At 72.8% G+C, this 57671-nt stretch carries 42 protein-coding genes (2 of these 42 cut by a window edge); 21 read left to right on the top strand and 21 right to left on the bottom strand.

Annotated features, from left to right (window positions below):
• On the bottom strand, positions 1 to 502 hold the 5' portion of the coding sequence (locus ABD329_RS19540) for an SDR family oxidoreductase (RefSeq protein WP_198275640.1). 314 nt of this gene lie to the left of the window's left edge; the window shows 502 of its 816 coding nt (coding positions 1-502); its start codon is at positions 500 to 502; its stop codon lies beyond the left edge, outside the window.
• Positions 503 to 581: 79 nt separating this feature from the next.
• On the opposite strand from ABD329_RS19540, the gene ABD329_RS19535 reads away from it, so the two are divergent.
• From ABD329_RS19535 to ABD329_RS19510, 6 genes are all read left to right on the top strand, one after another.
• Positions 582 to 1337, top strand: coding sequence for an enoyl-CoA hydratase family protein (locus ABD329_RS19535; RefSeq protein ID WP_198275641.1), 756 nt, complete (start codon positions 582 to 584; stop codon positions 1335 to 1337).
• A 21-nt stretch (positions 1338 to 1358) separates the two neighbouring features.
• On the top strand, positions 1359 to 2207 hold the full coding sequence (locus tag ABD329_RS19530) for a CoA transferase subunit A (protein ID WP_198275652.1): 849 nt from the start codon (positions 1359 to 1361) through the stop codon (positions 2205 to 2207).
• Positions 2204 to 2959, top strand: coding sequence for a CoA-transferase subunit beta (locus ABD329_RS19525; protein ID WP_198275642.1), 756 nt, complete (start codon positions 2204 to 2206; stop codon positions 2957 to 2959). Before ABD329_RS19530 ends, ABD329_RS19525 begins: the two co-directional genes overlap by 4 nt.
• On the top strand, positions 2959 to 4017 hold the full coding sequence (locus tag ABD329_RS19520; RefSeq protein WP_198275643.1) for an NAD(P)H-dependent flavin oxidoreductase: 1059 nt from the start codon (positions 2959 to 2961) through the stop codon (positions 4015 to 4017). The genes ABD329_RS19525 and ABD329_RS19520 overlap by 1 nt, the downstream gene beginning before the upstream one ends.
• Positions 4018 to 4055: 38 nt before the next feature.
• On the top strand, positions 4056 to 5558 hold the full coding sequence (locus ABD329_RS19515; protein WP_198275644.1) for a glutamate synthase subunit beta: 1503 nt from the start codon (positions 4056 to 4058) through the stop codon (positions 5556 to 5558).
• Between the two features lie 83 nt (positions 5559 to 5641).
• Positions 5642 to 6640, top strand: a complete 999-nt coding sequence (locus ABD329_RS19510) for an MBL fold metallo-hydrolase (protein WP_198275645.1) — start codon at positions 5642 to 5644, stop codon at positions 6638 to 6640.
• An 8-nt stretch (positions 6641 to 6648) separates the two neighbouring features.
• Here ABD329_RS19510 and ABD329_RS19505 read toward each other — a convergent pair whose 3' ends face one another.
• Positions 6649 to 9306 carry a SpoIIE family protein phosphatase gene (locus ABD329_RS19505; RefSeq protein WP_309142630.1) on the bottom strand — a complete coding sequence of 886 codons (2658 nt, stop codon included), beginning with the start codon at positions 9304 to 9306 and terminating at the stop codon, positions 6649 to 6651.
• Between the two features lie 66 nt (positions 9307 to 9372).
• A complete protein-coding gene (gene lpdA / locus ABD329_RS19500; RefSeq protein WP_198275646.1) occupies positions 9373 to 10773 on the bottom strand; it encodes a dihydrolipoyl dehydrogenase in 1401 nt (466 codons plus the stop codon).
• 30 nt (positions 10774 to 10803) lie between these two features.
• Here lpdA and ABD329_RS19495 point away from each other — a divergent pair, with 30 nt between their 5' ends.
• The gene (locus tag ABD329_RS19495; RefSeq protein WP_198275647.1) at positions 10804 to 11202 is read left to right on the top strand and encodes an RNA-binding S4 domain-containing protein; all 399 of its coding nucleotides are present in this window, start codon (positions 10804 to 10806) and stop codon (positions 11200 to 11202) included.
• Here the strand turns inward: ABD329_RS19495 and ABD329_RS19490 are convergent.
• From ABD329_RS19490 to ABD329_RS19480, 3 genes are read right to left on the bottom strand one after another with little or no spacing between them, the layout of a single operon-like run.
• On the bottom strand, positions 11189 to 12442 hold the full coding sequence (locus ABD329_RS19490; RefSeq protein WP_198275648.1) for an NAD(P)/FAD-dependent oxidoreductase: 1254 nt from the start codon (positions 12440 to 12442) through the stop codon (positions 11189 to 11191). The two genes, ABD329_RS19495 and ABD329_RS19490, sit on opposite strands and share 14 nt — an antisense overlap.
• Positions 12439 to 13866: an NAD(P)/FAD-dependent oxidoreductase gene (locus ABD329_RS19485; RefSeq protein ID WP_198275649.1), complete on the bottom strand. Its 1428-nt coding sequence runs from the start codon at positions 13864 to 13866 to the stop codon at positions 12439 to 12441. The genes ABD329_RS19490 and ABD329_RS19485 overlap by 4 nt, the downstream gene beginning before the upstream one ends.
• Positions 13867 to 13916: 50 nt before the next feature.
• Positions 13917 to 15410 (bottom strand): FGGY family carbohydrate kinase, encoded by a 1494-nt coding sequence (locus ABD329_RS19480; protein WP_344316685.1) that lies wholly within the window; start codon positions 15408 to 15410, stop codon positions 13917 to 13919.
• Positions 15411 to 15676: 266 nt separating this feature from the next.
• Here ABD329_RS19480 and ABD329_RS19475 point away from each other — a divergent pair, with 266 nt between their 5' ends.
• Positions 15677 to 16684 carry a hypothetical protein gene (locus ABD329_RS19475; protein ID WP_198277235.1) on the top strand — a complete coding sequence of 336 codons (1008 nt, stop codon included), beginning with the start codon at positions 15677 to 15679 and terminating at the stop codon, positions 16682 to 16684.
• Between the two features lie 59 nt (positions 16685 to 16743).
• A complete protein-coding gene (locus tag ABD329_RS19470) occupies positions 16744 to 18264 on the top strand; it encodes an amino acid permease (RefSeq protein WP_198277234.1) in 1521 nt (506 codons plus the stop codon).
• Positions 18265 to 18323: 59 nt separating this feature from the next.
• On the opposite strand, the gene ABD329_RS19465 is transcribed toward ABD329_RS19470, so the two are convergent.
• A complete protein-coding gene (locus tag ABD329_RS19465; protein ID WP_198277233.1) occupies positions 18324 to 19577 on the bottom strand; it encodes an FAD-dependent oxidoreductase in 1254 nt (417 codons plus the stop codon).
• Between the two features lie 182 nt (positions 19578 to 19759).
• Between ABD329_RS19465 and ABD329_RS19460 the strand changes: the two genes are divergently transcribed.
• On the top strand, positions 19760 to 20503 hold the full coding sequence (locus ABD329_RS19460; protein ID WP_246618461.1) for a peptidoglycan-binding domain-containing protein: 744 nt from the start codon (positions 19760 to 19762) through the stop codon (positions 20501 to 20503).
• A 36-nt stretch (positions 20504 to 20539) separates the two neighbouring features.
• Here the strand turns inward: ABD329_RS19460 and ABD329_RS19455 are convergent, their stop codons facing one another.
• The 3 genes from ABD329_RS19455 to ABD329_RS19445 form a co-directional block, all read right to left on the bottom strand.
• Positions 20540 to 21943: a CAP domain-containing protein gene (locus tag ABD329_RS19455; RefSeq protein WP_198277232.1), complete on the bottom strand. Its 1404-nt coding sequence runs from the start codon at positions 21941 to 21943 to the stop codon at positions 20540 to 20542.
• 102 nt (positions 21944 to 22045) lie between these two features.
• A complete protein-coding gene (locus tag ABD329_RS19450; RefSeq protein ID WP_198277231.1) occupies positions 22046 to 23518 on the bottom strand; it encodes an NAD-dependent succinate-semialdehyde dehydrogenase in 1473 nt (490 codons plus the stop codon).
• 87 nt (positions 23519 to 23605) lie between these two features.
• On the bottom strand, positions 23606 to 24865 hold the full coding sequence (locus ABD329_RS19445) for an aspartate aminotransferase family protein (protein ID WP_037957403.1): 1260 nt from the start codon (positions 24863 to 24865) through the stop codon (positions 23606 to 23608).
• A 202-nt stretch (positions 24866 to 25067) separates the two neighbouring features.
• Here ABD329_RS19445 and ABD329_RS19440 point away from each other — a divergent pair, with 202 nt between their 5' ends.
• Positions 25068 to 26753: a PucR family transcriptional regulator gene (locus ABD329_RS19440; RefSeq protein WP_198277230.1), complete on the top strand. Its 1686-nt coding sequence runs from the start codon at positions 25068 to 25070 to the stop codon at positions 26751 to 26753.
• 78 nt (positions 26754 to 26831) lie between these two features.
• On the opposite strand, the gene ABD329_RS19435 is transcribed toward ABD329_RS19440, so the two are convergent.
• The 6 genes from ABD329_RS19435 to ABD329_RS19410 form a co-directional block, all read right to left on the bottom strand.
• Positions 26832 to 27437 carry a LuxR C-terminal-related transcriptional regulator gene (locus ABD329_RS19435; RefSeq protein WP_198277229.1) on the bottom strand — a complete coding sequence of 202 codons (606 nt, stop codon included), beginning with the start codon at positions 27435 to 27437 and terminating at the stop codon, positions 26832 to 26834.
• A gap of 331 nt (positions 27438 to 27768) precedes the next feature.
• Positions 27769 to 30579, bottom strand: a complete 2811-nt coding sequence (locus ABD329_RS19430) for an ATP-binding protein (RefSeq protein ID WP_198277228.1) — start codon at positions 30577 to 30579, stop codon at positions 27769 to 27771.
• Positions 30569 to 33325, bottom strand: a complete 2757-nt coding sequence (locus tag ABD329_RS19425) for an AAA family ATPase (protein ID WP_198277227.1) — start codon at positions 33323 to 33325, stop codon at positions 30569 to 30571. The genes ABD329_RS19430 and ABD329_RS19425 overlap by 11 nt, the downstream gene beginning before the upstream one ends.
• A 58-nt stretch (positions 33326 to 33383) precedes the next feature.
• The gene (locus tag ABD329_RS19420) at positions 33384 to 36284 is read right to left on the bottom strand and encodes a helix-turn-helix transcriptional regulator (RefSeq protein WP_344316683.1); all 2901 of its coding nucleotides are present in this window, start codon (positions 36282 to 36284) and stop codon (positions 33384 to 33386) included.
• A gap of 258 nt (positions 36285 to 36542) precedes the next feature.
• Positions 36543 to 37046, bottom strand: coding sequence for an ATP-binding protein (locus tag ABD329_RS19415; RefSeq protein WP_198282385.1), 504 nt, complete (start codon positions 37044 to 37046; stop codon positions 36543 to 36545).
• A complete protein-coding gene (locus ABD329_RS19410; RefSeq protein WP_246619240.1) occupies positions 37043 to 37237 on the bottom strand; it encodes a DUF5999 family protein in 195 nt (64 codons plus the stop codon). Before ABD329_RS19410 ends, ABD329_RS19415 begins: the two co-directional genes overlap by 4 nt.
• A gap of 365 nt (positions 37238 to 37602) precedes the next feature.
• On the opposite strand from ABD329_RS19410, the gene ABD329_RS19405 reads away from it, so the two are divergent.
• Together ABD329_RS19405 and ABD329_RS19400 are read left to right on the top strand one after the other, a co-directional pair.
• Positions 37603 to 39975: an ATP-binding protein gene (locus ABD329_RS19405; protein WP_198280438.1), complete on the top strand. Its 2373-nt coding sequence runs from the start codon at positions 37603 to 37605 to the stop codon at positions 39973 to 39975.
• 234 nt (positions 39976 to 40209) lie between these two features.
• Entirely contained in the window at positions 40210 to 42174 is a 1965-nt protein-coding gene (locus ABD329_RS19400) for a pyridoxal phosphate-dependent aminotransferase (RefSeq protein WP_198280443.1), read from the top strand.
• Positions 42175 to 42192: 18 nt separating this feature from the next.
• Here ABD329_RS19400 and ABD329_RS19395 read toward each other — a convergent pair whose 3' ends face one another.
• Entirely contained in the window at positions 42193 to 42663 is a 471-nt protein-coding gene (locus ABD329_RS19395; protein ID WP_198280439.1) for a hypothetical protein, read from the bottom strand.
• 213 nt (positions 42664 to 42876) lie between these two features.
• Between ABD329_RS19395 and ABD329_RS19390 the strand changes: the two genes are divergently transcribed.
• Both ABD329_RS19390 and ABD329_RS19385 read left to right on the top strand, forming a co-directional pair.
• The gene (locus ABD329_RS19390; protein WP_198280440.1) at positions 42877 to 43737 is read left to right on the top strand and encodes a Scr1 family TA system antitoxin-like transcriptional regulator; all 861 of its coding nucleotides are present in this window, start codon (positions 42877 to 42879) and stop codon (positions 43735 to 43737) included.
• Positions 43738 to 43742: 5 nt separating this feature from the next.
• A complete protein-coding gene (locus ABD329_RS19385; protein WP_198280441.1) occupies positions 43743 to 43979 on the top strand; it encodes a DUF397 domain-containing protein in 237 nt (78 codons plus the stop codon).
• Positions 43980 to 44040: 61 nt separating this feature from the next.
• Here ABD329_RS19385 and ABD329_RS19380 read toward each other — a convergent pair whose 3' ends face one another.
• Both ABD329_RS19380 and ABD329_RS19375 read right to left on the bottom strand, forming a co-directional pair.
• A complete protein-coding gene (locus tag ABD329_RS19380) occupies positions 44041 to 45195 on the bottom strand; it encodes a M20/M25/M40 family metallo-hydrolase (protein ID WP_198280442.1) in 1155 nt (384 codons plus the stop codon).
• 53 nt (positions 45196 to 45248) lie between these two features.
• Positions 45249 to 46916, bottom strand: coding sequence for an AbgT family transporter (locus ABD329_RS19375; protein WP_306420214.1), 1668 nt, complete (start codon positions 46914 to 46916; stop codon positions 45249 to 45251).
• Between the two features lie 81 nt (positions 46917 to 46997).
• Here ABD329_RS19375 and ABD329_RS19370 point away from each other — a divergent pair, with 81 nt between their 5' ends.
• Together ABD329_RS19370 and ABD329_RS19365 are read left to right on the top strand one after the other, a co-directional pair.
• Positions 46998 to 48011: an Lrp/AsnC family transcriptional regulator gene (locus ABD329_RS19370; RefSeq protein WP_198281280.1), complete on the top strand. Its 1014-nt coding sequence runs from the start codon at positions 46998 to 47000 to the stop codon at positions 48009 to 48011.
• Positions 48012 to 48085: 74 nt separating this feature from the next.
• Positions 48086 to 48496: an SRPBCC family protein gene (locus ABD329_RS19365; protein WP_198281281.1), complete on the top strand. Its 411-nt coding sequence runs from the start codon at positions 48086 to 48088 to the stop codon at positions 48494 to 48496.
• Positions 48497 to 48533: 37 nt separating this feature from the next.
• On the opposite strand, the gene ABD329_RS19360 is transcribed toward ABD329_RS19365, so the two are convergent.
• Positions 48534 to 49367, bottom strand: a complete 834-nt coding sequence (locus ABD329_RS19360; RefSeq protein WP_198281282.1) for an MOSC domain-containing protein — start codon at positions 49365 to 49367, stop codon at positions 48534 to 48536.
• 1682 nt (positions 49368 to 51049) lie between these two features.
• Here ABD329_RS19360 and ABD329_RS19355 point away from each other — a divergent pair.
• The gene (locus tag ABD329_RS19355; protein ID WP_198280772.1) at positions 51050 to 52225 is read left to right on the top strand and encodes a transglycosylase family protein; all 1176 of its coding nucleotides are present in this window, start codon (positions 51050 to 51052) and stop codon (positions 52223 to 52225) included.
• Between the two features lie 114 nt (positions 52226 to 52339).
• Here ABD329_RS19355 and ABD329_RS19350 read toward each other — a convergent pair whose 3' ends face one another.
• A complete protein-coding gene (locus ABD329_RS19350) occupies positions 52340 to 53011 on the bottom strand; it encodes a DUF429 domain-containing protein (protein WP_344316679.1) in 672 nt (223 codons plus the stop codon).
• Positions 53012 to 53134: 123 nt separating this feature from the next.
• Between ABD329_RS19350 and fdh the strand changes: the two genes are divergently transcribed.
• The 3 genes in view from fdh to nrfD are tightly spaced (each overlapping or abutting the next) and all read left to right on the top strand, a layout consistent with a single transcriptional unit that may run on beyond the window.
• Complete coding sequence (gene fdh / locus ABD329_RS19345) at positions 53135 to 56398, top strand: formate dehydrogenase (RefSeq protein WP_198280774.1); 3264 nt, start codon at positions 53135 to 53137, stop codon at positions 56396 to 56398.
• Positions 56395 to 57414 (top strand): 4Fe-4S dicluster domain-containing protein, encoded by a 1020-nt coding sequence (locus tag ABD329_RS19340; protein WP_198280775.1) that lies wholly within the window; start codon positions 56395 to 56397, stop codon positions 57412 to 57414. Before fdh ends, ABD329_RS19340 begins: the two co-directional genes overlap by 4 nt.
• Positions 57414 to 57671 carry the 5' end (the start) of an NrfD/PsrC family molybdoenzyme membrane anchor subunit gene (nrfD, locus tag ABD329_RS19335; protein ID WP_344316677.1) on the top strand. Its footprint extends 792 nt past the window's final position, so 258 of the gene's 1050 nt are visible here — the first part of the coding sequence; its start codon is at positions 57414 to 57416; its stop codon lies off the right edge, out of view. Before ABD329_RS19340 ends, nrfD begins: the two co-directional genes overlap by 1 nt.

Here is a 57671-nt window from a genome sequence, read left to right as displayed (position 1 = left end):
GGGTGCGGGCCAGGTTCTCCAGCCCCGCCTTGGCGGCTCCATAGGGTCCGGTGCCGGGGGACGGCCGGGTGCCGCTGACGCTGCCGATCATCACGATCGAGCCCCCGCCCTCCTGTTGGCGCATCAGCTCGTACGCGCTCAGCGAGACGGACATGGGAGCGATCAGATTGAGTTCGACGACGCGCGCCGCGCGCCGCTGCCCGGCCTCGGCGATCAGCCCGTAGGGGCTTCCTCCGGCGTTGTTGACCAGCAGGTCGAGCCGCCCGTGGGAGCGGCGCAGCCGGGCGAAGAACGCGGCGACCGCGTCCACGTCCCGGATGTCGAGCGATTCGAAGTGCGCCGTGCGCCCGTCCGCCTCGATGGGTTCGTCGGGCGCGCGGCGCGCACAGATCACCACCTCGGCCCCGGCGGTGAGCAGGGCCCGTGTGATCCCCGCTCCGACGCCGCGCGTGCCGCCGGTGACCACGGCGACGCGCCCGGCGAGATCGATGGTGACGGCCACAAGACACCTCCCGCTGCGCGATGAGCGCTGCTACCTTCTCACCTAACAAATGTTTGGTGGAAAGGTATCGGATCTGCTCATGGGTGTCTCCACCTCCGCCCCCGCGGCCGGTGTCCGCCTGGTCGCCATGGACTTCCCACCCGTCAACGCCCTGCCCGTGCGGGGCTGGTACGAGCTGGCCGACGCGCTGCGCACCGCGGGCGCCGACCCGTCGGTGCGCTGTGTGGTGCTGGCCGCCGAGGGCCGGGGCTTCAACGCGGGTGTGGACATCAAGGAGATCCAGGCGGCCGATGGCCATACGGCGCTCATCGGTGCCAACCACGGATGTGCCGAGGCGTTCGCCGCCGTCTACGACTGCCCGGTCCCGGTCGTCGCCGCCGTCCACGGCTTCTGCCTGGGCGGTGGCATCGGCCTGGTCGGAAACGCCGACGCGATCGTGGCCGCCGAGGACGCCACGTTCGGCCTGCCCGAGCTGGACCGCGGCGCGCTGGGCGCGGCCACCCATCTGGCGCGGCTGGTCCCGCCACATCTGATGCGCGCGCTGTACTACACCGCGCGCACCGCGACCGCCGAGGAGCTGCACCGCCATGGCTCGGTGTGGCGGGTGGTGCCGCGCGCCGGACTGCGGGAGGCGGCGCTGGAGCTGGCCGGTGAGATCGCCGCCAAGGACGGTGCGCTGCTGCGGCTGGCGAAGGCGGCCATCAACGGCATCGATCCGGTCGATGTGCGCCGGAGCTACCGCTTCGAGCAGGGCTTCACCTTCGAGGCCAATCTGGCGGGCCTGTCCGACGGGCACCGCGACGCGTTCGTCGCCAGGAACACCGGGAAGGGGTGAGCGGCGTTGGCCGACAAGACGATGACGGCCGAGGAGGCCGTCGGCCGGATCCGCAGCGGTACGACGGTCGGCATCGGCGGCTGGGGGTCACGGCGCAAGCCCATGGCGCTGGTCCGCGCCCTGCTGCGATCGGAGGTCACCGATCTGACCGTGGTCTCCTTCGGCGGCCCCGACGTCGGGCTGCTGGTCGCCGCCGAGAAGGTCCGCAAGCTGGTGACGGCGTTCGCGACGCTCGACTCGATCCCCCTGGAGCCGCACTTCCGGGCGGCGCGCGAGCGGGGGGACGTCGAACTGACCGAGCTGGACGAGTCGATGATGATGTGGGGGCTGACCGCCGCCGTGCACCGGCTGCCGTTCCTGCCCGTCCGCGCGGGGCTCGGCTCGGACGTGATGACGGTCAACCCCGGGCTGCGGACGGTGACATCGCCGTATGAGGACGGTGAGGAGCTGGTGGCGGTGCCCGCGCTGCGGCTGGACGTGGCGCTGGTGCACCTCAACCGGGCGGACGCACAGGGCAATGGGCAGTACCTCGGGCCCGATCCGTACTTCGACGACCTGTTCTGCGAGGCGGCCGCCGAGGCGTATCTCTCCTGTGAACGCCTCGTCGCCACCGCGGAGTTCGCGGACGCGGGTGGCCCGCAGACGCTGCTGGTGAAGCGGCATGCGGTGGCGGGTGTGATCGAGACCCCGGGCGGCGCGCACTTCACCTCCTGCGTGCCCGACTACGGACGGGACGAGGCGTTCCAGAGCGCGTACGCCAAGGCCGCCGCCGACCCGGAGGCGTGGCGGGAGTTCACGAGGCGGTTTCTGTCCGGGGACGAGGAGCGGTACCGGGCCGCGGTGGCGGCGTTCGGGAGGGAGGGCGTATGACCGGATGGGTGACCCGGGCCGAGTACTGCGTGGTGGCCTGTGCCGAGGCATGGCGGGGCGACGGGGAGATCCTGGCCGCCCCGATGGGCGCGGTGCCCAGGATCGGCGCCCGGCTGGCCAAGCACACCTTCGCGCCCGAGCTGATGCTGACGGACGGCGAGGCGATGATCGTGGGTGGCGATCCGGAGGCGGGCGACCCGGAGGTGGTGGAGGGGTGGCTGCCGTACCGGGCGCATCTGGCGCTGGTCACCGGTGGCCGGCGCCATGTGATGATGGGCGCGAGCCAGCTCGACCGCCACGGCAACCAGAACATCAGCTGCGTCGGCGATTGGAAGCGGCCCAGACGGCAGCTGCTGGGGGTGCGCGGGGCGCCGGTCAACACCCTGAACAACCCCACGAGTTACTGGGTGCCCCGGCACTCGCGGCGGGTGTTCGTCGAGCGCGTCGACATGGTGTGCGGGGTGGGTCACGACCGGGCGGCGGCCGCGGGACCGGCCGCCACCCGCTTCCATGACCTCCGGTGTGTGGTGACCGATCTGGCGGTCCTCGACTTCGCCACGCCCGACCGCACCCTGCGGGTGCGCTCCCTGCATCCGGGGGTGACCGCCGAGGCAGTGCGGGAGGCCACCGGCTTCCCCCTCGACATCGCCGACGACGTCCCGTCCACGCGGGAACCGACCCCCGCCGAACTGCGGCTGATCCGGGAGGTCATCGACCCGGAGGGGGCCCGCGAGCGGGAGGTGCCGTCCTGATGGACACCGCGCTGACCCGGCTCGTCGGGGTGCGCCATCCGATCGTCCAGACGGGCATGGGGTGGGTGGCCGGGCCCCGGCTGGTGTCCGCCGTGGCGAACGCCGGGGCGCTGGGCATCCTGGCCTCCGCGACCATGTCGCCCGAGCGGCTGCGCTCGGCCGTGCGCGAGGTCGCCGCCCGCACCGACGCCCCCTTCGGCGTCAATCTGCGCGCCGACGCCGGGGACGCCGGGGAGCGGGTGCGGATCATCGTCGAGGAGGGGGTGCGGGTCGCCTCCTTCGCGCTGGCTCCCAGGCGTGAGCTGATCGACCGGCTGAAGGACGCGGGCGTGGTGGTCATCCCGTCCGTGGGCGCCCGGCGCCATGCGGAGAAGGTGGCGGGCTGGGGCGCGGACGCGGTGGTGGTGCAGGGCGCCGAGGGCGGTGGCCACACCGGGCAGGTGGCCACCACCGTACTGCTCCCCCAGGTCGTGGACGCGGTGGACATCCCGGTCGTGGCCGCCGGCGGCTTCCACGACGGCCGGGGGCTGGCGGCCGCACTCGCCTACGGGGCGGCGGGGATCGCCATGGGCACCCGCTTCCTGCTCACCTCCGACAGCACGGTCCCGGACGCGGTGAAGGCGCGCTACCTGGCGGCGGCGGTCAACGATGTCACCGTCACCACGGCGGTGGACGGACTCCCCCACCGGATGCTCCGCAGCGAGCTGGTCGACTCCCTCGAGCGGTCCGGCCGCGCGGCCGCGCTGCTGCGCGCCGTCCGCCACGCGGCCGCGTTCCGGCGGCTGGCTGGGCTGAGCTGGCCGCGGATGGTGCGCGACGGGCTGGCGATGCGGCACGGCAAGGACCTCACCTGGAGCCAGGTGCTGCTGGCCGCCACCACCCCGATGCTGCTGAAGGCGTCGATGGTGGACGGCCGCACCGACACGGGGGTGATGGCCTCCGGTCAGGTGGCCGGGGTGATCGAGGACCTGCCGTCCTGCGCGGAGCTGGTGGACCGGATCATGGCCGAGGCCGCGGCGACCCTGGACCGGCTGACCAGCGGTCGTACAGTGGGGTGAAACCGGCCAGACCATGACACGGGTAATGGGAGGTCGTCATGGCCGACCCCAAGGGTTTCCTCACCACACCCCGTCGTCTTCCGCCCCGGCGTCCGGTGGACGAGCGGGTGCGGGACTGGGACGAGGTTCCCGCTCCCGGCGGACTGCTGCCGATCATCAATGCCCAGGCGGACCGCTGCATGGACTGCGGCATCCCGTTCTGCCATGAGGGCTGCCCGCTGGGGAACCTCATCCCGGAGTGGAACGACCTGGTCTCCCGTGACGACTGGCTGCGCGCGAGCGAGCGGCTGCACGCCACCAACAACTTTCCCGAATTCACCGGCCGGCTCTGCCCGGCCCCCTGCGAGAGCGCCTGTGTGCTGGCCATCAACCAGCCGGCGGTCACCATCAAGAACGTCGAGGTGGCCATCGCCGACCGGGCGTGGGAGAGCGGCCATGTGACCCCCAAGCCACCGGACCGGCTGAGCGGCCGCACGGTCGCCGTGATCGGCTCGGGGCCCGCGGGCCTGGCCGCGGCCCAGCAGCTCACCCGCGCGGGGCACACCGTGGCGGTGTACGAGCGCGACGACCGGGCGGGCGGACTGCTCCGCTACGGCATCCCCGAGTTCAAGATGGAGAAGCGCCATCTGGACCGGCGGCTGGAGCAGATGCGCGCGGAGGGCACCAAGTTCCGTACCGGCGTGGACGTCGGCACCGATATGGACGCCGCCGAGCTCCGAGCGCGCTACGACGCGGTCGTGATAGCGGTGGGCGCCCGCGCCTGGCGCGAACTCCCCGTGCCGGGGAGGGAGTTGGCCGGGATCCATCAGGCGATGGAGTATCTGCCGATGGCCAACCGGGTGCGGGAGGGCGACTACGCCCGGCCGCCGATCACCGCCGACGGCAAGCATGTGGTCATCGTCGGCGGCGGGGACACCGGCGCGGACTGTCTGGGCACCGTGCTGCGGCAGGGCGCCGCCTCCGTGACCCAGCTGGACATCCACCCCCGCCCGGGCGACGAGCGCACCGAGGGCGAGCCCTGGCCCACCTACCCCAAGATCTACCGGATGTCCGCCGCCCATGAGGAGGCGCGGGAGCTGGCGGCCTCCCCGGAGGCGGACGTGGACGCGCGGGTCTTCTCCGCGACCACCGTCCGCTTCGAGGGGACCGCGCCGGACGCGGAGCGGCCGCACGGCGGCGTCCGGGCGCTGCGTCTGATCGGGGCCCGTGCCGATGGAGAGCCCGGGCCGGGCACGGAGCGGGTGCTGCGGGCGGATCTGGTGCTGCTGGCCCTCGGCTTCCGCGGCCCGGAGCGGGACGGCGGGCTGATCGACCAGCTCGGGCTCGAACTCGACGAGCGCGGCACCGTCGCCCGTGACGCGTCCTTCGCCACCGGCGCGGACGGGGTGTTCGTGGCGGGTGACGCGGGCCGTGGCCAGTCGCTGATCGTCTGGGCGATCGCCGAGGGCCGTTCGGCCGCGGCCGCCGTGGACCGCTATCTCGCGGGCTCCACGACGCTCCCGGCGCCGGTCGGGCCGACCGATCTGCCGATGACGGCCTGACGCGGCGGCGCGGTGGCCGGAAACCCGCGCGGGCAGGGCGGGCTGCCTGCCGCGGACGTCCGGCGCGGGCATAGTGTGCGCCCATGATCTCGCAATCCCCCCTCCTCACCGTGGCCGACGGTGTGCACATCTGGTCCCCGACCCCGAGCGCCGGCTGGGGTCTGGCCAACTGCGGTCTGATCGTCTCGCCCGATGGTCACGCCGCCTGGATCGACAGCCCCTACGACCGCCGGATGGCCGGTGAGTTCCTGGACCGCAGCCGTGCCCTGCTGCCCGACGGGGGCCGGATCGAGCGGGTGATCGTCACCCATGCCAACGGCGACCACCTGTGGGGCGCGGAGGTCGTACCGGACGCGGAGATCGTCGCCACCCGCGAGGCGCTCGGCCACATCGAGTACGAACCCTCGCCGCAGCAGCTCCACGGCCTGGTGCACGGCAGCGATCCGGCGACCCCGCTCGGCTGGTACCTCCGGCGGCACTTCGGGCGGTTCGACTGGTCCGCCACCGAGGTGGTCGAGCCGACGCTCACCTTCGTTGGCGAACTCGACCTGCGCGTGGGCCAGGTGCCGGTGCGGCTGTTCAGCCTGGAGTCCGCGCACACCGCGGGCGATCTGGTGGCGTATCTGCCGCGGCAGAAGGTGGTGTTCACCGGCGATGTCATCTTCGCCTCCGGTCCGGAGGACCCCGGGGACCACGCGGTGCACTGGGCGGGCCCGCTGGACAATGTGATCTCCGCGTGCGAGCGGGTGCTCGCGACCGGGGCCGAGGTGATCGTGCCCGGCCATGGCCCGGTCCTCGACCGGGAGGGGGTGCGCGGCCACATCGGCTATCTGGAGCATCTGCGGGACCGCACCCGGGAGCTGCACACGGCCGGGGTACCGGCCCTGGAGGCCGCCCGCACCCTGATCGCCGAGAACGCCTACCCGTCGCTGGGCCTGCCCGAGCGGCTGGTGATCACGGTGGGCTCGGAGTACCGGCATCTGAACGGTACGGAGGAGGCGGCGGACCTCGTGGCCACCATGGCCGATCTGGCCCAGGTGGCATGGGAGCGGCGCGAGGGCATGCGGGCGGCCCCGGCCTGACCGCCTGGTCACCGCAGGGCGCGCGCCGCGGCCGGGAGGTCCTGCTCGGTCCAGATGATCTTGCCCTGGCTGGTGTAGCGGGTGCCCCAGCGCTGGACCATCTGGGCCACGAGGAACAACCCGCGTCCCCCCTCGTCGGTGCTGGCCGCCCGGCGCAGATGGGGCGCGGTGGTGCTGCCGTCGGCGACCTCGCAGATCAGCGCCCGGTTGCGCAGCAGCCGCAGCCGTACGGGGCCCACCGCGTGCCGGATGGCGTTGCCGAGCAGCTCGCTGACCACCAGCTCGGTGGTGAAGGCGGCCTCCTCCAGGTTCCACTCGGCCAGGGTGCGGGCGACGGCCGCCCGCATCCGGGCCACCACCTCGGGGTCCGCCGGGAGGTCCCACGAGGCCACCCGGCGCGCGTCCAGCGCGGTGGTGCGGGCGATGAGCAGGCAGACGTCGTCGGTGCGGCGCGGTGAGAGCAGGGCGGCCATCACGGTGTCGCAGGCCCGCTCCGGGTCGGGGTCGGCATCGGTGAGGGCCTCCCGCAGCCGGTCGAGCCCGGCCTCGATATCGCGTTCGCGGTCCTGGACCAGCCCATCGGTGTAGAGGACGAGGCGGCTGCCCTCGGGCAGCTCCGTCTCGGCCGCCTCGTAGAGCCGTCCGCCGAGTCCCAGTGGCGGTCCCGCGGGCAGGTCGAGGAAGGTCACCGAGCCGTCGGGACGGACCAGGGCCGGGGGCGGATGCCCGGCCCGCGCCAGGGTGCAGTGCCGGGAGACCGGGTCGTAGACCGCGTACAGACAGGTGGCCCCGGCGGCCCCGGCGCCGCCGCCCGTGTCGGCCTCCTCCCGGTCGAGCTGGTCGACCACGTCGTCGAGCCGGGCGAGCAGCTCATCGGGGGGAAGGTCGACGACGGAGAAGTTGCGCACGGCGGTGCGCAGCCGGCCCATGGTCGCGGCGGCGTGCAGTCCGTGGCCGACGACATCGCCGACGACGAGTGCGACCCGGGCCCCGGACAGCGGGATGACGTCGAACCAGTCGCCCCGCACCCCGCCGGGGGCGGGCAGATAGCGCTGGGCGGCCACGACGGCCTGCTGCTCGGGGCGGCCGCGCGGCAGCAGGCTCTCCTGGAGGGCCAGGGTGGTGGCGTGCTCGCGCGCGTAGCGGCGGGCGTTGTCGATGGCGACGGCCGCCTGACCGGCCAGTTCCTCGGCGAAGGTGCGGTCCTCCTCGTCGAACTGCGGGGTGCCCCCCGAGCGCCAGAACGCGGCCTGGCCCAGCCGGACGCCGCGCGCGCTGAGCGGCACGGTCAGCAGCGAGTGGATGCCGTACTCCCTCACCCAGCCCAGCCGCTCCGGGTCCTGGGGCGCCCAGTCGGGATGGGACGGCAGGTCGCCGACGGCGAACACGCGCGCCTGCCCGGTGCCCCCGGCCCGCTGGGTGACGGGGAAGGACGAGACCCGCTCACCGACCCGGCGCAGCGGGGGGTCCTGCCGGATGCCGCTGAAGGCGGCCCGGCGCAGCGGCGAGTCCCGGTCGTCCGGCTCCTCACCGCCCAGCACGGCCTCGTGCAGATCGACGGTGGCGTAGTCGGCGAAGCGCGGCACCGCGACCCGGGTCAGTTCCTGGGCGGTGCCCTCCATATCGAGGCTGCTGCCCACGCGGACACCGGCCTCGTACAGCAGCCGGAGGCGCGCGTACGCCCGGTCGGCCTTGTCCGTCAGGGCGCGCAGCTCGGTGGTGTCCCGCAGGGTGGCGACGCTGCCCCAGGGCTGTCCGCCCCGTTCCGCCGGGCGCTGGTTGACCGCCAGCAGCCGGTTCCCGACCTCGTACACCTCGTCGGTGGCCTCGCGGCCGGAGGCGAGCAGCCCGGCGATCTCCGAGGGCAGGCCGACGTCGGTGATCCGCCGTCCGTGCGCGTCGGGTGCGAGGCCCAGCAGGAGCAGCGCCTCGTCGTTGGCGAGCAGCAGCCGTCCCTCGTCGTCGAGGATCAGCACCCCCTCCCGGACCGAGCGCAGTACGGCGTCGTGGTGTTCGTACATCCTGGTGATCTCGGCGGGGCCGAGCCGGTGGGTCTGCCGCCGCAGCCGCCGGGCCACGAGCGCCGCACCGCCCGCACCCAGGAGGAGGGCGAAGGCCGTGGAGCCGTAGATCACCGGCAGTTGACGGCTGACCGTGCGGGCCACGGAGGGGATGGAGACCCCGGCGTTGACGATGCCGATCACCCGGCCCCGGGCGTTGGTGACCGGCACGGCGGCGCGGATCGAGGGGGCCGAGTGGGTGATGCCCGGGAGCCTGTCGGTGAAGGTCCGGCCCGCCGTGGCCGGATAGAGGCTGCGGCCGATGTGCTTGCCGAGCAGCTTCGGATCGGGGTGGGTCCAGCGGATGCCATCGGGGGAAGTCACCACGATGTAGTCGACACCGGTTCGCCGCCGGACCTTCTCGGCGTAGGGCTGGAGGGTCCTGGAGGGGTCGCGGGACTCCAGCGCCCGCTGGACGCCGGGGGCGAAGGCGACGGTCCGTGCGACGGTCAGCGCACGGACCCGGGCCTGGCTGTCCCGGCTGCCGCGCGCCTGGAGGGACAGCGTGGCCCCCGCGGCGAGCACCAGGAGCGTCACGATGATCAGCATCAGGGCGAACACCTGCCCGCCGACACTGCGCGAGCCCAGCGCCGAGCGCACTTTCACATGCTCTGTCTAACGCACATCCGCGGGTCGCACACCTGGTGGCGGCCGGGGTGGGAGCATCCGCGGTCAGAAATTGATCATGTGTCCGGCCAGCCCGTGGACGGCCTCCTTCACCGCCTCGCTGAGGGTCGGATGAGCGTGGACGTTGCGGGCCACCTCGTGCACGGTGAGGTCCCACTGCTGGGCGAGGGTGAGCTCGGGCAGCAGTTCGGTGACCTCGGGGCCGATGAGATGGCCGCCCAGCAGCTCGCCGTGGCGGCCGTCGCCGATGAGCTTCACGAAGCCGACGGGGTCGCCGAGCCCCTGGGCCTTCCCGTTGGCGGTGAACGGGAACTTCGCCACCCGGACGTCGAAGCCGCGCTCCCGCGCCTGGGCCTCGGTCCAGCCGAAGCTGGCGATCTGCGGCTGGCAGAAGGTGGCGCGCGGGATCATCACATAGTCCAGCTCCATGGACTCCGCCCCGGCGATGGTCTCCGCCGCGACGATGCCCATGGCCTCGGCGGCATGCGCCAGCATCAGCTTGGCGGTGACGTCGCCGATGGCGAAGATGTGCGGCACATTGGTGCGGCACCGGCCGTCGATCTCGATGGCGCCCCGCTCGGTCAGCCGGACGCCGGTGTGCTCCAGCCCGTATCCGTCCACCCGCGGCCGGAACCCGATGGCCTGGAGCACCCGGGCGGCCTGGAGGGTCTGCCGCTGGCCGCCCGTGGTGACCATGACCTTGACCGCGGGGCCCGCGTCGTTGATCGCCTCCACCCGGGTGGAGGTCAGGATGTTCATGCCGAGCCTGCGGAAGCGCCGGGTGAGCTCGGCGGAGACCTCCTCGTCCTCCAGGGGCACGATCCGGTCCATGAACTCCACCAGCGTCACCTGCACCCCGTAGCTGTGCATGATGTACGCGAACTCCACGCCGATGGCCCCCGCACCCGCGATCAGGACGCTGCCGGGCAGGGTGGGCGAGAGGATCTGCTCCTCGTAGGTCACCACCCGCTCGCTGAGGGAGGTGCCGGGCAGCAGATTGGTGATCGAGCCCGCGGCGATGACGCAGTGGTCGAAGGTGACCGTCTCCGTACCGCCGCCGGAGCGGGTGACCAGCAGTTCGTGCGGCCCGGTGAAGCTGCCCCGCCCCTCGAACTGGGTGATCTTGTTCTTCTTCATCAGATAGTGGACGCCCTTGACCCGTCCGTCGGCCACCTTGCGGCTGCGCTCGAACGCGTCCCGGTAGTCCACGGTGACATCGCCGTTCACCCGGATGCCGAAGTCCTTGGCCTCGTGGATGAACAGATGGGCCAGCTCGGCGTTGCGCAGCAGGGCCTTGGACGGAATGCAGCCCACATTCAGGCAGACCCCGCCCCAGTAGCGTTCCTCGACCACGGCCGTGGTCAGGCCCAGCTGGGCGGCGCGGATCGCGGCGACATAGCCACCCGGCCCGGCTCCCAGGACCACCACGTCGAAATGTGCGCTCATGCGTCGCACCTTAGACATTAGAGTCAGGGTATGGCTTCAGACGAGGGGTCCGTACGGGTGGACAGCTGGATCTGGTCCGTGCGGCTGACGAAGACGCGCTCCATGGCGTCCTCGGCCTGCCGCGCGGGGCACGTCCGGGTCAACGGCGAGCGCGTCAAGCCCGCGCACACGGTGCGGACCGGGGACGAGGTGCGGCTGCGCCATGCGGGGCGCGACCGGATCGTGGTCGTCTCGCGCATCGTGCGCAAGCGGGTCGGGGCGCCGGTGGCGGTGGAGTGCTACGTCGACAACAGCCCGCCTCCGCCTCCGCGCGAGCACACCGTGCCGATCGGGCTGCGCGACCGCGGGACGGGCCGCCCCACCAAGCGCGACCGGCGCGATATGGAGCGGCTGCGCGGTATGCCCGGGGGCCCGGTCAGTCCGCGGTGATACGCACGGGGCCGCCGTGTGCGTCGGCCCCGGCGATCCAGTCGGCGGGCAGGTGGAACGGCCGGTTGGGCGCCGCCGTAGAGGGAAGGCGCCCGCGGTGCAGCGTCCGGCCGTCCTGGCTGGCGGTGAGCACCGGCCGGGTCAGGAACCGCGTGGTGCGCAGGGTGAACCGGCCGCGCGGCGGACGGGGCCCGTCCGGGGTGAGCCGGTTGGGTGAGATCCACAGCAGCGGCGCCTCGACCCGCACCGGCAGCGGTCCCGGGGTCCATGGCACACCCGCGAGATGGCGCAGTACGGGCGCGGCGGCGAACCGGCCGTCGAGGGCGGCGATATCGGCGGTCTCGACCGGGTGCAGCAGATTGCCCACGGCGAAGACCCCGGGTTCCCCGGTGCGGAACTCGGCGTCGGTGGCCGGGCCCCGGGTGCCGGGGTCGAGCGCGATCCCGGCGCTTCTGGCCAGTTCGTGGTCGGGGATCCAGTCGCCGGTGAACACCACGGTGTCGCAGCCGATGGCCGCGGTCCTGCCGTCCCGGTGCCGCAGCCGTACGCTCTCCAGCCGCTCCCGGCCGGTCAGTTCGGCCACGGTGGCGTCGGTGACCAGCGGAACCGCGTGCCGCAGCCGGGTGCCGAGGTGGCGCGCCGGGTGGGTCTGGTGGCGGGGCTGGTCGGTGACCATGGCGGCGACCTCGGCCCCGGCCCGGCGCAGGGTGGCCACCGCGGAGTAGCTGACCCGTTCCGCGCCCACGATGACGGCGCGGTGGCCGACGCTCTGGTGGTGCACATGGACGGCCTGCTGCAACTGCCCGGTGGTGAGGACACCGGCCGGCCGGGTGCCGGGCACCAGCCGGGCGCTGCGCGGGCGTTCCCGGGCGCCCGTGGCCAGGACGACGGCCGTGGCGGTGATCCGCTCCAGGCCGGTCGGGCCGGTGATGTCCACGGTCCGGGGTGCCGCCCAGCCGGTGGCCGTGACACCGGTGCGCAGCACGGCCCCGGCGCGGATGGCGGCGGCGATGTGGTGGCGGGCGTAGTCCGGTCCGGTCATCACCCGGCGCAGATCACGCAGTCCGAATCCGGTGTGGTCGCAGTGGCGGGGGATGCCGCCCGCGCGCTGTTCGCGGTCGAGGACCTCGACCCGGTCCACCCCGGCGGCGGCCAGCCGCGCGGCGACCGCGAGTCCGGCCGGTCCGGCCCCGATGACCAGGACGTCCACGGTGCGGTGGGTACGGTCGTCGGGGGTCATCGCCGGGCCTCCGTCCGGTTCTGGGCCGCGGTGGCCGCCTCGAACTGGGCGCGCACCGCGGCGCCGCAGAAGAATCCCTGGCAGCGCCCGGCCAGGGCCCGGGTGCGGCGCCGGATCCCGTCCAGCGAGCCCGGTGGCACGGTGGCGGTCAGCGCGTCGCGGATCTCGCCCCGGGTGACGCGTTCGCAGTGGCAGACCACGGTGCCGTACGCGGGGTCGGCGGCGACGAGGTCGGCGCGCTGGTAGGGGCGCGGGAACGCCTCGCCGATGGTGGGCATCCGCACGGGCTCGATCTCCCGCTCGGGCCCGGGGTCCAGACCGCAGTCGACGAGGAGCTCCGCCACATGCGCGGCGATCGCCATGGAGCCGGTGAGCCCCGTGGAGCGGATGCCGCCCACGGCGACATACCGCCGTCCGGGGTCGGCGTGGATCTGGTAGTCGTCGTGCTCGGTGGCGGCGCGCAGCCCGGCGTAGACGGCGGTGACCTCCTCCTCCAGCAGCTCCGGCAGGATCCGCGCGCCCTTCTCGCGGAGCGAGGCCAGTCCGTCGGCCGACGATCCGGTGGCGGTCTTGTCGTCGAGGTCCTCGGCGGTGGGGCCGAGCATCACATTGCCGTACACGGTCGGCGACACCAGCACACCCTTGCCGAGCGCGGTGGGCACCGGCAGCAGGATGTGGTCGACCAGGCCGCGGGCGAACTTGTCGAAGACGATGAGCTGGCCGCGGCGCGGGGTCACGGTGAACTCCTCGTGGCCGAGCCGCCGGTTGATCTCGTCCGAGTACAGCCCCGCGGCGTTGACCAGGTGACGGGTGCGCAGCACCCCGCGCGGGGTGGCGATCTCGTGGTGGTCCGCGCCGGTGGTGATGGCCCCGGCCGGGCAGTTCAGATGCAGGTCGACGCCCGCGCGGACCGCCTGGGTGGCGTAGGCGAGCGTTGTCGTCCAGGGGCAGATGATGCTCTCGCCGGGGACCTCGAGCGCGCCGAGGGCGCCCGGTCCCAGACGGGGTTCGCGGGCCCGGACGGCGTCCGCGTCGAGGATGACCGTCTCGTCGTAGCCGTTGCGCGCGGCCTTCTTGGCGAGTGACGGCAGCGCGGCGAGCTGCTCCCCGTCCCAGGCGACGAGCAGCGCGCCGAGCGGTTCGAGGGGGATGCCGGTCTCGGCGGCGTAGGCGGTCAGCCGCCGGTAGCCCTCGCGCACCAGGCGGGCCTCCAGGGTGCCCGGGGTGGCGTCGAAGCCGGTGTGCAGGATCGCGGTGTTGGCCTTGGACGTGCCGTTGCCGACGTCGTCAGACGCCTCGACCAGGGCGATCCGCAAGCGGTACCGGGCCAGTTCGCGGGCGATGGCGGCGCCGACCACCCCGGCGCCGATGATGGCCACGTCGTGGACCTCGTCGGGGAGGTCACCCGTGGTCGTAACGGTCATGCTGGTCCCTTGCTCGGTGGTGGACACGGCTCCCGGTGCCCGGGCGGTCCTCAGTCGTGGGCGGCGGCCGTCGGCACATGGTCCAGCAGCGCGGCCACGGCCGAGCGGAAGGCGGCCAGCCGCTCGGCGGCCCGCTCCGCGCTGATCCGCGGTTCGTAGACGGCGGCGGGCTCCCATGCGGGGACCGCCTCCTCGACCGTCAGGCCCGGGTCCAGCCCCATCCGGGCGGCGGCGCCCACGCCCAGCGCCGTGACGTCCGGCAGGGCCGACACCTCCACCGGCAGCTGGAGCAGATCGGCCTGGGTCTGCATCAGCAGCGCGGAGCGGGTCAGTCCCCCGTCGACGCGCAGGACGGTCAGCGGCGCGCCCAGGTCGGAGGCGGCCGCCTCGGCGATCTCCACGACCTGGGCGGCGATGCCCTCGCACAGGGCGCGCACCAGATGCCCCGCGGTGGTGTCGAGGCCGAGCCCGGTGAGCGACCCCTTGAGGTCGCCGCGCCACCACGGCGCGGCGAGTCCGGCGAGCGCCGGTACGAAGGTGACGCCCCCGGTGTCGGGCACGGTCCCCCCGACCGGGTCGAGGTCCTGGGCCCCCTGGATCACCCCCAGGTCGCTGAGCCAGCGCACCGCGGAGGCGGCGGTGTACACCTGCCCGTCCAGGCAGTAGCTGGTGCGCCCGGCGAACCGCCAGGCCACACAGGAGACCAGGCCATGGGGGCCGCGCCGGGGTTGGTCACCGGTCTGGGCGAGGAGGAAGGCGCCGGTGCCGTAGGTGCACTTGGCGGTGGACGGTTCGGTCACCCGCTGCGCCAGCAGGGCGGCCTGCTGGTCGACGAGGAGTCCGGTGAGCGGGACCTCGCCGCCGAAGGCCGTGGTGGTGCCGACCGGCCCGGCGGCGTCGACGACGCGCGGCAGCCGTTCGGCGGTCAGCCCGTAGAGGTCCAGGGCCTTCGGGGACCAGGCGACGCGGTCGAGGTCGAGCAGCCCGGTGCGCCCGGCGGTGGCGGCGTCGGTGACGAACGCGCCGGTGAGCCGGTGGACCAGCCAGACGTCGCTGGTGGTGACCACGCCCTCGGCGGTCAGATGGCGCCGGATCCACGCCATCTTGGGGGCCGCGAAGTACGGATCGAGGGGCAGTCCGGTGAGTTCGCGCAGCGTCTCGGCGTGCGGCGCGAGCCTCTCGCACACCGTGTGGGCCCGTCGGTCCTGCCAGACCAGCGCGTCCGTCAGCGGCTCTCCCGTGACGGGGTCCCAGGCCAGCACGGTCTCGCCCTGGTTGGCCAACCCGACCGCCACGACCGGCTCCCCCGCGGCCGCGAGAGCCTGGCGCCCGGCCTCGATGACCGAGGTGAGCAGCGCGGCCGGATCGACCTCGACCAGTCCACCGGGCAGATGGCGGGGCCGTACGGGCACCTCGGCGGAGCCGATCACCCCGCGCTCGGGGCAGAGCACCAACGCCTTGGTGCCCGAGGTTCCTTGGTCGATGGCGAGGACCGGGCCGGTCGCGGGGTCGGCCGGGGGGCGGTGGCGACGCTCAGGCAGCATGTCCGGTTCTTCGCTCGGGGCGGGCGGATCGCTTCGGGCTCGGGGGGCGGTGGGTTCGGAGGGCGGCGCGCTCGCGGGACGGAGCGCGGATCTTGCCGGAAAGCCTGGTGCAGGCGCGGGGCGGGCGTCAAGACGGCCCGTTCGGGCACTGACCGGAGTCCCCCGTTCCCGAATCGTTGCACCGGGCCTATAAGATCCCTGCAACCATCCCCCAGGCCCCTCGCTTTCCCGCGTCCGGTACGTCAGCTCCGTACGAAAGTCATCCGATGCCCGAGGAAGAGTTCCGCCCCGTGTACCACCCCGCGGGCTATGACGGGGGGCTGCGCGTCGCGCTGCACGATCTGCGCACCGGACGCTGGATATCGATGCGCAATCTGCTCGCGGAGACCCCCACCTGGTCGCTGTGGACCCAGCGCACCCAGGTGCTGGCCACGGCCGCCGCCGGATCCAATGTGGTGGACGCGTGGCGGACCGAGGAGCCGCGGAGCGTGGCGGCGCTGGTGATGCACTCCCGGGTCGGGGTGGAGCGCGCGGTGCGCGCACACCGCGAGGGACACCCCCGCACCCGGGAGCTGTGGCGGGAGGCGTGGCAGTCCTGCCAGCTGGCCGCGCACCACTCCCCGGCGGATCCGGTGCCCTGGGTGTGTCTGCTGGCCCTGGCCCAGCTGGACAAGAAGCAGCGGCAGGAGGAACACCGGGTGGCCCCGCCGGGTCCACTGCTCTTCCCCGGACCCTGGGGTCTGCTGGCGGAGGCCGACCGGCGCGATCCGTACAACCGCGAGGCGTACCACCGGATGCTGCAATTCGTGTACGCCCGGCGGGCCGGGGGTTCGCTGGCCGAGGCGGTCAACTTCGTGCAGTGGGTGGTCTCGGGCGCGCCCGAGGGTTCCGCGCTCCAGGTGCTGCCGCTGTACGTGCATGTCGAGCGCTACCGAGAGGAAAAGGGCTACGAGAAGGCCCTCGACCTCCACTGGGCCACCGAGGACGCCACCCGGGACGCGAGGAAGGCGCTGAACGGCTGGTTCGATCACGCCGATGTCACCACGAGTTCCCTGCTCGATCTCAATCATCTGGCACACGCCCTGTGGGGCGCGCTGCTGTTCCCCGACGCGGCCCGTGTCTTCGAGACGCTGGGGCCGTACTTCACCCCGCTCCCCTGGGCCTACCGCACCCGCGACGCCGCCGACCGCGCCCTTGCTGAAGAAATGTTTCTTCGCGCCCGGGTCCGCTCGCTGGCCGGCGCCCGTGGGCCAAGACCCGGGCCCGGCGCCTGAGCCGATTTCCCCCCACCTGTACCGCCCCTCGCCCGCCACAGCATTCCGGAGGCACATTCATGTCCACGGCATGGTCGAGTTCAAGTCCCGCCCCCCACCGGGACGATGAACAGCGACTGCGTGAGCTCGGCTATCAACCCGTTCTGGCCCGCCGCATGGGCGGCTTCGGCAATTTCGCCATCAGTTTCTCGGTCATCTCCATTCTCTCCGGATGCATGACGCTCTACGGCTTCGGGCTGGACACCGGAGGCCCCGCGGTGATGATGTGGGGCTGGGCCGGAGTGGGGCTCTTCGTGCTGTGCGTCGGGCTCGCCCTGGCCGAGGTGACCAGCGCGTATCCCACCTCGGGAGCGCTGTACTACATGGCCGACCGGCTGGGCGGACGGACCTGGGGCTGGTACACCGGCTGGCTCAATCTGCTGGGGCTGCTCGGTGCCATCGCCGGAATCGACTACGGCGCCGCCCTGTTCACCGGCGCGCTCTTCAACCTCCAGTGGGGATTCGATCCCACACCGGAGTCGACCATGCTCATCTTCGTCTGCATTCTGCTGCTGCACGCGGCGCTGAATCTGTTCGGAGTCCGCCTGGTCAGCGTGCTCAACTCGGTCAGTGTGTGGTGGCATCTGGCGGGCGTCGCCATCATCGTCGGCGCGTTGGCGATCGTGCCCTCCCACCACCAGTCGCCCGAATTCGTCTTCACCGAATTCGTCAATAACACCGGCTGGTCGAATCCGCTGTATGTGACCGCGATCGGGCTGCTGCTCGCCCAGTACACCTTCTCCGGCTACGACGCCTCCGCGCATCTGTCCGAGGAGACCTCCAACGCCTCCGTCTACGCCGCCCGGGGGATCGTCCGCGCCATCTGGGTGTCCTGGGTGGCCGGGTTCGTGCTGCTGGCCGGGCTCACCTTCGCCATCCAGGACTACGCCGGTACGCAGGGAAGCGCCACCGGGGTGCCGCCGGCGCAGATCCTGATCGACGCCCTGGGCACCGGCGGTGCCACCGCGATGCTGCTCATCGTCATCGTGGCCCAGCTGTTCTGCGGGAACGCCGAGGTGGCGGCGGCCAGCCGGATGGTGTTCGCCTTCAGCCGGGACGGCGCGCTGCCGGGCTCACGGCTGTGGCAGCGGGTCAGCTCCCGTACCCAGACCCCGGTGCTCGCGGTCTGGCTCTCGGTGGTGGTGGCGTGTGTGCTGGCCCTGCCGTCGCTGTACTCCGAGACCGCCTACGGCGCGGTGACCGCCATCAACGTCATCGGGATCACCCCCGCCTACGCCATCCCGATCTTCCTGCGGCTGCGCGCCGGGGACCGGTTCCAGCCGGGCCCGTGGAGCCTGGGACGCTGGAGCAAGCCCGTGGGCTGGATCGCGGTGGTGTGGGTCGCGGTGGTGACGGTGCTGTTCTGCCTGCCGCAGTCCAGCCCGGTGACGGTGGATTCGATGAACTACGCCTCGATCGCGCTGGCCGTGGTGCTGCTGCTGGCCACGATCTGGTGGTTCGTCGCCCGCCGCTCGTACAACACGCCGTCCGCGTACGGCACGGCGCGTGAGCAGGCGGAGATCGCCGAGGGCATCGTCTGAAGGTTCCCCGTAGGTGTGAAGCCGGGTGCGGAAGGCTGTCCGCACCCGGCTTCGACGGTTCATCCGGAACGGCGCAGCGACTCGGCCGGGGGCCGCTCGCGGCCCGCGCCGTAGGCGAGGAAGTACGCGGGGGCCCGTTTCAGCCAGGGCGCCCTGGTGAGCACCTCGGCGAGCCGCAGCGGCTCCCCTCCGGCGGCCGGTGAACGTCCTTGCAGCAGCGGCCCGATCACCCGGGCGTGGGCGATCCGCTGCAACCCCTGCGTCGCCACGGTGGTCGGCCACCGGCGGCGCTGGACGGCGCGTACGTCGGCGAGGCCCACGGTGCCCGCGCGCAGCGGTCCGGCCAGATGGCGGGCGGCGGCGACCGCGTCCTCGACGGCGAGGTTGATGCCGATCCCGAACACGGGCGACATCGCGTGGGCCGCGTCCCCGATGCACAGCAGTCCGGGGCGGTGCCAGCGGCGGAGCCGGTCCATCCGTACGTCCAGCAGCTTCACCTCGTCCCAGGACCGCGGTCCCGGGCCACGGTCGGCCGGCCCCCGCCGCATCCATGGGGTGGCCTCCGTGAACGCGGAAAGGAACCGGTCGAGACCTTCGGCGCGGCATTTGGCGTCGGCCCCCTTGGGGATCAGGGCCGCGCACTGCCAGTAGTCGCCACGGTCGATCATCGCGGTGAGAAAGCGCTCGCCGGCATTGGCCACCAGCCCCTGGGGGTCGCTCTCCTCGCGCGGCAGCCGGAACCACCAGACGTCCATCGGGCAGGCGAACTCCTGGAGTCCGAGCTCCGGCAGGTCGCGGGCGATCGATCCCCGGCCGTCGCAGGCCACGGTGAGGGTGGCGCGCAGCTCGCCGGTGGAACCACTCGTACGGTCGCGGTAGCGCACTCCGGTGACCCGTCCGCGCTCCATGCGGAAGGAGGTCACCTCGGTGTTCGTCCGCAGCTGGAAGGTGGGTTCCCGCTTGGCCTCGTCCGCCAGCAGGTCGAGCAGGTCCCACTGCGGCACCATCGCCACGTAGTTGTACTTCCCCGGCAGTGAGCCGATCTCGCCGACCGTGAACAGTTCGCCACCCCGTCCTATGGGCAGCTGGATGGAGTGCACATGCCGCTGCGGCAGGGCCGCGAACCGGTCGGCGAGGCCCAGGTCGTCCAGGAGCCGCAACGTGCTGGGGTGCACCGTGTCGCCGCGGAAGTCGCGCAGGAAGTCCCCGTGTTTCTCCAGGACGGTGACCTCCACCCCGGCCCGGGCGAGCAGCAGGCCGAGGACCATCCCGGCCGGCCCGCCGCCCACCACACAGCATGTGGTCCGCTCCATCTCATGGCTCCCTTCGACGTCCCCGAGGCCATGGGCACCCTCTCAGGACGGGTTACCCAGCGGCGCCACGCCACACCGGCGCCGCGGGGGCTCCGGGGCCTCCGGTTCACGATCGGCTTGAATCTTCCCGCGCCCGCGTCCGTATCCCCGCGTGATGGTGTGGGGCGTACAAGGAGGTCTGTATGGCAGCCGAACCCGATCCGGACCGACCAGCCGGGCGTCAGGTGATCGAGCCGACCGCCATCTTCCCCGCGACGCCGGAGCACGACGATGCCGCGGACGGGCCGGTCGAGGGGTGGATGGAGGAGCTCGACCTCTTCCGGCCGCCGGGCAGCGAGCTCCCGCCCGAGGCGCCGCCCATGGCGGATGACGACACCCAGGAGATGACGGGCGGCCCGTCCGCGGCCGACGCCTGGTCCCCGCAGGGGACACCGCCCGCGCCCGGGCAGCCGCCCGCACCGACCCCGCCGGCCGGGCGGCGCCGTCCCAGCGCCGCCCTGCTGGTGCTGGCCGGGCTCGGCGCGGGGGTCGCCCTCTCGCTGGTGGTGATGGTGGACCGGGACTCGGCGTCCGGCGCGGCCGAGGGCGGCGCGTCGGCCACACCGACCGCGCCCACCGCGCCCGCGACCTCCGGCGCGCCGCAGACGCCGAGCGCCCCCGCATCGCAGGCCCCGGAGGACCAGTTGCCGCCGCCGGGCGACCCGGGCGATGTGCTGACCCTCGGAAGCACCGGCCCGGAGGTCACCGAGCTCCAGAAGCGGCTGCTGCGGATCCCGAACGTGTATCAGGACGGGCCGGTCAACGGCCAGTACGACCAGGCGCTGGCCCAGGCCGTCTCCCGGTTCCAGGTGTGGTACGGGATCCGGGGCGACGCCAACGGGGTGTACGGGAGTGCGACCCGGCGCATTCTGGAGTCGCGCACCTGAGGCACCGGCCGACGACGTTCAGGGTCGAGACGCCGATCAGACGGCGCCGAAGACCTGGGTCCAGTACGTGCCCGCTCGGCTGCCGGTGGCATGGCCGACACCGATGTGGGTGAAGTCGGGCTTCAGGATGTTGGCGCGGTGGCCCGGGCTGTTCATCCAGCCGCGCACCACTTCCTCCGGGGAGCGCTGGCCGCACGCTATGTTCTCGCCGATGCCGCGGTGGGCGGCCCCGGCGGCCCGGGCCCGGTCCCAGGGCTGATGCCCTTCGGGGCCGGTGTGGGAGTAGAAGTCGCGGGCCACCATGTCGTCGCTGTGCGCCTGCGCGGCCGCCGTCAGCCGTGGGTCCGGCGCGAGGGGCGCGAGCCGGGCCGCGGCGCGCTCCGCGTTGGTCAGGGCGATGACCTCGGAGGCCAGGCGCAGCAGCCCGTCCGGGGTGAACGGACGGGCCCATATCGCCGTCCAGTAGACATCCCCGGTGGTGGGGCCGTTGGCGCGGCCGATGCCCAGGTGGACGAGGTCGGGGTCGTGGAACGGGCCCCGGCGCTCGGCGCCTTCGAGGCAGTAGTCCACGAACTCGCGTGGGGTGCGCGGCCCGGAGACGATGTGCTCGGCGATGGTCAGCGGGGTGTAGCCGTGCGCGGCGATCCGGTGGAACAGCGAGGTCCCGTCCGGGCTCTCCAGGGCCAGCGCGCCGTGGGCGGCCATGGCCCGCGCGTGCGCCTCGGCGGCCGCGGTCAGCCGTCCGTCGAGTGCCACCGGCGCGGCCCCGGCCCGGGTCCGCGCCGCGTTCACCACGTCGAGGGCCTGCCGCGAGGCCCCGTCGGTGGGCGCGGCGGCGGACGCCGGGGCGGGAGGCACAAGAGGCATGGGAGGCATGGGAGGCCCGGGCGCGAGCGGCGCGGACGCGGGGGGCGCGGGTGCGAGCGGCGCGGGCGCGGGGAACGCGGGCGCGGCGGTTCCGTCGTCGGCGACGTCGACCCCGAAGTCCCGGGCCACACCGGCGAGTCCGTCGGCGTACCCCTGGCCGATCGCCCGCACCTTCCAGCCGCCGCCACGGCGGTAGATCTCGGCGAGCAGCAGCACCGTCTCCCGCGCGGGGCGCGGCGGGGCGAACCGGGCCAGCGGCGATCCGCGCTCGTCCAGGACGCTCAGCACGGGCGCCGGGAGCCGCCCCAGCGGGGTGCCCGGGTCGGCCGGGCTGATGACGAGGGTGACCCGGGCGGCGCCGGGCCGCAGCGCCCGCGGCCGCAGGGTGACCGTGTCGCCGTCCAGCCGGGCGCCGGGCGCGGTGGGCTGGTTGAAGAAGACGAAGTCGCCGTCGCCCGCGACCTTTCCGTCCTCGCCGGTGATCAGCGCGGACAGGTCGAACGGCCCCGGCACCCGGATGGTCAGCGCGCCGTCGGGCAGCGCCTGGTTCCCGCCGGGCACCAACTCGCCCATGTCCGCTCCTCACCGCCGCGCGTCTGGAGGCAACGCGTCAATGAGGGCAACGCCTGGGCGCCTCCGGCGGTTCCGGCGGGCGCCCGGGCGCCGTGAGAGCCGTCAGACCGGCACCGCGACGTACTTGTACTCCAGGAACTCGTCGATGCCGACGCGGCCGCCCTCGCGTCCGAGCCCGGACTGTTTGACGCCGCCGAAGGGGGCCGCGGGGTTGGAGACCAGGCCGGTGTTGAGGCCGACCATGCCGACCTCGAGCCGCTCGCTCACCCGCAGCGAGCGGTTGAGGTCCTGGGTGAACACATAGCCCACCAGGCCCCATTCGGTGTCGTTGGCGATGGCGAGCGCCTCGTCCTCGTCCTCGAAGGTGAGCACCGCCGCGACCGGTCCGAAGATCTCGGTCTCCATCAGCCGGCTGGCCGGGGAGACCCCGGTGAGCACGGTGGGCGGGTAGAAGCAGCCGGGGCCCTCGGGGGTGCTGCCGCCGACCAGGACCTCGGCACCGCGTGCCACGGCGTCCGCGACCAGCTCCTCGACCTTGGTACGGCCCGCCCGGTCGATGAGCGGCCCGACCTGGACCCCGGGGCGGCTGCCGGGGCCGACCTCCAGCGCGCCCATGCGGCGGGCCAGCCGGTCGGCGAACTCCGCCGCCACGGAGGAGTGGACGAAGAACCGGTTGGCCGCCGTGCACGCCTCGCCCATGTTGCGCATCTTGGCGGTCATGGCGCCCTCGACCGCGACGTCGAGGTCGGCGTCCTCGAAGACGATGAAGGGGGCGTTGCCGCCGAGTTCCATGGAGGTGCGGACCACCGCGGGCGCGCTCTGGGCGAGCAGGGTGCGGCCGACCTGGGTGGAGCCGGTGAAGGAGAGCTTGCGGATGTGCCCGCCGGTCAGCAGCGGCTCCACGACCTCTCCGGCGCGGGAGGTGGTGACCACGTTGAGCACCCCGGCCGGAAGCCCCGCCTCCGCCAGGATCCCGGCGAGCGCCAGGCTGGACAGCGGGGTCTGCGGGGCGGGCTTGAGCACCATGGTGCAGCCCGCGGCGATCGCCGGGCCGATCTTGCGGGTGCCCATGGCCAGCGGGAAGTTCCACGGCGTGATGAGCAGACAGGGGCCGACCGGGCGGCGCATCAGCAGCATCCGGTTCTTGCCGTCCGGCAGCGTGGAGAACCCGCCCTCGACGCGCACGGCCTCCTCGGAGAACCAGCGGAAGAACTCCGCGGCGTAGGCCGCCTCTCCGCGCGCCTCGGCCAGCGGCTTGCCCATCTCGGCCGTCATCAGCGCGGCGAGCGCGTCGGCCCGCTCGATGATCAGCTCATAGGCGCGGCGCAGGATCTCGCTGCGCGCGCGGGGCGCGGTGGCCGCCCACTTCTCCTGGGCCTCCTCGGCGGCGGCCAGGGCGCGCTGCCCGTCGGCGGGGGCGGCGTCGGCGACGTCGCACAGCACCTCACCGGTGGCCGGGTCGTCGACCGGCATGGTCTGGCCGCCCGCCGCGTCGGACCACGACCCGGCGATGTAGAGCTGCTTGGGCACCGCGGCGAGGACCTCGGCGGCCGAGGGGTACGAGGGGGTGGACATAGGGGCAATCTCCTATCGGACCACCGCCGGTCCGAGGGTTCGGACCGGCGGGCGGATCGGGCTCCCGTGGGTGATGTGCGGCGCGCGTCAGGAGTCCGCTGTTCCGGCGCTGACGGCGGCGGACCAGGCGCGCAGACCCTCGTCGATCGCCGCTTCGTCGACGACGAGGGCGGGGATCATCCGGACCACATGGTTCCAGGCGCCGCACAGAAGCAGCAACAGCCCTTCGTCCACGGCGGCGCGCTGCACCCGGGCCGCGGTCGCCGGGTCCGGCTCGCCGTCAGCGGTGACGAACTCGCTGGCCAGCATGAGGCCGAGGCCGCGTACATCGCCGATGGCGGGGGTCTTGGCGGCCACGTCCTCGAGACCGCTGCGCAGCCGTGCCCCCATGGCCTCGGCGTTGGCCACGAGGTTCTCCTCGCGGACCACGTCGAGGGTGGCGGCGGCGGCCGCGCAGGCCACGGCGTTGGCGCCGTAGGTGCCGCCCTGCGAGCCGGGCCACGCCTTGCTCATCAGTTCCTCGGAGGCGGCGATGCCGGACAGTGGGAAGCCGCTGGCCAGCCCCTTGGCGGTGACCAGGATGTCGGGGCGGATGCCGAAGTGGTCATGGCCCCAGAACCGTCCGGTGCGGCCCACCCCGGTCTGCACCTCGTCCAGGATCAGCAGGAAGCCATGGCGGTCGGCCCGCTCCCGCAGGCCCTGGAGGAAGCCCTCGGTGGCGGGCACATAGCCGCCCTCGCCGAGCACCGGTTCGACGATGATCGCGGCGGTGTCGTCGGGCGGGGAGATGGTTTGCAGGACGTAGTCCAGCTCCCGCAGGGCGAACCGGGTCGCGGTCTCCTCGTCCCAGCCGTACCGGTAGGCCGTGGGGAACGGCGTCACCACGACTCCGCTCATCAGGGGCGAGAAGCCGGAGCGGAAGCGGGTGCCGGAGGTGGTCATGGAGGCGGCGGCCACGGTACGGCCGTGGAATCCGCCGTGGCAGACCAGCACGTTGGGCCGGCCGGTGGCCTGGCGGGCCAGGCGCAGGGCCGACTCCACGGCCTCGCTGCCGGAGTTGCTGAAGAACAGACTGTCGAGGCCCGTGGGGAGCACCTCGCCCAGCTTCTCGACCAGCCGCCGCAGCGGCGGGTGCATCACGGTCGTGTACTGGCCGTGGATGAGGGTGCCCACCTGCTCCTGGGCGGCGGCGACGACCCGCGGATGGCAGTGCCCGGTGCTGGTGACGCCGATGCCCGCGGTGAAGTCGAGGTATCGCCGCCCGTCCTCGCCGTCGATGTAGGCGCCCTCTCCGCGGACGGCGACCACCGGAGTGGCTTGACGGAGCTGCGGCGACAGATTGGTCATGTTCTCTCCCACACCCACGGGTCGGCGATGCGCTCGGACACTTCGAGGGTGAGGGGGCGGACCCGGTCAGGACAATGATCACTGTGTCGCGGGGTGGTGATCGCTATGGACGATCTGTCAACGACCTCGGGGAGGGGTCCTGTCAAGAGGTCGGCCGGGATCGTGGTTGCGCCCGGCGCGCGGGCTTGCCAGAGTGAGCGGCATGAACGGCTTCGGCGGCACCGCGTACGACGCTGCCGGACGGCCGCTGACCCGCCCCCCGGAGCCGCCGCGGGTCCCCGGGCGTCCGCCGCTCAGCCTCGCCGAGGTGCTGCGGCTTCCGGTGCTGGCCGCCGGGGCGCCGGAGGTGGTCTCCGGCCATGGGCAGCTGGCCCGGCCGGTCCGCTGGGTCCACATCACCGAGCTGCTGGACCCGGCGTCCTTCCTCAAGGGCGGGGAGCTGGTGCTGACCACCGGGATGCCGCTGCCCGAGGACCCGGCGCTGGTCCGCCGGTATGTCGACGAGCTCGCGGACATCGGCGCCGCCGGGCTGGTCATCGAGCTGGTGCGGCGCTACCACCGGCCGCCCTCGGAGCTGGTACGGGCCTGTCTGGCCCGGGACTTCCCGCTCGTCCTGCTCTCGCGGACGGTGAACTTCGTGGAGGTCACCCAGGTGCTCCACTCGCTGATCGTCGGCAGCCAGGTGGAGAGCCTGCGCCGGGCCCAGGACGTCCATGACACCTTCACCGCGCTGACCCTGCGGGGCGCCGGGCCCGAGGAGGTGGTGGACATGGCGGCCGAGATGAGCGGGCACCCCGTGGTGCTGGAGAACCTGGTCCACCAGGCCGTCATCTGCGGATCGCCCGGGCGCGGGGTGGAGGGGGCGCTGACCGGCTGGGAGCGGCGCTCACGCGCCACGCCCTCGCCCGACCGGACCGGGCTGAGCGGCCCGGAGGACTGGCTGGTGACCGCGGTGGAGTACCGGGGCGAGCGATGGGGGCGGCTGCTGATGCTCCCGGACGGGGCCCGGGACCCGGCGGTCGGCCCCGAGGACGCGATGGTCCTGGAGCGCACCGCCACGGCCCTGACCATCGCCCGGCTCACCCATCACACCCGCTGGGAGCGGCGGGCCCAGCGCACGCTGCTGCTGGACCTGGTGGAGCAGCGCTGCCGGTCCAAGGGCGAGGCCCGGGCCAGGGCCGAGGCGCTGGGCGTGCCGGTCGCGGGCCGCCGACTGATGGTGGCGCTGGTCAGTCCCGGCCCCGGCGCCGGGGAGACGACCGAGCTCGAGGACCGGCTGACGGACGAGCTGGGGGCGGCCGGGGCCGCCGTACTGGTCGGCGCGGTGCCCGGTGACCACATAGGAGTGCTGCTGGCCCTGCCCGCCGCCACGCCGTGGCGGCCGCTGGTGGAGCGGCTGAGCCGGTCGGTGCGGGAGTCCCGGCCGGACGCCGTGATCAGCGTCGGCTCCGAGGTGTCGGACCTGTCGCAGACCGCCCGATCGTTCCAGCAGGCGGCGCGGGTCGCGGACGCCGCCGTCCCGGGGACGCCGGACAAGGCGTTCCACGAGCTGTCCGACATCGGGCTGCGGCAGTTGCTGTACGCGCTGCGCGGCGATGTGCGGCTCCAGGAGTTCGTGGAGCGGCAGTTGGGACGGCTGGTGGACTACGACGAGCGGCACGGCACCGATCTGCTGCCGGTGCTGCACACCTTCCTGGACGCGGCGGGCAACAAGACGGTGGCCGCCAAGCGCGCGAACCTCTCCCGGCAGGCGTTCTACCAGCGGCTGCACTCGGTGGAACGAGTGCTGGGCTGCGATCTGGAGTCGGGTGAGCAGCGCACCCAGCTCCATGTGGCGCTCACCGCCTTCCGTTTGCTGCGGCTGTCCCGGGGCCCGGCCCCGTCCTGAGACGGCGACGCGCCACGGCCGGCCCGGATCGAATCCGGGCCGGCCGTGGCGCGTTCGTGGACCTCCGCGGCGCGGTGGTCATTTGATGAAGTCGTCGACGACCTTTGGCGGCCAGCAGCCGACGTTGAGTACGCCGATCGAGTAGGCGCGGGAGACGAGGGCCGCGCGGTTGGGCACCCGCAGCTTCCGCAGCAGCCGAGTCACGTGGTACTCGACACCCTGCCGGCTGAGGTAGAGCCGGGAGGCCAGCGGAATGGTGGAGAGCCCGGCGGCGATGCCCTCCAGGATGCGCGCCTCGGTCTCGGTGAGGAGCTTCTTGCGGTTGGTGACCATCTCCACCTCCTCGCCACCCGCCGTGGGACGCATCACCACGAGGATCGAGGCCACATGGGCGGTGCCCTCGCGCACCGCCACGGCGGTGAGCCCGCTGGTGAAGGCGGCCCCCTCGGCCCCGATGGCCACCACATGGGTGGTGAACCGGTGGCGGGAGCCGTCGAGGAGCCGGGTGAACTGCCGCTTCAGCGCCTGCCGGACGCTGGGGTGGACAAGGTCACAGAAGTCACGGCCGCACACGTCCGAGGAGGCGTCGTCGAACTGCCGGAAGAATTCCCGGTTCGCCTGCTGGACGGTGAGCGACGGGTCGAGACAGACGACACACGCCCCTGGCTGATCGAACTGGCGCAATAGATCCGTGTACTCGGTCTGCTCGTGTCCAAGCTCGTGGGGGGTTGGCCGAGCCGAATCCGTTAGTAAAGGCAATGCCAAGGGACTGCCATCCCTTCCTAATTCTCAGTATTCGGAATTGAATATCGATATTCAATTCCGAATGTTCATTTCAGAATTGAGACTAGGGATCTGCGGGTACGGAAGTCAACGTCAACAGGGGTGTCGCCACCCAATCCCGTGGTGGGGTGCCCCGAAGGTTCGGTCCGCACCCCACCCCTTCGGTGGGCCGGTACGGTCGGTTCACGAATCCTCGTCAAACAGCGTCCAATTATCGCCGTTAACGCTCCGTTCACGAATGCATGCGAGGCAGCAGCTCGATGAGCTCGCGCCGGCCGGAGACGCCCAGCTTGCGATAGGAACTCGTCAGATGCTTCTCGATGGCGCGGGAGCTCACCCCCAGCTCGGCCGCGACCTCCTGGTTGGTCAGACCGCGTCCGACGAGGGAGGCCACGGTGCGTTCGGTACGGGTGAGGGTCGCCTCCGGCGGGGCGGCCGCCGCCCCGCTGCCGTCCGCCGCGCGGATCCGCTCGACCAGCCGTGGCACCCCGCACGCCGAGGCCAGCGCCGCGGCCTCCCGGAGCACCGCCGTCGCCTCGCCGCCTCCCGGCCGCAGCCGCTTGCCCAGCAGCAGCAGCGTGCGGGCGAGTTCCAGTTCATTGGCCGAGGCGCGCAGCACATCGACCGATTCGCGCAGCAGCCGCATCCCCTGATCACCGTCGCTCAACCGGCCTTTCACCCGCAGCGCCCGGCCGAGCGCCACGGGGGCGCCCCATTCGGTCGCCCGCAGCAGCTCCTCCTCGGCCAGCGCCCCGGCCGCGTGAGGGTCGCCGACCCGCCGGTGGAGATCGGCCGCCCAGGGCCGCCAGGAGAAGAGCACGGGATTGCGCCAGCCCGACGCCTCCAGCTGCCGGCCGCAGGCCAGGAGGGTCTCCAGGGCGCTGGACCAGCGGCCCTGCTCGGCGTCCTGCGCCGCCTTGACGAACTGTAGCGCCGCGGTCAGGGCCAGACTCGAGGAGCGGCGCCGCCCGGGGCCGTCCATGATCCGCTCGATCAGCGCGGAGTCCTGGAGGTCCAGGGCGACCCGGGTGAGGGCGAGGGTGGAGACGACCCCGGCCTCCTGCCAGTGCACCTCGGCCAGCCGCACGGCGCGCTCGGCGTACTCACGTGCCTGGGCGACGCGGCCACGGGCGCTGAGCACCATGGCCTGCTGAACGTTGACGAGCGCGTCCACGACCGTGCCGCCCTGCCGCCGCGTCTGCCGCTCCATCGCCAGCCAGGAGCTGATCCCCCGTACCGAATCGGCGGCCACCAGCCCGATCACCACCAGCGGCAGCGGGGTGTGGACCTGGTCGGAAGTGGCCGGTTCCCGCTCCAGGATGCGGTTGGCCAGCCGGGAGACCTCGGCCGCGGGCCATCGGGCGGTGAGCACCGCCGCGTTGAGCAGCACCGCCGTCAGCTCGCGCTCGGCGGAGGTGAGCAGTGGCGGCTCATCCCCCAGCACGGACAGCCGCTCGACCGCCGCGGCCAGCTCCGCCGGGTCCTCGTGTCCGGCATGCCGCAGCCGCGCCTCGAGCCGCAGCGCCACATCGCGCGCCGTGCCCTCCAGCGCGGTGGCGGGCCCAAGGTCCTCGGCGACCTGGTGCAGCAGATCGATGACCGACGGGGGCCCCAGGCCCACGATGGTGGGCGAGATCCGCAGGGCCGCGGCGGCCCGGAGCCTGGCCGTGGTCAGCAGGGGGATCGCCTGGGAGATATGGCGTTCACAGGCGGCCGGGTCGAAGCCGCGCTCCGCGGTGGCCAGATCGATCAGCAGCCGGGCCCGGCCCTCCCCGGTCAGCGAGCCGTCCAGGAGGGCGCGGCGCAGATAGCGGGCGGCGGTGCGGGGCGCGCCGCGGCGCAGCGCGGTGTCGGCCGCGGCGCGCAGCACCTCCACCGCCCAGGGGTGGTCGGAGCTGGTGACGGCCAGGAGCTGGGCGGCGACGAGCTCGGCTGGGCGTCCGTTGTGGTACATCAGCGCCGCCGCGGCGTCGTGCAGCCGCTCCCGTTCGGCCACGGTCATCGAGGACTCGACCGCGTCCTGTACCACCCGGTGGAGGAAGCGCGGCTCCTGCTCGGCGGCGACCAGCCCCAGCTGGTGGAGGTCGCGCAGAGCGGCCAGGAAGCCGATCGTGTCCAGCCCGGCCAGCCGGCCCAGCAGATCCGGTTCCGCCTGGTCGCCGAGGACCGCGATGGCCGCGGCCAGGTCGCGCGGGGGCCGGGGCTGGGCGCGCAGGGAGCTGGCCAGCCGTTCGCGCAGCTGGGCGGGGCGCAGGGAGCGGGCGGTCTCGGCATGCTCGGCGGTGGGCCGGCGGCCGCGCATGGCCAGGTCCGCCAGCACCGACTTCAGGAACAGCGGGTTGCCCCCGGAGCTCTCGTGGCAGGCGCGGGCGAACTCCTCGTCCCCCGGCACACCGAACTGCTCGAGGATCACTTCCTTGGTGGCGCCCAGCGAGAGCGGCGCGGGGCGCAGCACCCGCCGCGCCGCCTCGACGACCTCCCGCAGCAGTGGGTCCCCGGGTCGCCGGTAGCCGTCCCGCAGGGAGCAGACGAGCACGGCGCGCAGCCCGTGCAGCCGCTTGACGAGGAAGGCGAGCCAGCGCAGCGAGGGGGTGTCGACCCACTGAAGATCGTCCACGAGGATGAGCAGCGGGCGCTCGGCGCCGGCGGTGGCCAGCACCGAGCGCAGGCCGTACAGCGCTTCCTCGGGGATGGTGACGGCCCCGTTCTCGTCGAGCGGCGGGTCGTCGTCGGAGAAGACCGTCCGGCAGAGGTCGACCTCTGCCTCGATGCGCTGCCCGCGGAGCTCTTCCGGGGCGCCGGTGAGCAGGCTGTCGAAGAGCTGGCGGACCACGCCGAGGTCGAAGTCCTGCTCCATCGGCGCGGCGTTGGCGCGCAGGACCCTGATCTTCTCACCCTCGGCGAGCATCGGCAGCTGGTGCAGCAGCGCGGTCCGGCCGGTGCCCAGGGGGCCGGTGAGCAACAGCAGTGACGAGTCCCCCGCCGCCGCGGCCCGCAGGGCCTCCGCGACCTGCGCCAGTTCGGCCTCCCGTTCAAGCAACATCGATTCCGCCTCCCTGCGCCGCCCGCAGCAACGCGATCAGCTCCGCGCGACCGCCGATCCCCAGCTTTCGGTACGCACCGCTGAGTCTCAGCTCCACGGTGCGTCTGCTGACGGAGAGGGTCTCGGCTATCTCCCGGTTGCCATGGCCGAGTCCGACGAGGGAGGCGGTGCGCTGCTCCGGCTCGGTCAGCGTCGCCCACGCCGGATGCGGGACGCGTCCGCGTACGGCGGAGGGCCCCGTCCGCTCGGACAGCTCGCGCACCTTCGCGACCAGCCTGCTGGAGGGCCGGTGGGCGATGACGAAGGTGAACAGATCGCCCACCAGCGGGGCCGCGGCGCGCGGGTTCCCGGTGTCGAGCTCGGCCGTGGCCAGCTCCAGCAGAGCCCCCGCGTAGGCGAGCCGGGCCGGGGTGCCGCGCAGGGTGGCCACCGCCTCGCGGAGCCGCTCGACCCGCCCCTCGCGGGCCACCCGTCCGGCGCCCAGCTGGGCCCAGCCGAGCGTGTTGGCGGCGCCCCACAACCGGGCCAGCGCGAGCTCCTCGTCGGCGAGCCGCCGTGCCTCCTCGTGGTCGCCGAGGGCGTCGTGGACCCGGGCGGCCATCGAACGCCACGGCATCAGGGCGGGGTTGCTCCGCCCGCGGCCCAACTGCCATCTGCCGGTGGCCCGGAACAGCTCCGCCGCCTCGGGCAGCCGGTCGTCCTTGACGGCCACCAGCGCCCTGGCGAAGAGCAGATAGCCCCAGGAGGCGCCCTCGCGCGACTCGGCGGGGGCGGAGGCGGCCGCGAGCGCACCGGCCTGGCCGAGGTCGCCGTTCTCCAGGGCGATGAGGATCCGGACGGCGAGCAGATACGGGACGGTGTAGCGGTGCCAGAGGGAGCGGGGCAGTGACCGCTCGGCGGCGGCCACGTCCCGTTCGGCCATGTCGAGCCGGCCGCGCCGCAGGTTCAGTTCGCCGCGGACGGCCAGGGCCTGGGCGGCGGCCGCGCGGGCGTGCCGCCTGCGCAGGTCGGTGTGGAGGATGTCCAGCCGGATCTCGGCCTCGTCCAGGTCGTCGGTCAGCAGCAGGGTCCGGGCGGCGGTGAGCCGGGGCAGGATCAGGGCGCCCGCACCGCCGTCCAGGGTGAAGACCCGATGGGCCAACGCGCGGGCGGTGGGCAGGTCCGTCCCGCGCAGCGCCAGCCGCCAGGCGCGCGCCGCGGCCTGCACCGGGCAGGTGGGGTCGTCGGGCAGCGGCGGGATCCCGTCCGGGACCAGATCGGTGTCGTCCTGCCCGTCGCACTCGGTGAGCCAGAACAGCCCGGCCAGCGCCCCCCGTTCCTCGCCGTCGGTCGAGGGCAGCACATCGACGATCGCGCGGCGCAGCGCCTTGTCGTCGCCGCGGGAGAGCCCGAGGTCGGCGGCGCGCACCCGGATCCGGCCGGGTCCGCCGTCGCCGGTGCGGATGATCTCCGCCAGTCGGCGGCCGGCGGCCTCGGGGGCGGCGAGCACTTCGATGGCGGCGAGTTCGATGCCCAGCTGCGCGCGGGGCACCGGGTCCAGCGGCTCCTCCAGTGCCCGCGACAGACAGGCGATGGCCTGGCCGGTCCGGCCCGCGCGCAGTGCGGCGGCGCAGGTGCGGCGCAGCACGGGGATCACCCAGGGCTCGTCGACCGGGCGGGCGGCGAGCAGCAACCGGGCGATGTCCTCGTCGGCCACGGCCGCCCGGTAGGCCAACTCGGCGGCGCGGGCATGGAGTTCGGCCCGCTCGTCACCGGGCATCTCGGCGAGGATCCAGCTGCGCGCCTCGGGGCGGCTCAGCCGGAGCCCGGTTCCGGAGGCGGTGGCCAGCCCGCTCTCCTGGAGCACTTCGGGCAGTCCGGGCTCGCTCGCGGCGCGGGGTCCGGCGAGCGTGAACAGCAGGGACAGGTCCAGCAGATCGCCGCAGACGGCGAGCGCGCGGACGAGCGCGACGGCCGTGTCGGACAGCCCTCCGAGCACGCGGACGGCGTGTTCACCGCCCACGGCCTCGGTGATGGTGGTCAGTTCCGGCACTCGCCCGGCGACCGGCGCGTAGCCGTGTTTGGTGAAGCGGCGCAGTGCCTCGGACAGCACCTCGGGGTTGCCCGCGCTCGCCTCCAGGGCCGCGGAGATGAAGGCGTTGTCGCCGGGGTGGCCACAGATCAGCGCGACCGTGGCGGCCACGTCGCGCGGGGCGAGCGGGGCCAGTTCGCATTCGAGGGTGATCACTTGCTGCGGCGCGGTGGACAGCGGGCACGCACCGGGGCGGAGCCGGCCGGTGCCGCTCACCAGGAGGACGATCAGGGCGTCGGGCAGCCGCCGTATGAGCGCCCCGAACCAGCGCAGTGAGGCCGGGTCCAGCCATTCCACGTCGTCGACGACCAGCAGTGTGGGCCGTTCTCTGGCGGTCCGCAGCAACTCGGTCAGGCCCGGTAAGCGGCTCTCGGGCCCCTGTCCGGTCAGGGCCTTCATCGAGCCGTCGGTGAGTCCGTCCATCGGGGCCAGCAGCTGTCCCACCACGCCGTAGCGCACATCGCGCTCGCCGGGGGTCGCCTTGGCGCGCAGCACCCGGAAGCCCTGGTCCTCGGCCAGCCTGGCGGCGAGGTTCAGCAGGCGGCTCTGTCCGTAACCGGGCCTGCCGATCAGTGTCACCACCGAGGAACGGCCCCGGCCGAGATCGGCGACGGTCTGGGCAAGCATGGCCTGCTCTCGTTCACGGCCGGGGAACGGGAGCCCGTTGAGCTGCATGGTGTGACTATATGCCTGGGGTGGGTGGTGAACCTGTCACCGCTCCGCCGTACGCGCGTCAGCGGCGGCCGCGTGAGGCGAAGACCCACGCGGGGGCCTGTGGGTCGGGAAGCCTCGGCGTGTTCAGCACCGAGGCCAGCTCCCCGCGCTGACCGACACTGAGCTTCCGGTAGACGCTGGTGAGATGGGTCTCAACGGTCCGTACGGTGACGAACAGCGACTCGGCGATCTCGCGGTTGCCCGCCCCGCGCGAGGCCATCTGGGCCACCTTGCGCTCGGTGCCGGTGAGCAGGTCGACCGGTGAGGCGGTGATCTCGCGCATCCGGCCGCCCGCGGCCACCAGCCGGTTGCGGGCGTCCCTCGCGAGCGCGAGCGCGCCGCAGCCCTGCGCGAGGTCGACGGCCGAACGCAGCCGCTCCCGGGCCTCGCGCGGCCGCCCCGCGTCCAGCAGCGCCCCGCCGAGCAGGAACTCGGCCCGGGCGTGCTCGGAGCGGGCGGGCGACCCGGAGAAGTGCTCGACCGCCTCGGTGAGTTGGGCGATGCCCTCCTCGCCGGGGGTGGTCACCCCGCGGGCGAGGGCGGCGAGTCCGAGGGCGCGCGGGGTGCTCCAGCGGCGGGCCAGCTCGGCGCCGTGCTCGACCAGGTCCCGCGCCTCGTCCGCCCGCTTCTCCGCCGCGAGCAGACAGGCCGCCTCGCTCCACCAGGGCAGGAACACCGGGTTGGCGAAGCCGGACTCCTCCAGGGAGGCGCCGCAGTCGAGCAGCAGCCGCAGCGCGGTGGCGCTGTCGCCGAGCGCCCAGCGGGCCCGGGCACGGGCCATGAGATACGAGTGGTACTCCATGACGAACCCGTCCAGGTTCGGCCGGGTGACGGCGGCCAGCAGCTCCTCGGCCCGCTCCGGTTCGCCGCGGTCGATCAGGATCGTGGCCAGCGCGGTCTGCGGCATGGTCACATTGGCGCTCCAGCGCTCCTCGCCGATGATCTCGACGGCGGTCTGGGCGTCGGCGAGGGCGTCGGGGATCGCGCCGACGCCGTGCAGCAGCAGGGCGCGGTAGGACAGGGTGATCACATACGACCAGACCGCGGCGTTGTCCTGGCCGTGGCGCAGCGCGTGCTCCAGGTTCTCCATCGCCTCCTCGATCTCGTCGGCCAGGCCGAGGGTGAACGCGGAGAACAGCAGCGACCAGTTGTCGAGCCGGTCCGCGGAGCTCAGCGCGCGGCGGGCCTGCCCCACCGCCCGCCGCACCGAGCGGCCCTCCATCGCGGACAGGACCGTCATCATGGCGAGCATCTGACGCTGGGCGGGGGTGTCCCCGGCGGGTTCGGGAATCCGCGTGAAGCGCTCCCGGACCGTGTGGATCGTGGCCTTCTCGTCGGATCCGCTGATCAGCAGTGTCGATTGGACGAGGGTGCGCAGCTCGCGGTCGCGTGGATCGGGGTCGGGCCCCAGCTCGGCCTCGAGCTCGTCGAGCACCTCGCTGAGCACCCGTACGGCGGCCGGTGACTGCTGGACGGTGAGACAGGTGAGGCCGAACTGCACGGCGATGGGCGCCTTGGTGCGGATGTCGGTGGCCAGCGCGAGCGCCCGCTTGAGCAGCCGGATGGCCTCGGCGGGGTTGATCTCCGCGAGCGCCTTGGCGAGCGGGACATGGGCCGACAGGCTGTCCGGCTCCGCCTCCAGGACCCGGTAGAGATAGCGGGCGGCGGCCTCCGGGGCGCCGCGGTGCTCGGCCTGGGCGGCGGCCTCCCGGAGCACCCAGCCCATCCACGGCTGGGGGGTGCCGGGCACCAGCAGCACCTGGTTGGCGACCTCCTCGGCGGGCCGTCCGGCGTCGCTCAGCAGCAGGGCCGCCCTGGCGCGCAGTTCGGCCAGCCGCTCCTCCCCGGCGGCCTCCAGCACCGCGGAGCGCAGCACGTCATGGGCCAGATCCGCCCGGTCCGGCGCCATCACCTCGGCCTCGCGCAGCTGCTCCACGGCCTCCGGGACGCGGGCGGCGGGCACTCCGGCCAGCGCGCCGATGTGCTCCGCGTCCTCCTCGCCGAGCACCGCGATGGCGGTGGCCACGTCCCGGACCCAATCCGGGCGGGCGTCGAAGAGGGCGCGCACGGACAGGGCGACCACGTAACTCCCGACCTCGGCGATCTCACGGATGCCGCTCTCGTCGGGCGCCACACCCTTGGCCCGCAGTTCGCGCAGCAGCCGGGTGACGGTCAGCGGATTGCCGCCGCAGACGGCGGCGGCGCGCTCGGCGAAGGAGGGGGCGACGGGGGCGGCGAAGACCTGGTGGGCCATTTCGGCCACTTCGGCGTCGGTCAGCGGGTCGAGGCGGATCACCGCGGAGCGCGGCTGGGCGAGGATGTCCGCCAGGGCCGCGGGGGCGACCGGTTCCTCCTCGCTGCGCTGGGCGAGCACGACCAGCAGCGGCAGTTGGTCGGCCCGGCGCAGCAGGAAGTCGATCCATCGCAGGGAGCGCTCGTCGCACCAGTGCACATCGTCCAGGACGAGCACGAGGGGGCCCTGGGTCATCAGGTTGGCGGCGAGCCAGTACAGGCCGTGCAGCACCGGGTAGACGCTGGCGGCCGTGGGCGGCCCCTCCTCGCCGGGGCGGGGGCTGAGCGCGGGGAGGGCGCGGCGGGCGCTGCCGCGCAGCAGCGGGGAGTCCTGTGCGTCCTCGGCCGAGAGCCCGAGGCTTCCGAAGAGGGCTCGTACGCCGCCGTATCCGGCGCCGGCCACCACTTCACCGCAGGTGCCGTGCAGCACGGTCATCTTCCGGCAGGCGTCGCTGTCGAGGAAGGCGCGCAGCAGGCTGGTCTTGCCGATTCCGGCCGGACCGGACAGCACCACCAGACCGGAACGGGCGCTGTGGGCGGCCTCCGCGTGGGCGGTCAGCGCGGCGAGTTCGGCGGCGCGTCCGACCAGAGCGCCGGGTAAACCGGAATCCGTTTTCCGGTCCACCACGCAGCCTCCTCGAGCCACAAATGCGAAGAATTTCGGAAAAGTGTGTGCTGCCGTCGCCAGCAGAAGGCTACACGAGCGCGATGACGACGATCAATCCCGATCAGTGGTCATGCAATTCCGATCCGTCATCGAACAGCGAAGCCCGGAGACGGAAGGCGTGGTGAGGGCGTTCACCATTCCGTCTCCGGGCCGTTCGGTATCACTGTGTGGGTACGAGGCGTGAAGTCGTCTATGGCATCTCCCTTCGTCGGCGAACGTTCACGGGGTCGTTCGGGCCGCTTCCAGGGCGGCCTCCAGGGCGACGGCGGGCGGGTGGAGCTCGAACCAGACGACCTTGCCCGCGGCCGTGCGGGTGGATCCCCAGCAGCGGGAGAGCAGATCCAGCAGGTGGAGCCCCCGCCCGCCCTCGTCATCGCCGCACGCCCGGCGGACCCGGGGCTGCCCCGGGTCCTCGTCCGCCACCTCGCAGCGGAAGGCGCGGTCGACGGAGCACAGCGAGAGCGTCAGCCGGATCGGTCCGCCCGCGTGCCGCAGAGCATTGGTGACCAGCTCGCTGACGAGCAGTTCGGCGTCGTCGGCGAAGTCGTGCAGCATCCAGGCCGACAGCTGGGCGAGCGCCAGCCGCCGGGCCGTCGGCACCGAGGACGGCTCGGAGGGCAGCAGCCAGGACGTCCCGCCGCTGGTGGCCGGTGGCCGCGGGTCGGGGCGGCGCTCGGTGCTCATCGGGGAGCCGTGCGCGAGGATGAGGGTGGTGGCGTTCATGCTGACGGGTCGAGGCTGGTCCGGGGCGCGGGGATGGCGCGCCCGTCGGGAAGGATTTCACCCGTGTCCGCGAAGATCACCACTCCGTTGCAGAGCAGGCTCCAGCCCTGCTCCGGGTGGGAGGCCACCGGACGGGCCGAATCATGATCCGGCGCGTCGGCGGGAGGACATGGGGGTTGATGGAGGCACATGGTCCGAACCTTCGATCTTCCGCCATAGGGGGCGGCGGAACTCACCGAGACCACCATCCTGGTCAGGCGCGGCCGGACGCGGCGAGGGGAGATATCCCCGCATCGGTACCCGTCCCGCTCCCCTCCCCCACCGGGCGGTCACGCCCGGGCGTCCACCCCTCACCCCAAGTGAACGACGGCCGGGCGACCGCCTCTCTCCCCCCGGTGAACGACGGCCGGGCGTCCTCCTCTCTCCCCCCGGTGATCCCCGCCCGGCGCTGCCCGGGGTCTGTGCGGCGGCCCCCGGCCCGGGCATAGCCTGGAAACAGGGCTTCGGGCCCGCGCGGGCACGGGTCCCGCCCGCCCGAAGCCAGTGCGAGGCATCGATGGGTGCGGTGGCGACAGGCACCCCGACCGGGCGGCAGACAGTGCGGCTGCCGGCCGAGGTGACGAGTTTCGTGGGACGTCGGCACGAGGCGGCCGAGGTCAAGCGGATGCTGTCCGCGTCCCGGCTGGTCACCCTCACCGGGGTCGGCGGGGTCGGGAAGACCCGGCTGGCGCTCCGGGTCGCGGACGAGGCGCGCCGGGCCTTCCCCGACGGGGTCTGGCTGGCCGAACTCGCCGAGCTGGACAACCCCACGCTGCTCGCCCAGGGCGTCACCGAGGCGCTGGAGATACGCGACCACTCCTCCCGCCCGGCGATGGACATCCTCGTCGACCACCTACGGGACCGGCAGGCCCTGATCGTCCTCGACAACTGCGAACACCTGCTGGAGGAGTGCGCCCGGCTCGCCGACCGGCTGCTGCGCGCGGCCCCCCGGCTGCGGCTGCTGGCCACCAGCCGTCAGGCGCTGGGCACCGCCGGTGAGCAGAGTCTGGCCGTGCCCACGCTGGGGCTACCGGACCCCGAGGGGCCGCGGCCGTCGCTGGCGACGCTCGCCAGGTGGGACGCGGTACGGCTGTTCGTCGAGCGGGCCGCGGCCATCGTGCCCGGGTTCGAACTCAGCGAGGACAACCGGGACGGGGTGGAGCTGGTCTGCCGCCGGCTCGACGGCATCCCGCTGGGGATCGAGCTCGCGGTCGTACGGCTGCGCGCCCTGTCCGTCCAGCAGCTGCTGGACCGGCTGGACGACCGGTTCCGGCTGCTCACCACCGGCTCCCGCACGGTCCTCCCCCGCCACCAGACGCTGCGGGCGCTGATCGACTGGAGCTATGAGCTGTGCACCGAGCGGGAGCGGCTGCTGTGGGCCCGGGCCTCGGTGTTCGCCGGAAGCCTGGACCTGGAGGCGGCCGAGGCGGTCTGCTCGGACGAGGGCATCGACCGCGAGGAGATCCTGGACCTGGTGACCGAGCTGGTGGACAAGTCGGTGCTGCTCAGGGAGGAGCACCCGACGGCGGTGCGCTACCGGATGCTGGACACGCTGCGCCAGTACGGCCGTGAGCGGCTGGCCGCCTCCGGGGAGGAGGCCGTACGGCTGCGGCGCCACCGCGACTACTACCGCGGGCTCGCCGCGGACGCGCGGGCGGCGCTCTTCGGACCGGCCCAGGTGCAGTGGTTCACCCGGCTCCACCTGGAGCACGCCAATCTGCGCACCGCCCTGGAGAGCTGCCTGGCCGAGCCCGAGCAGACCGCATACGGCCTCGACATGGCCGCCGATCTGCTCTACCACTGGATCACCAGCTACTACCTCGGCGAGGGCCGCCGCTGGCTGGACCAGGCCCTCGCGCTGTGCACCGAACCCGACGGGGCACGGGCGCGGGGCCTGTGGACCGACAGCTGGCTGGCCGTCATCCAGTCCGACACCGACGCCGCCGCGGCCATGCTCGAGGAGAGCCGGTCCCTCGGCACCCGGCTCGGCCTGGAGCCGGTGCTCGCCTACGCCGCGCTCTACTCCGGCATGGTCGCCATGTACCGGGGCGAGACCCGGTCCGCGATCGCGCTCTACGAGGAGGCCGTGACCCGCCATCGCGCGACCGGCGATCCGGTGGGGCTGGCGCTCGCGCTCATCCGGCTCTCGCTCGCCCACTCCTTCATCGGCGACTCGCCGCGCGCGATCGCCCTGGGCGAGGAGTCACTCGAGGTGTGCGACGCGTACGGGGAGGGCTGGCACCGGGCCTACACGATGATGGCGCTCGGCGTGGACGTCTGGCGCCAGGGCGACACCGCCAGGGCGGCCGCCCTGGAGAAGGAGAGCCTCACGTTCAACCGCTCGCTGGACGACCCGCTGGGCGTCGGGGTCAACCTCGAGGTGCTGGCCTGGATCGCGGCCACCGAACAGGACCACTCACGGGCGGCCAGACTGCTCGGCGCCCTGGGGACCCTCTGGCACGCCATCGGCGCCCCGCTCTCCGGCTACGGACACCTCGTCCACTACCACGAGGAGTGCGAGGCCGCGGTCCGGCGGGCCCTGGGCAAACCGGCCTTCAACGCGGCGTGCAGACAGGGCGCCCGGCTGTCCTACGCCGAGGCGCTGGAGTACGCGCTGGAGGACGAACTGCCCAGCGGGGAGGCGGCGGGCGGGCGGCCGTCGCCGCTGACGCCCCGGGAGTCCGAAATCGCGCGGCTGGTCGCGCAGGGGCTCAGCAACAAGGAGATCGCCTCGTCCCTGGTCATCGCCCAGCGCACGGCCGAGGGCCATATTGAGCACATTTTGAGCAAGCTGGGTTTCACCTCGCGTGCGCAGGTGGCGGTCTGGGTAGCGGAACAGCACCGCACCACCGAGGCCGATGGCGAACGCCCGCCGGAGGATACGGTCTGAAGGCCGCGCCGACATTCTCAAGGGGCAAGGGGCGGAATTCTATTCGAGACCGGAGCAGGTGTCCCGGAAGTTTTCACAACCCCCACGAAAATCCTCGCCCGCCCCGGCTTCGAGAGATCATGCGTCAGGCTCGAGGGACGAGCCGCAACGGCCGTGTCAGTGCGTCGACGCGGCTCATGCGACCGAGGAGGTCCCGCCGTGACTGTTGCCGCAGTCGGCAATACCGGTGATGCCATGGAGCTTTTCCGTGGCACCGCCCACAGCCCGTCGTTCTTCGCGCTCAACCGCGCAGGGGTCACGGGTGGCGGACAGGAGCTCGTGGACTTCTGCATCCCCTGCAATCCGTACTTCCCCACTCCCGCGATGTTCGCCGTGATGGCGGTCAGGCTGCGGGACATCCTCACCTACTACCCGAGCTCCGCGGAGACCATCACCGCCGAACTCGCCGATGTGCTCGGGCTGCAACCGCAGACCATGGCGATGGGCAACGGCTCGACCGAACTCATCACCTGGATCGACCATCTGCTGGTGAAGGAAAGCCTGGCGGTGCCGATTCCCACCTTCGGCCGCTGGACCGACCAGCCGATGGAGACCGGCAAACGGGTCGATATGTTCCAGCTCCCGGAAATGAGCGGATTCGCCCTCGATCCCAACGCCTTCGTCAACTTCGTACGCTCCCGGGGCTCCCGGGTCGCCGTGATCTGCAATCCCAACAACCCCGACGGCGGGCTGGTCTCCCGCCAGGCCCTCATCGGCATCATGGACGCCCTGGCCGACCTCGACCTGATCGTGATCGACGAGTCGTTCCTGGAGTTCGCGGACGCCGAGGCGTATCCGAGCGTCGTGGACGAGGCCATCCTGCGCCCGAACGTGATCGTGCTGCGCAGCCTCGGCAAGAACTTCGGGCTGCACGGGGTGCGCTTCGGCTACCTGGTGGCCAATCCGTCGCTCGCCGTACAGATCCGCTCCCGGCTGCCGAAGTGGAACCTCAACTCCTTCGCCGAGGTCATCGTCTTCATGCTGAAGCGGTACCGGCAGGAGTACGTGGAGAGCCTGCGCATGCTCAGCCGCGACCGGCAGCAGATGACCACCCAGCTGGCCGGGCTGCCCGGGATGACGGTCTTCCCCTCCCAGGGCAACTTCGTCTTCGTCAAGCTGCCGGCCGGGACGGACGGCGGCTGGGTCCGTGACCAACTGCTGTCCCAGCACGGTGTGCTGGTGCGCGAATGCGGCAACAAGCTGGGCAGCAGCAGCCAGTTCATGCGGTTGGTCGTGCGCTCCCAGCCGGATGTGCAGCGGCTGCTGACCGGGCTGAGCACGGTGCTGTACGGAACGTCCTTCTACGCCCCGCAGGTCGGCTGGGACCAGCAGCCGTCGCTGTCCTCGGGGTACGCGGGGTACACGGGGTCCATCGGGGCCCTGGAGTCCAACACCCCGCAGGCGCAGTTCATGGACTACTCCTACCAGCAGCCGCCCCAGCTGCCCGCGGCGCCGATGGCGCAGGAGCCCCAGCCGATGTACTCGGCGGCCGCCCTTCCGGCCCCGCAGGGCGTCTCCGGCGACCCGTACGGGCAGGCGTCCTTCGCGGGCGCGGGTGCGGGCACGGGCGCCTCGCCGGGGTACGTCCAGCAGCAGCCGCTCCCGGAGCTGTCGCCCGCGTATGTCGCCACTCCCCCGGCCCAGCCGCCCCTGTACCAGGCCCCGGCCGCGCTGCCGCAGCCCCAGATGGTCCAGGCCTCGCAGCCGCAGATTCCGCAGCAGACACCGCCGCAGCAGTTCCAGGCCCCGCAGCCGCAGCCGGTCCAGAGCCAGGCGCCGTTGATGCGGATGGCGCCCCAGCCGCAGAGCGCGCAGTACCAGGGCGTCCAGGCGCAGACCTCCCAGATGCCGGTGGTCCAGGCCCAGGTCCAGGGCGTCCAGGGGCAGGGGACGGCGGCGTACGCCCAGACCCGGCCCGAGGAGACGACGATCGACCAGATCCCGGTCTACGGCCAGCAGGAGACCGGAATGCCCGAGCCGTCGCCCATGGAGCGGACGCAGGCCATGACCTACGACCCCGCCGAGCTGAGGGCCGCGGCGGCGGCAGCGGCCCCGGTCATTCCGCTCAGCGAGCAGGACGACGACCCGACCGGCCAGACCCCGGCGATGAAGCGCTATCCGCGCCCCGCGGCGTACCTCCAGGACGACTCGACCGCGTGACCGGGCTCCGCCACCGGGTCATGACCGCCGCACCCGGTCGTCGTACGGCCAGGCCGGGGAGACCCCGGCCGCCGCGCAGACCGCGATGTGCAGCAGCAGGGGATGGGTGTACGGCTCCCCGTCGGCCGGCCAGTGCACCACACCGGGCTCCGCACTCCCCGTGGGGCCGGTCCGCCGCCCGGGTGGGCCGGCCACCATGGCGCCGACCGCGTAGACGGCCGGTGCGGGCCAGTCGAGGCCGACGTCCGAATGGGGCGGCACGATCCACCACCAGCACCCGGCGCCGGTGAGCACACATCCCGCCCGGGGCAGCAGGGCCATCACCCCGGGGCCGTGCCGCTCGGCGATCCCCACCGCGTCGTAGGCCCGGTCCGTCCGCAGCCTCGAGGGCAGTTGAAGGCGGTGGCGGCCGGTCACCGCACGGATTCCCCGCCGGCCGAACCGGCCGCGGACGAGGCCGGTCAGCGCACCGGCGAAGGCGTACGTCATCTAGGGGCACTTCACAGAGGTCGGGCCGATGGTGCCTGCGGTCGCCGCGGCGGAGCGCGGTAACGGGATCATGCCGCAACTATGCGCACCGCCGGGGACACTTGGCAAGGCTCACTCTGAATTGTGCAGAGTCGTCAGTGCAATGTGTCCGTTCCGCACTGGCCATGGCACACTGCGAACATCAGCGTTGGGGAGGGTCAGGGAGGGATTCAGGTGAGCGAACCGCGGTCGGCCCCGACCGTGGGCCAGGTCGTCCTCGGCAAGAGGCTCCAGGATCTGCGGGAGAAGGCGGGGTTCAAGCGGGACGAGGCGGCCAGGGTGCTGCGGGTGGCGCCCGCCACCATCCGCCGCATGGAGACCGCCGAGGTCGCGCTGAAGGTCCCGTATGTGCAGCTGCTGCTGGACGCCTACGGGGTCACCGGTGAGGAGCTCGACTCGTTCATCACCCTGACCGAGGAGGCCAACAAGCCGGGCTGGTGGCAGCGGTTCCACGACATCCTGCCGGACTGGTTCAGCGTCCACGTCAGCCTGGAGGGCGCGGCCGAGATGATCCGGGCGTACGAGCCGCACTTCGTGCCCGGGCTGCTCCAGACCGAGGACTACGCCCGCGCGGTCATGCAGACCGGCGCCGTCGGCCAGGCCGGTCCCCGGCGGGCGGAGCGCCATGTGGCACTGCGCATGGAGCGGCAGTCCCTGCTCACCCGGCGGGATCCGCCCCGGCTGTGGGTGGTGATGGACGAGACGGTGCTGCGCCGGCGGGTGGGTTCGGCGGCGGTGATGCGGCAGCAGGTCGACCGGCTGCTGGAGGCCGTGGAGATGCCGCACATCACGCTACAGATCTCGGAGTTCACCTCCGGGCACCATCCGGGCACCTATGGGCCCTTCGTCCTCTTCCGCTTCGCTGTACCCGAACTGCCGGACATGGTCTACGTGGAGTACCTGACCGGCGCCGTCTACCTGGATGAGCGCATCGAGGTGGCCTCCCACCTGGAGGCCATGGACCGCATGGCGGCCCAGGCGGCAACCGCACGACGCACAAAGGAAATCCTCCGGGATTTCCGCAAGGAGCTCTGATCGGAATGGATCGCATTCACAACGGCATGCGCGCGAGCGACCTCGGCAGCGAGGGCTGGCAGAAGCCGTGGAGCGGTGGCAACGGCGGCAACTGCGTCGAAGCCATGAAGCTGGACGACGGCCGGGTCGCGATCCGTCAGTCGACCGATCCGGACGGTCCGGCGCTGATCTACACCCGCAACGAGATCATCGCGTTCATCCAGGGCGCCAAGGCGGGCGAGGCGGACTTCCTCGTCTGCTGACGCGGCCCCCGTGCGCCGACGGCCACTGGGCCGTCGGCGTCGGCGTGGCGCCGGTGTGCCGTTATGTGGCGTCGGCCGCCAGTGCCCGCAGCAGACCGATGGTCAGCGCGGTGCGGGCCGGGATCGGGGCGAGCACGGTGTGTTCGTGGCGGGCGTGGGCGCCGGAGCCGAGGGCACCGAGCCCGTCGAGGACCGGACGGCCGAGCGCGGAGACGAAGTTGCCGTCGCTGGCGCCGCCGACCGCGGTCTCCTCCAGCTCCCAGCCGTGTTCCGCGGCGATCGCGTGGGCCTGCTCGAACAGCCGGCGGGACGGGTCGTTCGGAACCATCGGCGGACGGTTCCACTCACCGGTGACGGTCAGCCGCACCCGCTGGTCGGAGGGGGCGAGGGCGTGCAGCGCGGCGTCGATCCGCTTCATCTCCTCCGGTGCGGCGATCCGGATGTCGATGCCGCAACTCGCCTGTGCGGCGATCACATTGCGCCCCGTACCGCCTTGGATCAGCCCCACGTTCACCGTGGTCCCCCGCTCCGGGGCGCTGAGCGCGGCGATCCGCGGGACCACTTCGGCCAGCGCGTGGATGGCGCTCGCGCCCGCGAACGGGTCGAGACCCGCGTGCGATTCGATGCCGTGGGCCGTCACATCGAACAGCCCGACGCCCTTGCGCGAGGTCTTGAGCGCCCCGTCAAGCGATGCCTCGAAGACCAGCGTGGCCAGGGCGTCCTCGCTGAGCCGCTCGATATGGCGGCGGGAGGCGGGGCTGCCGATCTCCTCGTCGCCGTTGAGCAGCAGCCGCACCGAGGGGTGGGGAAGTTCCAGTTCGCGCAGCAGCCGCAGGGCCCAGACGGCCTGCACCAGGCCCGTCTTCATGTCGAAGACACCGGGGCCGCTCGCCCGGCCGTCCTCGACCTCGAAGGGCCATTCGGTGAGCGTTCCGGCCGGCCACACCGTGTCGTAGTGGCACAGCATCAGCACGGTGCCGGGGGCCGTGCCGCGATAGGTCAGGGCGAGCACATCGCCCCGCGGTCCGCAGTCGTGGCGCTCGGTGCCGTCCGGCTCGCCGAGCCGGTCGACGACCCAGCCGCTGATCGTGGCGAGTCCCGCGTCCAGCAGCCGCTTGTCGTTGCTCGGCGTCTCCAGCTCCACCAGCGTCCGTAGGTCTTCGATCATCTCGGGCAGCGCCTGGGCGGTGGCGGCGGCGAGGTCGGAGGGGGTCATGCGATGAGGGTCCTTCCCGGGGGTGGCGGGGGGGGTGAGGGAGCGGCTGGGGATCAGCGGACGGGCGCGCCGGGGCCGAGCGGAATGCCCAGCGCCCACCAGACGTAGAACAGCAGGGTCCAGGCCACCAGCATGGCCACGGACAGCGGCAGGGTCAGCGAGGCGAGGGTGCCGATTCCGGCGGAGCGGCGGTAGCGCTGGAGGAAGCCGAGCGCCATGACGAAGTAGGCGCTCATCGGGGTGATGGCGTTGGTGCAGGAGTCGGCGATGCGGTAGACGGCCTGGGTGGCCTCCGGGGGGATGTGCAGCAGCATCAGCATCGGCACGAAGACCGGGGCCACCAGCGCCCACATGGCCGAGCCGCTGGTCATCGCCAAATTGATCACCGTGCACACCACCACGATGCCGATGAAGGCGACCGGGCCGGTGACCCCGAGGTCCTTGAGCAGATCGGCGCCGCGGATGGCGAGCACCTGGCCGACGCCGGTCCACTTGAAGTAGGCGAGGAACTGGGAGATGGCGAAGAACAGCACCAGGATGGGGGCCATCTCCCGCATGCCCTGCGCCATGAAGTCCGGGATGTCCCGGCCGCCGCGCACGGTGCCGGCCGCCCGCCCGTAGACCGCGCCGAGCAGGGCGAAGAGCAGTCCGAGCACCACGGCGATTCCGGAGAGCACGGGCGATTCGACGATGCTGCCGCCCTCGCCGCGCAGCGGTGACCCGGTGGGGATCATCGCCACCACGATCACCGCGAGGTAGATGACGAGGGCGACGGTGGCGCGGCGCAGCCCGCGGCGCTCCTCGGGTGCCAGGGTGAGCTCGACGTCCCCAGTGGTTTTCGCGGTGGCTTCCCCGTCCGCCTCCTCGGGCTCGGGCGGAAGCGCCGCCACCCGCTTCACCAGCACCTTCTCCGTGACCAAGGTGATCACGGCGGCCAGCACCACCGAGGAGGCGAGGGAGAAGAAGTAGTTGGACAGCGGGGTGACGACATAGCCGGGGTCCACGGTGTGCGCGGCGGCCGTGGTCAGCCCGGACAGCACCGCGTCCATCGGCGTGATCAGCGGGCTGGCGTCATAGCCGGCCGATACGCCGACGAACGCCACCACGATCCCCAGCAGCGGGCTGCGGCCGACGGCCCGGAAGGCCAGCCCGCCCAGGGGGACCAGCGCCACATAGGCGGCGTCGGAGGCGATGTGGGCGACCATCGCCGTGAAGGCCAGGGCGAAGGTCATCCAGCGCGCCGGGACCTTGGCCACACCGGCCCGCAGCATCGCGGCGAGCAGCCCCGACCGGTCGGCGACGGCGACACCGAGCATGACGACCAGGATGGTGCCGAGCGGTGGGAAGGTGGCGTAGTTGGTGATCGCGTCATTGATCATCGAACGCACGCCGTCGACCGAGATCAGGCTGCGCACCGCCACCGTCTTGCCCCCCGCCGGGTCGGTCGCGGAGACATCCGCGGTGGCGAGCCCCCAGCTGATCAGCGCGAGGAAGGCGCTGAGGATGGCGAACAGCCAGAAGGGGTGGGGAAGCTTGTTGCCCGCGCGCTCGACGGCGCCGAGCACCCGCAGCAGCGCGGACAGCGCCGCCGAGGAGTCCCCGGGCGCGTCGGGGGGCGGTTTGCCGGGGGTGTTGTCGGGTGTGGTCGTGGTGTCGTTGGAACTCACCGTCCGCACTCCTTCGTCGACGACGCAGTAGTGGTCGTCCATTAGAGAAGGCATGACGGAATGAGGCAAGTAAAAGAGTTGTTACGCAAGAATGATTCACGCATGGAGCACCAATCGCACGATAGATTCGTACCCATGGCAGCCGTTCCCTCCGCACCTCCGGTGCTCGACGACGCCGACCTCGACCTGGTGGCCGCCCTGCAAGTGGCGCCGAGGGCCCCGCTGAGCGCGCTGGCCGAGGTGCTCGGCAGCTCCGCCAGCACCGTCGGCCGCCGGCTGGCCCGGCTCGCGGAGGAGCGGCTGCTGCGGGTGATCGGACAGGTGGAGTGGCCGATGCTGGCCGAGGGCAACCCGATGCACATCTGGGTGGCCACGGCCCCGGGGCAGGCGTGGGAGGTGGCGCGGCAGCTGTCCGAGCTGCCCGAGATCCCGTTCGTCGCCACGACCACGGGCCGCGCGGATGTCTACTGCTCGCTGCACGCCACCCGGCGCGACCGGGCGCGTGAGCTGCTGACGACACGGATCCCGTCCGTCCCCGGTGTGCGGTCGGCCCATACCGAGCTGGTGCTGCGGGCGACGGCGAAGTCCGACTCCTGGCGGCTGCGGCGGCTGGACGACGCCCAGGTGCGGGCGTTGCGGGAGGTCGCCGATCCGGTGGAGGAGCCCACGGCCGTCACCGGGTTCGGCGACGACGAGCTGCGGGCCATGGAGCTGCTGCGCCGGGACGGCCGGGCGAGCGCCGCCGATGTGGCGCGCGGGCTCGGCATCAACCGGTCCACCGCCTACCGGCTGACCCAGTCGCTCCTCCAGCGCGGATTGGTGCGGCCCCGCGTGGAGATCGAACCGGCGCTGCTCGGCCATCCGCTGGAGGTCGTGATCGAGCTGCATGCCGCACCCGGGGCGATCCAGGAAGTGGCCGACGCGCTGGCCCGGCACCCCTCGGCGCGCTATGTCTCGATCGTGGCGGGCACCTCCTCGGTGATCCACCACGGGGTGTTCCGGGACGAGGACGGCCTGGCCGAGCTGCTCACCCGCGATCTGGCGACGCTGCCCGGCATCACCGCCTGCGAGGTGTCGGTGGTCCTCGATGTGCTGCGCCGGTACTGGATCGGCCGGGAGGACGGAAGACTGCTGGGCCAGGACCGATGAGTTCCGCGCGGCGCGCCGGTCTGATGGTGAAACAGGGGACGGCGCCTTCCGCCCCCGCTCACCGAGGAGACAGCATGAGCAGCGACGAGATCACCATCAGCCGGGACCTGGACGCACCGCGCGAGACGGTGTGGCGGGTGTGGACCGAGCCGGAGTACTTCGCCCGCTGGTTCGGCGCCGCGCCCGAGTCCGTCGACCTCGACGTCCGGCCGGGTGGCGCCTGGAGGGCGACCGTCGCCACGCCCGCGGGCGAGATGCCGATGCGCGGTGTCTACCGCGAGGTGGTCGGCCGGGAGCGGCTGGTGTGGACGCTGGACCTGCCGCAGGGCGCGATGGAGATGACCGCCACCTTCGCCGATCTGGACGGCGGCCGGACCCGGGTGGTGCTCAGGCAGCCTGCCCCGCCGCGGGAGCAGTGCGCCCAGGCCGAGGAGGGTGCCGCCCAGCTGCTGGACGCCTTCGCCAAGGTGCTCGCGTCGGTCTGAGCGTCCGAGCGCTTCCGGTCACGCCCCCGGCGGCCGGTCACTCCCCCGGCGGCGGCCCGTCCCACTCGATGACGTCCACCTCGTCGCCCACGGCCAGTTTTCCGGCGCGGATCACGGAGAACTGGCAGCCGAACAGGGTGGCGCCGCCGGGGCCGCGCCGGTAGCCGGCCATGGTGCGCAGCGGTTCGGGGCCCGCCTTGACGCCCTCGCCCTGATCCACCGTCGTCACCACGCACCGGGCGGTGTGTTTGGCGAAGCCCAGCTCGGCTCCGCCGATGGTCATCCTGCGGACCCGGTCCTCCCGATGGGGTTCGTGCCATCCGCCGAGCACGATGCCGGGGCGGAAGCGGTTCATCGGCAGGGGAGCGCCGCCCGCCCCGGCGATCCGCTCATTCAGCCCGTCCAGGCTGGCCCGGGAGACGATGTGCACCGCGGCGCTGTCGGCGTAGCCACAGGTGCCGGGGATCCAGCCGTCGGTCACCCGGTCGTGCTCCGGGGGGACCCGCACCAGCCTGCTCGGCGCGCCCAGGAACCGGGAAAGCCACGTGGCGGCGTCCTCACCCTGGTCGATGCCGAGGTAGGGCGTGTCGAACACGGTGACCTCGCGCCGCGCGGAGGTGGTGTCGATGTCGATGGCCACCTCGTCCTCGCCGGGTGCGGACAGGGTGAGCCGGGCGCCGTGCGGGTCTATGGCGGGGCGGATGACGGCGAGCCGGGGATCCCGCCGCTGAGTGCGGCACTCTCCGTCCTCGCCGATGACCATGAAGCTGCGGTCGTGTTCCAGACCCGCCTCGGTCAGCAGCGCCTCGGACAGAGGAACGCCCGCGCAGCCCTTGATGGGATAGCAGGTCAGCTCGACGACGGTGGCCACGCGAGCACCTTATCCCAGGGGTGGCGGCGTCTCCGAGCGGCCGATCGGGGCGCTCATTCCGCATCGCCCGGTGCCCGACCGGCGTTTCATGGCACGGCCCGGCTCCGCCATGCGCCCCCGGCCCGGCGTCCAGCGGCAGGGCGTAGCGCCGAGTACGCCGAATGATCCACCGCGCACGGCCGGTAACCACCGGTATACGCCGTAGGCGCGCTGCGCCTTCCGCCGGCCGGAACCCAAAACAAACCGTTTCCAGGGAGCGGCGGGTGAGGCCGCGGGAAAAGCGCGGCCCCCGGCGCCGCACGGGGTCCCGGACAGGCGGGGTGAAGGGTGATTATTCCCGGGGCCGCTCCTGCGAGCGACCGGAAGGGAGGAAGTCGATGTGAGGCAATGATATGCGCGGCGGCGCGGTTCCCGCTATACACGGGCGGCGTGATTCTCCGCCAGTTCCGCGCCGCCGTGACGACCGGCCCTTTTCGGAGAACTGCCGCGGCGCACGGGCGGCCGGCGAGGCGATGTCCGACAAGAGATACGGTAAACGCCGAGTCAAGTCCGTTCCGGGCCCGATGAGTTGGCCAGGCACTCAAGCGGCTTCCCCGGTTCCGCGGGCCATACGGAGGCGAGCGGGCATACGAGTCGGGGCCCTGGTTCCGCACCCGGTGCCCTCGGGAGCGAGCCGTAGGGCGCGCCGGTGCCGAAAGCGACGAGGAGCGGGGAACGGGGAACGGGCGACCGTCGACGAGGAGTGTCGGCACCGGATCGGAGCGCCCGGAGGCGAGCGCCCCAAGAGCGCCCCAAGAGAGAGGCGGTCGTCCCGCCATCTCCCCTCCATCTCCCCTCCATCTCCCCGCCGTGTCGTCGCCCGGGCCGCTTCCGCTCCCCTACGGCCCCGGACCGGAAGGCCACGGTCGGCGGCGGGCCCCGTCGATACGTTTCAGTCCCCCGCCGCGCCCCGGGAAACTCCGCCGGGCACCTCCGGCGCGTTCGCTCATGCGTCCCCTCTTCCCCGCCCCACCGCAAGGCCGTCCTATTTCCCGCCCCTGCCACCGTCTCCCGCCCCCCCTTCCTCTCCCCCTCTCCCCGGCATTCTCCGGATGCCGGGGAGGCGACCGGAACGGCTGGTTCCAGTGCGGCGCCGCACGGTTACGGCCGCCTCCTCGGGCCCACCCGCCAAGCGGCCGATCTTGACCGGGCGGTGAGGCAATAGCGCCGGGGAAGATCCCGTGCGGTGCGACCGGCCCGCACCGGCCGCCGTATTGAGCCGCCCGCCGCTCGTCCGGTCTTCAACCTCTCGCGCCCCGGCACCAATTCACCCGGACCGCCGTCCGAGATCGGTCACCGATCGCCCGGAAACCAATCCGGCGAAATAGCGTCCAGCCCGTCCGGCGCCCCGGAGAATCATTTCCCGCCGTACGAGGGCGTCCGGCGGCGCGTGATCGCCCGCACCCGCCCCCGGCCCGCCGCTCCCGCCCCGCCGGCGGCCGTGCGCCCCCGGCCCTCCATGCGCCTCCCGCCGCACAGCTGAGGGAGCGTCAGCCGATTCCGGGGTGGCACCGGGCGGCGCTCGGCGGTCCATGAGGCCCCCTGCGCCTTGTGACCGGCGGGGCCGGGCTGCGGTACTCGTACAGCCCGCCGGGTCCTCCGGAGGGCGACGTCGAGAGCCGTTGTGGAGAGGAACCAGCCTCATGGCCGTACGAGGAAGTCACCGACGCCCCGCATCGCCCAGCCGGGTCTCGCCGCTGTGCGCGGCGCTCACCGCGGGTGGTGTCGGCATCGTCCTGCCGCTCCTCGGCACCGGCGCTGCCCACGCGGCCTCGGTCGACACCTGGAACCGGGTCGCCAAGTGCGAGAGCGGGGGCAACTGGCACATCAACACCGGCAACGGCTACTACGGCGGACTCCAGTTCTCCCAGCACACCTGGGCGGCGTTCGGCGGCACCGCCTACGCCCCGCGGGCCGATCTGGCCTCCAGGGCCCAGCAGATCACCGTGGCGGAGGCGGTGCTGCGCAAACAGGGCCCCGGCGCATGGCCGGTGTGCTCAGTCCGCAGCCGGCTGACCCGGTCCGGGCCACCCGCCGCGGTGACGAGCCAGAACGCCCACCCCCGCGCCCAGCACCCGGCGAAGCCCAAGAAGTCGACCAAGTCGGCCAAGTCGGCCAAGTCCGCCGCGAAGTCCCGGGCCCGGCAGCACACCGCCCGGCGCGCGGCGGCCTCCGGCTCCTACACGGTCGTCCGCGGCGACACGCTGTCCCGCATCGCCACGCGCGCGTCGGTCAGGGGTGGCTGGAAGGCGCTGTACCACGCCAACCGCGGGACCGTCGGCCCCAACCCGAACCTGATCCACCCGGGGCAGCGGCTGAACCTGTCCGCGGGCTCCCGGCACCCGCACAAGACGGCCTCCCGCCACCGCGCCTCGGCGGCCTCGAGCCACACGGTGGTCCGCAAGACGGCGGCCCGCCCGCATACGTCCCCGGTCAGCGGGCCCATCAGCGCGGGGTACGGCACCCGCGGCTCGCGGTGGGCGAGCGGCCACCACACCGGCGTGGACTTCGCGGTGCCCATCGGCACCTCCGTACGCGCGGCCGCCCCGGGCACCGTGGTGGCCGCCGGGTGGGGCGGTGCCTTCGGCTACCAGGTGATCATCCGCCACGCCGACGGCCTCTACACCCACTACGCGCATCTGTCGGCGCTGACCGTCCGCACCGGGCAGTCGGTCGAGGCGGGCCACCGGATCGCCAGGTCCGGCAGCACCGGGAACGCCACCGGGCCGCATCTCCACTTCGAGGTCCGCACCGGCCCGCGCTACGGGTCCGACATCGACCCGCTGGCCTATCTGCGCTCCCACGGCGTCAGCGTCTGACGCCACACACCGGACGCATCGCGTCCGCACGGTCCATCTCCGAGGGGTGGGGGAAGGGGAGGTCGCCCGAGGCACGGCTCGGGCGACCTCCCGCCATTCGCGCGGGGGAACGCTTCAGTACCAGATCGCGACGGGCAGCCCGGTCTCCGTCGTCTGGGGCGGATCGGGAAGGCTCCGGGCGACCCGGAGCGCGATGCGCCGCGCGCTCCAGGCCGCCGCCGCGGCGTCCAGGACGTCGTCGGGCGGCACCCGCCCGGCCGGTCCGAGGTCGTCGGGCAGGACGATGCCCTGGTCCCCCAGCAGCCGGCGGCGCACGGCCTGGCCGTTCCAGCCCTTCTTGCTCCAGGGCACGGGCCGCCCCTCGCCGAGGGCGGCGAAGGAGACCTCGGGATGGACCTCGTACAGCCGGTGGTCGCCCCCGTCCCGGCAGGCGTTGGCCTCGCGCAGCTTCACGGCCAGCCCCCACGACTGACGGCTCAGCCCCTTCTCGACCACCCGCCGGCACACCTCGTTGGCGGCGTCGTAGCCGTCCGCCTCCCAGACCTCGCGCGGCGGTACGGAGAAGACCCGGGAGCGGTGCGGGGCCACCATCGCGGTGGCCAGGGCGTCGGCCTCGCGCCAGCCCCGCTCCAGCAGCCCCAGCGGCATGTCGACCGCCACCACGGCGGCGTCCGGAACCCGGCGAAGCAGCTCGCTCAGCGCCTCGGCGGTATCGGCCCCGGCGAAACGGCCCTCCTGGTCCAGGGCGACGGCCACCCAGCCGGTGCGGCAGGCGTCCACCCCCACGACGGGCGATTCGGCGCATCCGGGTGCGGGCGGAGTGTGAAAAGCATCGCGACGGGAACCCATGCGCCGTATCCGACCACGCGGATGAGCCGGTACGGGGCCGAACGGCAGGAAAGGACGGCGATGGGCGTACGCACATGGATCCAGGATTGGCCTGTCTACCGCCAGCTGACCGGAAGCGACCCGCTCGGCCGCGGCACCGCCACCACCTCGGCCGCCACCCGTGAGCAGCACCCCCGCACCGTCACGGCCGACAAGGTGGTCAAGTCGGTGTGCCCCTACTGCGCGGTGGGGTGCGCCCAGAACGTCTATGTGAAGGACGACCGGGTGGTGCAGATCGAGGGCGACCCCGACTCACCCGTCAGCCGCGGCCGGCTGTGCCCCAAGGGCTCGGCGTCCCTCCAGCTGACCACCGGCGACTCCCGGCGCCATGAGGTGCTCTACCGCCGCCCGTACGGCACCGATTGGGAGCGGCTGGACCTGGACACCGCGATGGACATGGTCGTCGAGCGGGTGATCCGCACCCGCCGCGAGGGCTGGCAGTGGGAGCGGGACGGGGTCGGCGTCAACCGCACCATGGGGATCGCCAGCCTCGGCGGCGCCACCCTGGACAACGAGGAGAACTACCTCATCAAGAAGTTGCTGACCGGGCTCGGGGTGATCCAGGTGGAGAACCAGGCCCGGGTCTGCCACTCCTCGACCGTGGCCGGGCTCGGCACCTCCTTCGGCCGCGGTGGCGCCACCACCTTCCTCCAGGACCTCCAGAACGCGGACTGCATCGTGATCGAGGGCTCCAACTTCGCCGAGGCCCATCCCGTGGGCTTCCAGTGGGTGATGGAGGCCAAGGCGCGCGGCGCGAAGGTCATCCATGTCGATCCGCGCTTCAGCCGCACCAGCGCACTGGCCGATCTGTACGTACCGATCCGGGCCGGCACCGACATCGCCTTCCTCGGCGGCATCATCAACCACGTCCTGACCGGCGGCCACGACTTCCGCGACTACGTCCTGGAGTACACCAACGCGGCAAGCATCGTCGGCGAGGAGTTCGAGGACACCGAGGACCTGGCCGGGATCTTCTCCGGTCTCGACCCGGAGACCGGCCACTACGACGTTTCCACCTGGGCTTACGAAGGCGCCGAGGTCCAGGCGCCGCAGGGCGCGCCCGACGAGCTGTACGAGGACCGCACCCGGCCCGACGCGTCCCTGTCGACCGCCGCCTTCTCCGAATCCCACGGCTCCGGCGGCGCGCCCACCTCCGCGGCGGTCCCCACCGACCGGACCCTGCGACATCCGCGCTGCGTCTATCAGATCCTCAAGCGCCACTTCTCCCGCTACACACCCGAGATGGTCGAGAGGACCTGCGGGATCCCCCAGGACACCTTCCTGGAGGTGTGCCGCGCGCTGGTGGAGAACTCCGGCCCGGACCGCACCTCGGAGTTCGTGTACGCCGTGGGCTGGACCCAGCACACCGTGGGCGCCCAGTACATCCGCACCGCGAGCATCCTCCAGCTGCTGCTCGGCAACATCGGCCGCCCCGGCGGCGGCATCCAGGCGCTGCGCGGCCACGCCAGCATCCAGGGCTCCAGCGACATCCCCACCCTGTTCAACGTGCTCCCCGGCTACATCCCGATGCCGCACGCCCACGCCCATGAGGACCTGGACACCTTCGTCGAGGCCGTGAAGACCGAGAAGGGCTTCTGGGGCGAGATGCGCTCCTATGTCGTCAGCCTGCTCAAGGCGTACTACGGCGACGCCGCGCACGCCGGCAACGACTACTGCTTCGGCCATCTGCCCCGGCTGACCGGCTCCCACAGCACCTACCACACCGTGCGGGAGATGCTGGACGGAGTCTGCAAGGGCTACTTCCTGATGGGCGAGAACCCCGCCGTGGGCTCGGCCAACACCAAGATGCAGCGGCTGGGCATGGCCAACCTGGACTGGCTCGTCGTCCGGGACTTCTCCCTCATCGAGTCCGCCACCTGGTGGCAGGACGGGCCCGAGATCGAGACCGGCGAGCTGCGCACCGAGGACATCGCCACCGAGGTGTTCTTCTTCCCCGCCGCCGCCCACACCGAGAAGTCCGGCTCGTTCACCAACACCAACCGGATGCTCCAGTGGCATTTCGCCGCCAAGGAGCCGGACGGCGAGGCGCGCAGCGATCTGTGGTTCATGTACCACCTCGGGCGGCGGATCAAGGAGCGGCTGAAGGACTCCACCGACCCGATGGACCGGGCCATCCAGGACCTGGCCTGGTCCTACCCCACCGAGGGACCGCAGGACGAGCCCAGCGCCGAGGCGATCCTGGCCGAGATCAACGGCCATGACGCGCGCGGCGAGCCGCTCAGCGCGTACACCCAGCTCAAGGACGACGGCTCCACCACCTGCGGCTGCTGGATCTACTGCGGGGTGTACGCGGACGGCGTCAACCAGGCCGCCCGCCGCAAACCGCACACCGAGCAGGACTGGATCGCCGCCGAATGGGCCTGGGCCTGGCCCGCCAACCGCCGCATCCTCTACAACCGCGCCTCGGCCGACCCGGACGGCAAGCCGTGGAGCGAGCGCAAGGCGCTGGTGTGGTGGGACGCCGACCGGAACCGCTGGACCGGCCATGACATCCCGGACTTCATCCCCGACCGGGCGCCGTCCTACCGGCCGCCCGAGGACGCCCAGGGCCCGGACGCGCTCAGCGGAGTGGATCCGTTCATCATGCAGGCCGACGGCAAGGGGTGGCTGTACGCCCCGGCCGGGCTGGTGGACGGCCCGATGCCGACGCACTACGAGCCGCAGGACTCGCCGGTGCGCAACCCCCTCTATCCGGAGCAGCAGCGCAACCCGGCCCGGGAGATGATCTCCGATGGGCACAACGCCTTCCACCCCAGCGGGGGCGCGCCGGGCAGCGAGGTGTTCCCGTACATGATCACCACCTATCGGCTCACCGAGCACTTCACGGCGGGCGGGATGAGCCGCTGGACGCCGTATCTGGCCGAGCTCCAGCCGGAGTTCTTCTGCGAGGTCTCGCCCGAGCTGGCCGGTGAGCGGCATCTGGAGCACACCGGCTGGGCGACGCTGATCAGCGCACGCGGGGTGATCGAGGCCCGGGTGATGGTCACCGAGCGGATGTCGCCGATCAGGGCCGGAGGCCGCACGGTGCATCAGATCGGGCTGCCGTACCACTGGGGTCCCAATGGCTACACCCGCGGGGACGCCGCCAATGAACTGACCGCCATCGCCCTCGATCCGAATGTCCACATCCAGGAGGTGAAGGCGCTGAGCGCCGACATCCGTCCCGGCCGCCGCCCCCGCGGCCCGGAACTGACCGCCCTGCTCGAGGACTACCGGCGGCGCGCCGGCATCACGGTACGGACCGGAACGGAGGTGCGGGGATGACCGACACCTCGAAGCGCTCATCGCTGATCGGCCGCAATCTGCTCGCCGGAGCCGAACCGGATGTCGCCGGGGACGCCGGGCACGAGGGCCATCCGCCCCGGGTCGGCTTCTTCACCGACACCTCGGTGTGCATCGGCTGCAAGGCGTGCGAGGTGGCGTGCAAGGAGTGGAACGCCGTCCCGGAGGACGGGCTGGACTTCACCGGCATGTCCTTCGACAACACCCAGGGCCTCGGTGCCTCCACCTGGCGCCATGTGGCCTTCATCGAGCAGAACAAGCCGCTGGGCCGGGCCGAGACCGGCGTCGACCACGGCGATGTCGATGTGCTGGCCCTCGCGGCGCAGGGCTCCGGGACCCCGGTCGAGGAGGCGGCGATCACCCCCACCTCCCCGGCGTCCCCGTCCGAGGACGGACAGCACGGGCTGCGCTGGCTGATGTCCTCTGACGTGTGCAAGCACTGCACCCACGCGGCGTGCCTGGACGTGTGCCCGACCGGTGCGCTGTTCCGCACCGAGTTCGGGACCGTGGTGGTCCAGGACGACGTCTGCAACGGCTGCGGCTACTGCGTGCCCGCCTGTCCGTACGGGGTCATCGACGTACGGCCCGAGGACGGCGGGGCCCACAAGTGCACCCTGTGCTACGACCGGCTGGGCGCGGGCCAGGAACCCGCGTGCGCCAAGGCGTGCCCGACCGACTCCATCCAGTTCGGCCCCCTGGACGAGCTGCGCGAGCGCGCCGCCGCCCGGGTCGAGGAGCTGCACCGGGTGGGGGTCGAGGACGCGCGGCTGTACGGGCACGACCCGGAGGACGGCGTCGGCGGCGACGGTGCCTTCTTCCTGCTGCTGGACGAGCCGGAGGTGTACGGGCTGCCGCCGGACCCGGTCGTCACGACCAGGGATCTGCCCTCGATGTGGCGGCACGCGGGCGCCGCGGCCCTTTCCCTGCTCGGCGGCGTGGCCGCCGTGTTCGCGGCCCAGGCCGGTGTGAGCGGGCGCCGTACCGGAAGGAGGCGCTGATGAGCGAGTCGGACGTCACCCGGGACGGCATCCGCGGCGCCCGGCCGGGCCGGGACGCGCAGGTCGGCAAGGGGGTGGGGAACGGCGGGCGGCGCGGCCGCAAGGGCGGGAAGGGCCGCGGGGGCGAGCAGTCGATGGTCCCCGGGGCGGAGTTCACCTCCTACTACGGGCGGCCGGTGCTCAATCCGCCCACCTGGCGCCCCCTGGACATCGCGGGCTACTTCTTCCTCGGCGGGCTCGCGGGCGCCGGGTCGGTG

It is taken from the genome of Streptomyces javensis (assembly GCF_039525925.1).
Lineage (GTDB): Bacteria > Actinomycetota > Actinomycetes > Streptomycetales > Streptomycetaceae > Streptomyces > Streptomyces asiaticus.
The sequence above is the reverse complement of the archived record's forward strand: the minus strand, read 5'-3'. Positions and strand labels throughout refer to the sequence as shown.

Excerpts from the sequence above, each read along its gene's own strand:
- ABD329_RS19535 (WP_198275641.1), top strand. The coding sequence starts at position 582 with ATGGGTGTCTCCACCTCCGCCCCCGCGGCCGGTGTCCGCCTGGTCGCC.
- ABD329_RS19530 (WP_198275652.1), top strand. The coding sequence starts at position 1,359 with ATGACGGCCGAGGAGGCCGTCGGCCGGATCCGCAGCGGTACGACGGTC.
- ABD329_RS19525 (WP_198275642.1), top strand. The coding sequence starts at position 2,204 with ATGACCGGATGGGTGACCCGGGCCGAGTACTGCGTGGTGGCCTGTGCC.
- ABD329_RS19520 (WP_198275643.1), top strand. The coding sequence starts at position 2,959 with ATGGACACCGCGCTGACCCGGCTCGTCGGGGTGCGCCATCCGATCGTC.
- ABD329_RS19515 (WP_198275644.1), top strand. The coding sequence starts at position 4,056 with ATGGCCGACCCCAAGGGTTTCCTCACCACACCCCGTCGTCTTCCGCCC.
- ABD329_RS19510 (WP_198275645.1), top strand. The coding sequence starts at position 5,642 with ATGATCTCGCAATCCCCCCTCCTCACCGTGGCCGACGGTGTGCACATC.
- lpdA (WP_198275646.1), bottom strand. The coding sequence starts at position 10,773 with ATGAGCGCACATTTCGACGTGGTGGTCCTGGGAGCCGGGCCGGGTGGC.
- ABD329_RS19495 (WP_198275647.1), top strand. The coding sequence starts at position 10,804 with ATGGCTTCAGACGAGGGGTCCGTACGGGTGGACAGCTGGATCTGGTCC.
- ABD329_RS19490 (WP_198275648.1), bottom strand. The coding sequence starts at position 12,442 with ATGACCCCCGACGACCGTACCCACCGCACCGTGGACGTCCTGGTCATC.
- ABD329_RS19485 (WP_198275649.1), bottom strand. The coding sequence starts at position 13,866 with ATGACCGTTACGACCACGGGTGACCTCCCCGACGAGGTCCACGACGTG.
- ABD329_RS19480 (WP_344316685.1), bottom strand. The coding sequence starts at position 15,410 with ATGCTGCCTGAGCGTCGCCACCGCCCCCCGGCCGACCCCGCGACCGGC.
- ABD329_RS19475 (WP_198277235.1), top strand. The coding sequence starts at position 15,677 with ATGCCCGAGGAAGAGTTCCGCCCCGTGTACCACCCCGCGGGCTATGAC.
- ABD329_RS19470 (WP_198277234.1), top strand. The coding sequence starts at position 16,744 with ATGTCCACGGCATGGTCGAGTTCAAGTCCCGCCCCCCACCGGGACGAT.
- ABD329_RS19465 (WP_198277233.1), bottom strand. The coding sequence starts at position 19,577 with ATGGAGCGGACCACATGCTGTGTGGTGGGCGGCGGGCCGGCCGGGATG.
- ABD329_RS19460 (WP_246618461.1), top strand. The coding sequence starts at position 19,760 with ATGGCAGCCGAACCCGATCCGGACCGACCAGCCGGGCGTCAGGTGATC.
- ABD329_RS19455 (WP_198277232.1), bottom strand. The coding sequence starts at position 21,943 with ATGGGCGAGTTGGTGCCCGGCGGGAACCAGGCGCTGCCCGACGGCGCG.
- ABD329_RS19450 (WP_198277231.1), bottom strand. The coding sequence starts at position 23,518 with ATGTCCACCCCCTCGTACCCCTCGGCCGCCGAGGTCCTCGCCGCGGTG.
- ABD329_RS19445 (WP_037957403.1), bottom strand. The coding sequence starts at position 24,865 with ATGACCAATCTGTCGCCGCAGCTCCGTCAAGCCACTCCGGTGGTCGCC.
- ABD329_RS19440 (WP_198277230.1), top strand. The coding sequence starts at position 25,068 with ATGAACGGCTTCGGCGGCACCGCGTACGACGCTGCCGGACGGCCGCTG.
- ABD329_RS19430 (WP_198277228.1), bottom strand. The coding sequence starts at position 30,579 with ATGTTGCTTGAACGGGAGGCCGAACTGGCGCAGGTCGCGGAGGCCCTG.
- ABD329_RS19425 (WP_198277227.1), bottom strand. The coding sequence starts at position 33,325 with ATGCAGCTCAACGGGCTCCCGTTCCCCGGCCGTGAACGAGAGCAGGCC.
- ABD329_RS19415 (WP_198282385.1), bottom strand. The coding sequence starts at position 37,046 with ATGAACGCCACCACCCTCATCCTCGCGCACGGCTCCCCGATGAGCACC.
- ABD329_RS19410 (WP_246619240.1), bottom strand. The coding sequence starts at position 37,237 with ATGTGCCTCCATCAACCCCCATGTCCTCCCGCCGACGCGCCGGATCAT.
- ABD329_RS19405 (WP_198280438.1), top strand. The coding sequence starts at position 37,603 with ATGGGTGCGGTGGCGACAGGCACCCCGACCGGGCGGCAGACAGTGCGG.
- ABD329_RS19400 (WP_198280443.1), top strand. The coding sequence starts at position 40,210 with ATGGAGCTTTTCCGTGGCACCGCCCACAGCCCGTCGTTCTTCGCGCTC.
- ABD329_RS19395 (WP_198280439.1), bottom strand. The coding sequence starts at position 42,663 with ATGACGTACGCCTTCGCCGGTGCGCTGACCGGCCTCGTCCGCGGCCGG.
- ABD329_RS19385 (WP_198280441.1), top strand. The coding sequence starts at position 43,743 with ATGGATCGCATTCACAACGGCATGCGCGCGAGCGACCTCGGCAGCGAG.
- ABD329_RS19380 (WP_198280442.1), bottom strand. The coding sequence starts at position 45,195 with ATGACCCCCTCCGACCTCGCCGCCGCCACCGCCCAGGCGCTGCCCGAG.
- ABD329_RS19375 (WP_306420214.1), bottom strand. The coding sequence starts at position 46,916 with ATGCCTTCTCTAATGGACGACCACTACTGCGTCGTCGACGAAGGAGTG.
- ABD329_RS19370 (WP_198281280.1), top strand. The coding sequence starts at position 46,998 with ATGGCAGCCGTTCCCTCCGCACCTCCGGTGCTCGACGACGCCGACCTC.
- ABD329_RS19365 (WP_198281281.1), top strand. The coding sequence starts at position 48,086 with ATGAGCAGCGACGAGATCACCATCAGCCGGGACCTGGACGCACCGCGC.
- ABD329_RS19355 (WP_198280772.1), top strand. The coding sequence starts at position 51,050 with ATGGCCGTACGAGGAAGTCACCGACGCCCCGCATCGCCCAGCCGGGTC.
- fdh (WP_198280774.1), top strand. The coding sequence starts at position 53,135 with ATGGGCGTACGCACATGGATCCAGGATTGGCCTGTCTACCGCCAGCTG.
- ABD329_RS19340 (WP_198280775.1), top strand. The coding sequence starts at position 56,395 with ATGACCGACACCTCGAAGCGCTCATCGCTGATCGGCCGCAATCTGCTC.